Annotated in this window: 50 protein-coding genes, 1 tRNA gene and 1 pseudogene (1 of these 52 only partly in view); 24 read left to right on the top strand and 28 right to left on the bottom strand. The window is 71.6% G+C overall.

Annotation, left to right across the window (positions count from 1 at the left end):
- The 3 genes from ACFOY6_RS04905 to ACFOY6_RS04895 form a co-directional block, all read left to right on the top strand.
- Positions 1-781 carry the 3' portion of a GNAT family N-acetyltransferase gene (locus ACFOY6_RS04905; RefSeq protein ID WP_379633370.1) on the top strand. 224 nt of this gene lie to the left of the window's left edge, so 781 of the gene's 1,005 nt are visible here — the last part of the coding sequence; its start codon lies off the left edge, out of view; the stop codon is at positions 779-781.
- A 42-nt stretch (positions 782-823) separates the two neighbouring features.
- Positions 824-1,342, top strand: a complete 519-nt coding sequence (locus ACFOY6_RS04900) for a DinB family protein (RefSeq protein ID WP_379649268.1) — start codon at positions 824-826, stop codon at positions 1,340-1,342.
- An 81-nt stretch (positions 1,343-1,423) separates the two neighbouring features.
- On the top strand, positions 1,424-2,011 hold the full coding sequence (locus ACFOY6_RS04895) for a type 1 glutamine amidotransferase domain-containing protein (RefSeq protein WP_379633372.1): 588 nt from the start codon (positions 1,424-1,426) through the stop codon (positions 2,009-2,011).
- 54 nt (positions 2,012-2,065) lie between these two features.
- Here ACFOY6_RS04895 and ACFOY6_RS04890 read toward each other — a convergent pair whose 3' ends face one another.
- The 7 genes from ACFOY6_RS04890 to trxB form a co-directional block, all read right to left on the bottom strand.
- The gene (locus ACFOY6_RS04890; protein WP_379649266.1) at positions 2,066-2,947 is read right to left on the bottom strand and encodes an alpha/beta fold hydrolase; all 882 of its coding nucleotides are present in this window, start codon (positions 2,945-2,947) and stop codon (positions 2,066-2,068) included.
- Positions 2,948-2,971: 24 nt separating this feature from the next.
- On the bottom strand, positions 2,972-3,298 hold the full coding sequence (locus ACFOY6_RS04885) for a multidrug DMT transporter permease (protein ID WP_109516127.1): 327 nt from the start codon (positions 3,296-3,298) through the stop codon (positions 2,972-2,974).
- Between the two features lie 62 nt (positions 3,299-3,360).
- Positions 3,361-4,140, bottom strand: a complete 780-nt coding sequence (fhuF, locus tag ACFOY6_RS04880; RefSeq protein ID WP_379649263.1) for a siderophore-iron reductase FhuF — start codon at positions 4,138-4,140, stop codon at positions 3,361-3,363.
- Positions 4,141-4,187: 47 nt separating this feature from the next.
- Positions 4,188-5,189: a tripartite tricarboxylate transporter substrate binding protein gene (locus tag ACFOY6_RS04875; protein WP_379649261.1), complete on the bottom strand. Its 1,002-nt coding sequence runs from the start codon at positions 5,187-5,189 to the stop codon at positions 4,188-4,190.
- A gap of 101 nt (positions 5,190-5,290) precedes the next feature.
- Complete coding sequence (locus ACFOY6_RS04870) at positions 5,291-5,659, bottom strand: hypothetical protein (RefSeq protein ID WP_379633386.1); 369 nt, start codon at positions 5,657-5,659, stop codon at positions 5,291-5,293.
- 285 nt (positions 5,660-5,944) lie between these two features.
- Positions 5,945-6,838, bottom strand: coding sequence for a LysR family transcriptional regulator (locus ACFOY6_RS04865; RefSeq protein ID WP_379649259.1), 894 nt, complete (start codon positions 6,836-6,838; stop codon positions 5,945-5,947).
- Between the two features lie 6 nt (positions 6,839-6,844).
- On the bottom strand, positions 6,845-7,825 hold the full coding sequence (gene trxB, locus ACFOY6_RS04860; RefSeq protein WP_109516122.1) for a thioredoxin-disulfide reductase: 981 nt from the start codon (positions 7,823-7,825) through the stop codon (positions 6,845-6,847).
- A gap of 137 nt (positions 7,826-7,962) precedes the next feature.
- Between trxB and ACFOY6_RS04855 the strand changes: the two genes are divergently transcribed.
- Positions 7,963-8,445 (top strand): Lrp/AsnC family transcriptional regulator, encoded by a 483-nt coding sequence (locus ACFOY6_RS04855; protein WP_109516121.1) that lies wholly within the window; start codon positions 7,963-7,965, stop codon positions 8,443-8,445.
- Positions 8,446-8,492: 47 nt separating this feature from the next.
- Here the strand turns inward: ACFOY6_RS04855 and ACFOY6_RS04850 are convergent, their stop codons facing one another.
- The 6 genes from ACFOY6_RS04850 to carA form a co-directional block, all read right to left on the bottom strand.
- The gene (locus ACFOY6_RS04850) at positions 8,493-9,743 is read right to left on the bottom strand and encodes a threonine ammonia-lyase (protein WP_245906174.1); all 1,251 of its coding nucleotides are present in this window, start codon (positions 9,741-9,743) and stop codon (positions 8,493-8,495) included.
- A 2-nt stretch (positions 9,744-9,745) separates the two neighbouring features.
- A complete protein-coding gene (gene greA, locus ACFOY6_RS04845; RefSeq protein WP_379633390.1) occupies positions 9,746-10,219 on the bottom strand; it encodes a transcription elongation factor GreA in 474 nt (157 codons plus the stop codon).
- Positions 10,220-10,366: 147 nt separating this feature from the next.
- Positions 10,367-13,609 (bottom strand): carbamoyl-phosphate synthase large subunit, encoded by a 3,243-nt coding sequence (gene carB, locus ACFOY6_RS04840; protein ID WP_379649256.1) that lies wholly within the window; start codon positions 13,607-13,609, stop codon positions 10,367-10,369.
- A gap of 11 nt (positions 13,610-13,620) precedes the next feature.
- Complete coding sequence (locus ACFOY6_RS04835; protein ID WP_379649254.1) at positions 13,621-14,253, bottom strand: LysE family translocator; 633 nt, start codon at positions 14,251-14,253, stop codon at positions 13,621-13,623.
- Positions 14,254-14,295: 42 nt separating this feature from the next.
- On the bottom strand, positions 14,296-15,054 hold the full coding sequence (locus ACFOY6_RS04830) for an SDR family NAD(P)-dependent oxidoreductase (RefSeq protein ID WP_379649252.1): 759 nt from the start codon (positions 15,052-15,054) through the stop codon (positions 14,296-14,298).
- A gap of 29 nt (positions 15,055-15,083) precedes the next feature.
- Positions 15,084-16,481, bottom strand: a complete 1,398-nt coding sequence (gene carA, locus ACFOY6_RS04825) for a glutamine-hydrolyzing carbamoyl-phosphate synthase small subunit (RefSeq protein ID WP_379649250.1) — start codon at positions 16,479-16,481, stop codon at positions 15,084-15,086.
- 139 nt (positions 16,482-16,620) lie between these two features.
- Between carA and ACFOY6_RS04820 the strand changes: the two genes are divergently transcribed.
- The 5 genes from ACFOY6_RS04820 (at position 16,621) to ACFOY6_RS04800 (ending at position 23,490) form a co-directional block, all read left to right on the top strand.
- A complete protein-coding gene (locus ACFOY6_RS04820; protein ID WP_109516115.1) occupies positions 16,621-17,079 on the top strand; it encodes a GatB/YqeY domain-containing protein in 459 nt (152 codons plus the stop codon).
- Positions 17,080-17,134: 55 nt separating this feature from the next.
- Positions 17,135-18,979 carry a DNA primase gene (dnaG, locus tag ACFOY6_RS04815; RefSeq protein ID WP_379649248.1) on the top strand — a complete coding sequence of 615 codons (1,845 nt, stop codon included), beginning with the start codon at positions 17,135-17,137 and terminating at the stop codon, positions 18,977-18,979.
- 202 nt (positions 18,980-19,181) lie between these two features.
- A complete protein-coding gene (gene rpoD, locus ACFOY6_RS04810; protein WP_379649246.1) occupies positions 19,182-21,101 on the top strand; it encodes an RNA polymerase sigma factor RpoD in 1,920 nt (639 codons plus the stop codon).
- 2 nt (positions 21,102-21,103) lie between these two features.
- On the top strand, positions 21,104-21,691 hold the full coding sequence (locus tag ACFOY6_RS04805) for a GNAT family N-acetyltransferase (protein ID WP_109516112.1): 588 nt from the start codon (positions 21,104-21,106) through the stop codon (positions 21,689-21,691).
- An 83-nt stretch (positions 21,692-21,774) separates the two neighbouring features.
- The gene (locus ACFOY6_RS04800) at positions 21,775-23,490 is read left to right on the top strand and encodes a methyl-accepting chemotaxis protein (RefSeq protein ID WP_379649243.1); all 1,716 of its coding nucleotides are present in this window, start codon (positions 21,775-21,777) and stop codon (positions 23,488-23,490) included.
- A 78-nt stretch (positions 23,491-23,568) separates the two neighbouring features.
- Here the strand turns inward: ACFOY6_RS04800 and ppa are convergent, their stop codons facing one another.
- On the bottom strand, positions 23,569-24,090 hold the full coding sequence (gene ppa / locus ACFOY6_RS04795; RefSeq protein WP_109516110.1) for an inorganic diphosphatase: 522 nt from the start codon (positions 24,088-24,090) through the stop codon (positions 23,569-23,571).
- Positions 24,091-24,262: 172 nt separating this feature from the next.
- On the opposite strand from ppa, the gene ACFOY6_RS04790 reads away from it, so the two are divergent.
- The 6 genes from ACFOY6_RS04790 to ACFOY6_RS04765 all read left to right on the top strand — a co-directional run bounded on the left by ACFOY6_RS04790 (position 24,263) and on the right by ACFOY6_RS04765 (position 30,295).
- A complete protein-coding gene (locus ACFOY6_RS04790) occupies positions 24,263-25,489 on the top strand; it encodes an E22 family MetX-like putative esterase (RefSeq protein WP_379633409.1) in 1,227 nt (408 codons plus the stop codon).
- Positions 25,490-25,541: 52 nt separating this feature from the next.
- Positions 25,542-25,614 (top strand) — tRNA-Ile (locus tag ACFOY6_RS04785).
- Between the two features lie 128 nt (positions 25,615-25,742).
- Positions 25,743-27,323, top strand: a complete 1,581-nt coding sequence (locus tag ACFOY6_RS04780; protein WP_379649241.1) for a GGDEF domain-containing protein — start codon at positions 25,743-25,745, stop codon at positions 27,321-27,323.
- Between the two features lie 86 nt (positions 27,324-27,409).
- Positions 27,410-29,086 carry an energy-dependent translational throttle protein EttA gene (gene ettA / locus ACFOY6_RS04775; protein ID WP_109516107.1) on the top strand — a complete coding sequence of 559 codons (1,677 nt, stop codon included), beginning with the start codon at positions 27,410-27,412 and terminating at the stop codon, positions 29,084-29,086.
- A 40-nt stretch (positions 29,087-29,126) separates the two neighbouring features.
- Positions 29,127-29,648 (top strand): GNAT family N-acetyltransferase, encoded by a 522-nt coding sequence (locus ACFOY6_RS04770; protein ID WP_245906173.1) that lies wholly within the window; start codon positions 29,127-29,129, stop codon positions 29,646-29,648.
- Positions 29,649-29,911: 263 nt separating this feature from the next.
- Positions 29,912-30,295, top strand: coding sequence for a hypothetical protein (locus ACFOY6_RS04765; RefSeq protein ID WP_146201837.1), 384 nt, complete (start codon positions 29,912-29,914; stop codon positions 30,293-30,295).
- A gap of 6 nt (positions 30,296-30,301) precedes the next feature.
- On the opposite strand, the gene ACFOY6_RS04760 is transcribed toward ACFOY6_RS04765, so the two are convergent.
- Entirely contained in the window at positions 30,302-31,108 is an 807-nt protein-coding gene (locus tag ACFOY6_RS04760; RefSeq protein ID WP_379649239.1) for a helix-turn-helix domain-containing protein, read from the bottom strand.
- 137 nt (positions 31,109-31,245) lie between these two features.
- Between ACFOY6_RS04760 and ACFOY6_RS04755 the strand changes: the two genes are divergently transcribed.
- Together ACFOY6_RS04755 and ACFOY6_RS04750 are read left to right on the top strand one after the other, a co-directional pair.
- On the top strand, positions 31,246-31,641 hold the full coding sequence (locus tag ACFOY6_RS04755) for a hypothetical protein (protein ID WP_379649237.1): 396 nt from the start codon (positions 31,246-31,248) through the stop codon (positions 31,639-31,641).
- 11 nt (positions 31,642-31,652) lie between these two features.
- On the top strand, positions 31,653-31,991 hold the full coding sequence (locus ACFOY6_RS04750; RefSeq protein WP_379649235.1) for a DUF1330 domain-containing protein: 339 nt from the start codon (positions 31,653-31,655) through the stop codon (positions 31,989-31,991).
- Here the strand turns inward: ACFOY6_RS04750 and ACFOY6_RS04745 are convergent.
- From ACFOY6_RS04745 to ACFOY6_RS04730, 4 genes are all read right to left on the bottom strand, one after another.
- A complete protein-coding gene (locus ACFOY6_RS04745) occupies positions 31,988-32,794 on the bottom strand; it encodes an ABC transporter permease (RefSeq protein WP_379633419.1) in 807 nt (268 codons plus the stop codon). The two genes, ACFOY6_RS04750 and ACFOY6_RS04745, sit on opposite strands and share 4 nt — an antisense overlap.
- Positions 32,795-32,797: 3 nt before the next feature.
- Positions 32,798-33,643: an ABC transporter permease gene (locus ACFOY6_RS04740; RefSeq protein ID WP_379649233.1), complete on the bottom strand. Its 846-nt coding sequence runs from the start codon at positions 33,641-33,643 to the stop codon at positions 32,798-32,800.
- Positions 33,644-33,786: 143 nt separating this feature from the next.
- The gene (locus tag ACFOY6_RS04735; RefSeq protein WP_379633423.1) at positions 33,787-35,070 is read right to left on the bottom strand and encodes an ABC transporter substrate-binding protein; all 1,284 of its coding nucleotides are present in this window, start codon (positions 35,068-35,070) and stop codon (positions 33,787-33,789) included.
- 17 nt (positions 35,071-35,087) lie between these two features.
- Complete coding sequence (locus ACFOY6_RS04730; protein WP_379649231.1) at positions 35,088-36,092, bottom strand: ABC transporter ATP-binding protein; 1,005 nt, start codon at positions 36,090-36,092, stop codon at positions 35,088-35,090.
- Positions 36,093-36,420: 328 nt separating this feature from the next.
- Here ACFOY6_RS04730 and ACFOY6_RS04725 point away from each other — a divergent pair, with 328 nt between their 5' ends.
- Positions 36,421-37,362: a hypothetical protein gene (locus ACFOY6_RS04725; protein WP_181378019.1), complete on the top strand. Its 942-nt coding sequence runs from the start codon at positions 36,421-36,423 to the stop codon at positions 37,360-37,362.
- A gap of 79 nt (positions 37,363-37,441) precedes the next feature.
- On the opposite strand, the gene ACFOY6_RS04720 is transcribed toward ACFOY6_RS04725, so the two are convergent.
- Positions 37,442-38,074 carry an MlaC/ttg2D family ABC transporter substrate-binding protein gene (locus ACFOY6_RS04720; protein ID WP_245906172.1) on the bottom strand — a complete coding sequence of 211 codons (633 nt, stop codon included), beginning with the start codon at positions 38,072-38,074 and terminating at the stop codon, positions 37,442-37,444.
- A gap of 32 nt (positions 38,075-38,106) precedes the next feature.
- On the bottom strand, positions 38,107-38,907 hold the full coding sequence (locus tag ACFOY6_RS04715; protein WP_379633435.1) for an MlaA family lipoprotein: 801 nt from the start codon (positions 38,905-38,907) through the stop codon (positions 38,107-38,109).
- A gap of 174 nt (positions 38,908-39,081) precedes the next feature.
- Here ACFOY6_RS04715 and metF point away from each other — a divergent pair, with 174 nt between their 5' ends.
- On the top strand, positions 39,082-40,083 hold the full coding sequence (gene metF, locus ACFOY6_RS04710) for a methylenetetrahydrofolate reductase (RefSeq protein ID WP_379633437.1): 1,002 nt from the start codon (positions 39,082-39,084) through the stop codon (positions 40,081-40,083).
- A gap of 27 nt (positions 40,084-40,110) precedes the next feature.
- Here metF and ACFOY6_RS04705 read toward each other — a convergent pair whose 3' ends face one another.
- Positions 40,111-41,073, bottom strand: a complete 963-nt coding sequence (locus ACFOY6_RS04705) for a hypothetical protein (RefSeq protein ID WP_379649228.1) — start codon at positions 41,071-41,073, stop codon at positions 40,111-40,113.
- On the opposite strand from ACFOY6_RS04705, the gene ACFOY6_RS04700 reads away from it, so the two are divergent.
- From ACFOY6_RS04700 to ACFOY6_RS04690, 3 genes are read left to right on the top strand one after another with little or no spacing between them, the layout of a single operon-like run.
- Positions 41,051-41,623: a pentapeptide repeat-containing protein gene (locus ACFOY6_RS04700; RefSeq protein ID WP_181378018.1), complete on the top strand. Its 573-nt coding sequence runs from the start codon at positions 41,051-41,053 to the stop codon at positions 41,621-41,623. The genes ACFOY6_RS04705 and ACFOY6_RS04700 overlap by 23 nt on opposite strands.
- The gene (locus ACFOY6_RS04695) at positions 41,620-43,851 is read left to right on the top strand and encodes an ATP-dependent helicase (RefSeq protein ID WP_109516094.1); all 2,232 of its coding nucleotides are present in this window, start codon (positions 41,620-41,622) and stop codon (positions 43,849-43,851) included. The genes ACFOY6_RS04700 and ACFOY6_RS04695 overlap by 4 nt, the downstream gene beginning before the upstream one ends.
- Entirely contained in the window at positions 43,851-44,738 is an 888-nt protein-coding gene (locus ACFOY6_RS04690) for a 50S ribosomal protein L11 methyltransferase (RefSeq protein ID WP_379649225.1), read from the top strand. The genes ACFOY6_RS04695 and ACFOY6_RS04690 overlap by 1 nt, the downstream gene beginning before the upstream one ends.
- Positions 44,739-44,888: 150 nt before the next feature.
- Here ACFOY6_RS04690 and ACFOY6_RS04685 read toward each other — a convergent pair whose 3' ends face one another.
- Entirely contained in the window at positions 44,889-45,224 is a 336-nt protein-coding gene (locus ACFOY6_RS04685) for a DUF1127 domain-containing protein (protein ID WP_219929698.1), read from the bottom strand.
- A gap of 179 nt (positions 45,225-45,403) precedes the next feature.
- Between ACFOY6_RS04685 and ACFOY6_RS04680 the strand changes: the two genes are divergently transcribed.
- Both ACFOY6_RS04680 and ACFOY6_RS04675 read left to right on the top strand, forming a co-directional pair.
- Positions 45,404-47,197 (top strand): aminopeptidase P family protein, encoded by a 1,794-nt coding sequence (locus ACFOY6_RS04680; RefSeq protein WP_379649223.1) that lies wholly within the window; start codon positions 45,404-45,406, stop codon positions 47,195-47,197.
- Positions 47,167-48,042: a lipase family protein gene (locus ACFOY6_RS04675; protein WP_146201836.1), complete on the top strand. Its 876-nt coding sequence runs from the start codon at positions 47,167-47,169 to the stop codon at positions 48,040-48,042. The genes ACFOY6_RS04680 and ACFOY6_RS04675 overlap by 31 nt, the downstream gene beginning before the upstream one ends.
- A gap of 67 nt (positions 48,043-48,109) precedes the next feature.
- On the opposite strand, the gene ligA is transcribed toward ACFOY6_RS04675, so the two are convergent.
- The 5 genes and pseudogenes from ligA to ACFOY6_RS04650 all read right to left on the bottom strand — a co-directional run.
- Positions 48,110-50,281 (bottom strand): NAD-dependent DNA ligase LigA, encoded by a 2,172-nt coding sequence (gene ligA, locus ACFOY6_RS04670; protein ID WP_379649220.1) that lies wholly within the window; start codon positions 50,279-50,281, stop codon positions 48,110-48,112.
- A 91-nt stretch (positions 50,282-50,372) separates the two neighbouring features.
- Complete coding sequence (recN, locus tag ACFOY6_RS04665; RefSeq protein WP_379649218.1) at positions 50,373-52,043, bottom strand: DNA repair protein RecN; 1,671 nt, start codon at positions 52,041-52,043, stop codon at positions 50,373-50,375.
- Positions 52,044-52,080: 37 nt separating this feature from the next.
- Complete coding sequence (locus ACFOY6_RS04660; RefSeq protein WP_379633453.1) at positions 52,081-52,926, bottom strand: outer membrane protein assembly factor BamD; 846 nt, start codon at positions 52,924-52,926, stop codon at positions 52,081-52,083.
- Between the two features lie 55 nt (positions 52,927-52,981).
- A complete protein-coding gene (gene lpxC, locus ACFOY6_RS04655) occupies positions 52,982-53,920 on the bottom strand; it encodes a UDP-3-O-acyl-N-acetylglucosamine deacetylase (protein WP_379649216.1) in 939 nt (312 codons plus the stop codon).
- Positions 53,921-54,165: 245 nt separating this feature from the next.
- Positions 54,166-54,615: pseudogene (locus tag ACFOY6_RS04650) on the bottom strand (hypothetical protein); the annotation flags it as partial.

Genomic DNA, 54,615 nt, shown 5'->3' with positions numbered 1-54,615 from the left:
GCTCGGCTCCGACCGCGCCTGGGAGATCTGCAAGATGTATGTCGAGAAGGCGCAGCGCGGCACCGGCCTCGCCCATGCCCTGCTCGGCGGCGCGGAGGAGCATGCCCGCGCCCAGGGCGCGCAGCGGATCGTGCTCTGGACGGACACCCGCTTCGAGGCGGCGCACCGCTTCTACGAGAAGCGCGGCTATGTCCGCTCCGGCTCCATCCGCATCCTCGACGACATCTCGAAATCGCTGGAATTCCGCTACGCCAAGCCGCTGGTCGGGCTGGTGGTGGAGGCGCTGGACGCCGCCGCCGCCGCCAGCGCCGAGCGCAGCCTGGCGGAGATGCTGGTGGCCTGCGTGGCCGATGGCGCCGCCACCGGTCACCTGCCGCCGCTCTCCCTCGAGACGGCGCGCGCCTTCTGGCGGCGCGTCTCGGGCGAGGCGGCGCTGGGCAACAAGCTGCTGCTGGTGGCCTGGCAGGAGGGGCGGGTGGCCGGCACGGTGCAGCTCAACCTCGCCATGCCGCAGGACCAGGCGCACCGCGCCGTGGTGGAGCAGCTCCTGGTGCACCCGGATTTCCGCCGCCGGGGCATCGGCCGGGCGCTGATGCAGCGGGTGGAGCAGGCGGCGCGCGGCATCGGCCGCTCGCTGCTGACGCTCGACATCCGTGCCGGCGCGGCGGCCGAGGCGCTGTGCCGCAGCCGGGGCTGGGTGGCGGCGGGGCGCATCCCGGGCTTCTCGCGCGATGCCACGGGCGCGCTGACCGACCAGCTGCTGCTCTACCGCACGCTCTGAGGGCCGGGCCGGGAGGGGGCACCCCTTCCGGGCCGCCCGCCCTTGTCCTACGCTCGCGGAATGATCACGCCGGAATACTGCCGCGCCATGGCGGCCTACAACAGCGAGATGAACCGCCGCTTCTACGCCGCCGCCTCCAGGCTGGACGAGGCGGCGCGGACACGCCCGCGCGGCGCTTTCTTCGGCTCGCTGCACGGCACGCTCTGCCATCTGGTCTGGGGCGACATGCAGTGGATGAGCCGCTTCGATGGCGGGCCGCCGCCGCCGGCCAAGCTGCCCGAGAGCGCCGGCATGATCCGTGACTTCGCCGCGCTGGCCGCCGCCCGCGTGGCGCTCGACGCGCGCATCGAGGCCTGGGCGGCGGGGCTGGACGCGGCGCGGCTGGCGGGTGACCTCACCTGGTACAGCGGCGCCGCTGGCCGCGAGGTGACCCGCCCCATGGCCCTGCTGGTGGTGCATTTCTTCAACCACCAGACGCATCATCGCGGCCAGGCCCATGCCCTGCTGACGGCCGAGGGTGCCCGGACCGGGGATACGGACCTGTTCCTCGTGCTGTCCTGACCCGCGCAAAGCGGGCAGGGGGGGCGAAAACTCCCCCGCGCCTTCCGTGTTCTCCCCGCGACACGCAAGGGAGACCACGACATGCCCGACATTCAGCAGAGCAAGATCCTGATTCTCGCCACGGACGGCTTCGAGGAATCCGAGCTGTTCGTGCCGCTGGAGAAGCTGCGCGCCGCCGGTGCCACCGTGCATGTGGCCGCGCCCGGCAAGACCCGCGAGCCCGGCAGCATCGTCGCCTGGGACGGCCAGAAGCAGCCGGAGGATTGGGGCCGCAAGGTGCCGGTGGACCGCAAGCTGGAGGAGGCCGCCGCCGATGACTACGACGCCATCGTGCTGCCCGGCGGCGTGCTGAACCCGGACCAGCTGCGCGTGAACCCCGCCGTCATCAGCCTGGTGCGGGACTTCGCCGCCAAGGGCAAGGTGGTGGCCTCGATCTGCCACGGCCCGTGGATCCTGGTGGAGGCCGGGCTGGCGAAGGGCCGCAAGATGACCTCCTTCGCCTCGATCAAGACCGATGTGCAGAATGCCGGCGCCAACTGGCTGGACCAGGAGGTGGTGACCGACCAGGGCATCGTCACCAGCCGCTCGCCCGAGGATCTCGATGCCTTCGTCGCGAAGATCATCGAGGAGGTGCGCGAGGGCGACCACGGCCCCCGCCGCGCCGCCTGAACGGCCTGTGCGAGACCGGGCCGGGGGAGGCATCCCCCGGCCCTTTTCACGTCCTCAACGCAGGAACGGCCCGACCGCCGCGAGCACCGCCTCCGGCGCCTCCTCGGCGAGGTAGTGGCCGCTGCGCACCGGGCCGCCGCTGACCGGCCCGGCGGCATAGCCCTGCCACAGCTCCAGCGGCTGATACCACTGGCCGATCTTCCCCTTCTCGCCCCACAGCACCATCAGCGGGCAGCGGATCTTCTCCCCCGCCGCGCGGCTGGCGCGGTCATGCTCCAGGTCGATGGTGGCGGCGGCGCGGTAATCCTCGCAGATGGCGGTGACAGTGCCGGGCCGGCGCAGCGCGGCGAGGTAGTCGGCACGCGCCTCGGGGTGGAAGAAGCCCCTGTCCTTCGGCTCGCGCGAGGTCTGCAGGTCGAACCAGTCCTCGACGTCGCGCAGGATCATGCGCTCCGGCAGGTCGTGCTTCTGCGCCAGGAAGAACCAGTGGTAGTAGCCGAGCGCGAAGGCCATGTCGGTGCGCTCGAAATGCTCGATCGTCGGCACGATGTCGAGCAGGGCGAGCCGCTCCACCGCCTCCGGCGCGTCCAGCGCCAGCCGGTGCGCCACGCGGGCGCCGCGGTCATGCGCCAGCACGCGGAAGCGCTCATGGCCGAGGCCGCGCATCAGCCCCAGCATGTCGGCTGCCATGGCGCGCTTGGCGTAGGGCGCATGGTCGGGGGTCGGTCCCGGCTTGCCGGAGAAGCCGTAGCCGCGCAGGTCCGGGCAGATCACCGTGTGGCGCTCGGCCAGAAGGGGCGCGATACGGTGCCACATGGCATGGGTCTGCGGGTTGCCGTGCAGCAGCAGCAGGGGCGGGCCCTCGCCCCCCCGGCGCAGGCGCAGCGTCTGGCCCGCGACGTCGCGTTCCTCCAGGACGAATCCCTCGAAGATCATGCCGTTTCCTCCTCTCCGGAGGGCTCAGCCCAGCACGGTATAGACGCCGAGCGCCAGCCCCGCCGCGCAGAAGCCCATGGACAGGCCCGGCCAGATGCTGCGGGGGCCACGGCTGGCCAGCAGCAGGTTGAAGACCAGCGACAGCCCGAAGCCCACCGCAGCGGTGGTCAGCGGCCGCATGTAGATGCCCCACACCAGCAGGCCGATCCACAGGAAGAAGGCCAGCCTGGCCAGGAGCTTCCAGATCGTGTCGGCCGCGTCGGAGGCCGGGCGCAGCTCCGGCACGTTGGAGCGGGTGTGGATGAAGGCACCGCCCGAGAGCAGCAGCAGCGCGGGAATGAAGGTGTCCATGCCTCAGCCGGGTAGCCAAGCCGGCGCCCCTTGCCAAGCCGCAAAGATGGGCCTGTCTGAGCTCAGCCTGCGCCGCCGCAGGATTTCCTGTCGCCGCCGCGCAGCAGCAGCGGGCAATAGGGGCATTCCTGGCGTTCCGGCAGGCGGTAGAGCAGGCAGCAGACCTTGCGCCAGTGCTGCCGCCCCTCCGGCCCTTCCAGCAGGCGCATCGGCTCGTGCAGTGGGTTGGCCGAGCCATCTGGCCAGTGCGTGGCCTCGATGACGGCCTGGCCTGGCGCCGCGCTGCCGGGCGGCGCGCCCTCGGCGGTGGCGGCCTCCCGCACGATCCAGGCGAAGTAGCTGGCGGCGTTGGCCCAGAGCACCCGGGGCGCCAGCCGCGCCTCGGCCGCCCAATGCGCGATCAGCGGCGCCAGATGCTCCTGCACCAGCGGCGCGAAGCGGGCGAAGGCGTCGGCCGGGGGCGGCGCCTCGCGCCCGGCATCGGGCAGGGCGATGGCGGCGGGCATGCCTTGCTCGGTCAGCATCACCGCCCCGCCCTGCGGCGCCAGCGGCAGGCTGCGATGCGCCAGCAGCAGCGTCAGCACCACCGGCGGGATCAGGGTGTAGAAATAGTGCCGGCTCCACAGCGAGAGCAGAGCGCGCCGGTCCTGCCCCGGCTGGCGGCGCAGCAGCGGCGCCAGGATCGCCTCCACGCCGCCGGGCGCCATCAGCGCGGCCAGCGGCAGCGAAGGGCCCGGCGTGCCCAGCGGCACCAGCCCTGCGCCGGCGCGGGTCAGGGGGCCGGTGAGGAAGGGGAAAGGCGTCATGCGCCCCTGCATAGCGCGGATGAGAAGCGTTCGCATCCAATTTCCGCGGCGGCGGGGCAATTGGCCCCGCCGCCGGCCCCGCGCTACTCCACCTGCACATTGGCGGCGCGGATCACCGCCGCCCAGCGCGCGATCTCGGCCTCCAGGAAGCGGCCCGCCTCCTCCGGCGTGCCACCCACCGTCTCGAAGCCCATGCCTTCCAGGTTCCGCACGGTGGCCGGCTCCCGCACGATGGCGGCGATCTCGGTCGAGACGCGGCGCACGATCTCGGGCGGCGTGCGGGCCGGCGCCAGCAGCAGGCACCAGGTGGAGGAGACGAAATCCGGCACGCCGGCTTCGGCGAAGGTCGGGATGTCCGGCGCGAAGGGCGGGCGGGCGGCGCTGGCGATGGCGAGCGGGCGGGCGTTGCCGGCCTCGAATTGCGGCCGCAGGGTCGAGTAGGTGTCGAACATGGCGCTGATGTTGCCGGCGATCAGGTCCTGCAGCGCCGGCTGGGTGCCGCGATAGGGCACATGCACCAGCCGGGTGCCGGTGCGCGCCTGCAGATCCTCCATCGTCAGGTGCGCCGCCGCGCCTATGCCGCTGGAGCCGAAGTTCAGCGCTCCCGGCTTGGCCTTCGCCTCGGCCAGGAGCTCGGGCAGGGTGCGGGGCCGCATCTTCCCGCTGCCGGCCAGGATCAGCGGCGCCGAGACGACATGCGAGACGGGGGCGAAATCCGCCACGGGGTCGAAGGGCAGGCGGCCCTTGAACAGCGTGGCGTTGGCGGCGTGCGCGCCGATCACCATGACGAAGGAATAGCCATCGAGCGGGCTGCTGGCGACGACCCCGGCGCCCAGGATGCTGTTGGCGCCGGGGCGGTTCTCGATGACGACCGGCTGGCCGAGGCGGCGGGAAAGCTGCTCGCCGACCAGGCGGGCGGCGATGTCGGTGGTGCCGCCCGGCGCATAGGGCACGACGATGCGGATGGGCCGGGCCGGCCAGGCCTCGGCCCGGGCCCCGCCGCCGGGCGCCAGCGCGGCGAGGCCCGCCGCGCCTAGCGTGAGCGCCTGGCGGCGCGGGAGGCCGGGTGTGAAGCTGCTGGGCATGGACGTTTCCCCTGTCTTTCGTTCGTTGCCGCCCCACTCTGCCGCAGGACAGCCGCCGGGCAAGCCGGTAACGAAGCCAGACTCGGGAAAGAGCGCGTGCCTCAGCCTTTCAGCAGGTGGCGGCTGGCGCGCCGCAGCAGCCAGCCTTGCAGGCCCGGTGCCTTGTGGATGGCGTCGCGCAACGCCTTCAGCTCGGCCTCCGCGCGGGAGCGGGCGAGGGCGGCCTCCACCGCGTGGCCGCGGGCGACCTGCCGTTCCTCCTCCAGCGTGGCGAGGCGGCGCGCCACCCGGCTCCTCTCGCCCTCCGGCCCCTGGCTGATCTCGCGTAGCAGGGCGCGGGCCTCCTCCAGCTCCTGCCGCAGACGCTCGACCTCACCCTGTGCGGCCGCTCCCTGAGGTGCCGCCGAGGACGGGCCGGCCAGACGAGGAGCGCGGGTGTTCGGGATGCTCTTGGAACGCTTGCGGCCCATGCCGGCTTTCCCCTCTCTGCCAAGCCAGGGTCGATACCCTTCCTGGCCGCATGGGGAAAGGCCAACGTCACCGAAAGCGGGAAGCCAAAAAAAGAGGCCCGGAAAACAGAGTTTTCCAGGCCAGTCATACAGGGAGGCTTCACGTCTGGGAGACGAAGGGTCAGAGACCCTTTCCGACCTAGTCGCCGGATGAAGAGACCCTAATGTGCGTCGCAGCATGCGCGTAGGTCGAATATCGCCACTCCGCCATGCGTTCCGCGCATGATGAAGTTTTCGCGTCCTCCCTCAGCCGTTGAGGCTGGCCAGTTCGGACACCAGGAAGTCGCGGAACACGCCGACACGCTTGGAATGCCGCATCTCTTCCGGATAGACGAAATAGGCGTCGATGCGCGGCGCCTTGAGGTCGCCCAGCACCGGAATGAGGTCGCGCAGGTCGTCGCCCATGTAGTCGGGCAGGGCGGCGAGGCCGAGGCCGGAGCGCACGGCGTGCAGCATGGCGGGCAGGCTGTTCACCTCCACCGCCGCGCGGCGCGGGCTTCCGGGGCGGCGCCCGGCTTCCAGCAGCCAGTTGATGCTTTCCACCGGTGGCCGGTAATCGCCATAGACGATCAGCCGGTGGGCATCGAGATCCTCGGCCCGCTGCGGGATGCCGGCCTGCTTCAGGTATTCCGGCGAGCCCACCACCTTCCAGCCGAAGGTGGCGACATGCCGCTGGATCAGGTCCGGCTGCTTCGGCGGGTGCATGCGGATGGCGACATCCGCCTCGCGCATGGCGAGGTCGAGATCGGCGTCGTCCAGCAGCAGCGTCACCGTCACGTCGCTGTGCAGGCCCATGAAGCGGCGCAGGCGCGGCGCCAGCCAGGTGGTGCCGAAGCCGGTGGTGGTGGTCACCTTCAGCCGGCCTGCGGCGCGTTCCCGGCTCTCGGTCAGCAGCGCCTCGGTCATCGCCAGCTTGGCGAAGACCTCCCGCACGGTGCGGTTCAGCGTCTCGCCCTGCTCCGTCAGGATCAGGCCGCGCGCATGGCGGTGGAAGAGGGGCACCTGCAGCGCCTCCTCCAGCGCCTGGATCTGGCGCGAGACGGCCGACTGGCTGAGGTTCAGCGACTCACCCGCATGGGTGAAGCTGCCCGCCTCGGCGACGGCGTGGAAGACCCGGAGCTTGTCCCAATCGAGCGGCATGGCGGGTCAGGCGGCTTCGGCGGTGGCGGCGGCGTCCTCGCGCTCAGCGAGGAACTTCTCCGCCTCCAGCGCCGCCATGCAGCCGGTGCCGGCGGCCGTCACCGCCTGGCGGTAGACACGATCCTGCACATCGCCGGCGGCGAAGATGCCTGCCCGGCTGGTCCGCGTCGAATCAGGGGCCGTCACCAGATATCCTTCCGCATCCATGTCCAGCTGTCCCTTGAACAGGCTCGTGGCCGGGGCGTGGCCGATGGCGACGAAGACGCCATCCACCGCCAGTTCCCGCGCCTGGCCGGTGTCGCGGTCGCGCAGGGCGAGGCCGCGTGCCACGGGCGTGCGCCCCCCGGTCTCCGCCAGGACCTGCTCGGTCAGCGTGTTCCAGAGGATCGTCACGTTGCTCTTGGCCATCAGCCGCTTCTGCAGGATCCGCTCCGCCCGTAGCGTGTCGCGGCGGTGAATCAGCGTCACGTGCCGCGCCAGGTTGGAGAGGTAAAGCGCTTCCTCCACCGCGGAGTTGCCGCCGCCGATCACCGCGACGTCCTTGTTGCGGTAGAAGAAGCCGTCGCAGGTGGCGCAGGCCGAGACGCCGAAGCCGGAAAGCTCCTTCTCGCCCGGGATGCCCAGCCACTTGGCCTGGGCGCCGGTGGCGATGACCACGGCCTCGGCCTCGTAGCTGTCGCCCGAATCGCCGGTGCAGCGGAAGGGCGGGCCGGCGGCGAAGTCGACGGCGGTGATCAGGTCGTGGTGGATGCGGGCGCCGACATGCTCGGCCTGCTCGCGCATCTGCTCCATCAGCCAGGGGCCCTGGATGGGGGCGGCGAATCCGGGATAGTTCTCGACCTCGGTGGTGATGGTGAGCTGCCCGCCCGGCTGCATGCCGGCCACGATCAGCGGCTCCAGCCCGGCGCGGGCGGCGTAGATGGCCGCCGTGTAGCCGGCGGGGCCGGCCCCGAGGATCAGAAGGCGGGTGCGGTGCAGTTCAGACAAGGGCTTGGTCCCGGAATCGCTCTGTTGTCGCAGGATATCGGAAAGAACCCGTTTCCCCGCAACCCGATGCCTTGAATAGAAGGGCTCGTGCAAGGATATTGCGCCTGAAACGCCGCTCGAGCAACGAAACGGTTCCGATGAAGCCTGAAACGATCGACAACCTGGATGCGGTAGACCGCCAGATCCTCGCGGAACTTCAGGCCGATGGCCGGATGACCAATGTGGAGCTGGCCCGGCGGGTGGAGCTCTCCGCGCCGCCCTGCCTGCGCCGGGTGCGCCGGCTGGAGGAGGGCGGCATCATCCGCGGCTACCACGCCGACATCGACCCCGTGGCGCTGGGCTGGCAGATCACCTTCTTCGCGGTGGTGGGGCTGGAGAGCCAGAAGCACGCCATCCTCTCCGCCTTCGAGGCGGAGGTGACCACCTGGCCGGAGGTGCGGGAATGCCACATGATCCGTGGCGGGGGCGACTTCCTGCTGCGGCTGGTGGCGCGCGACACGGCGCATGAGAACGCCCTGACCAACCGCCTGACCGCCGCGCCGAATGTGGGGCGGGTGACCACGTTGCAGACCATCCACACCGCCAAGGAAGTGCCCGGCGTGCCGCTGGACGTGAAATAAGGAAGCGTACGGCAAGGCGGGGGAGGGCCTGCCTCCCCCGCGCGCCCTCAACCCCGCCGCACCACGTAGTTGGCGGCTTCCATCGCGGCGATGATGGCATTGCCCTGTGCGGCGTCGCGCACCTCGATCATCAGCTCCAGCTCGGTGGACTGCACCGTGGGCGCGCCGAAGAGCTGCTGGTGCTTCACCTCGATGACGTTGCCGCCGGCATCCGAGATGCGCTTCGAGATGTCGGCCAGCACGCCGGGGCGGTCGGGGATGTCGAAATGCAGGCGCAGGATGCGGCCATCCCGCAGCAACTGGCGCAGCAGCACGTTGGAGAGCGCCCGGGCATCGATGTTGCCGCCGCAGACCGGGGTGCCGACCTTGCGGCCGGCGAAGCGCCCCGGATGCGCCAGCAGCGCCGCGACGCCGGCCGCGCCGGCGCCCTCGGCCACCACCTTGGCGCCCTCGGCCAGCAGGGCCACGCCCTGTTCCACCGCCCGCTCCGGCACCACCAGCACCTCGATGCCGAGACTCCTGAGCAGCGCATAGGGGGCCTCGCCCACATCGCGCACGGCGATGCCCTCGGCGATGGTCGGGCCGCCGACCGCCACGGGCTGCCCGGCCAGGCGCTGCGCCATGGCCGGGTAGCCTTCCACCTCGACGCCATAGACGGTGAGGCCGGGGTTCAGCTCCAGCGCCGCGGCGGCGCAGCCGGCCAGCAGCCCGCCGCCGCCGACGGGAAAGACCAGCGTGTCCAGCCCCGGCGCGTCCTCGATCATCTCGATCGCCATGGTGCCCTGGCCGGCCATCACGCCCGGGTCGTCATAGGGGTGGATGAAGGTCAGCCCCTCGCGCAGCGCCAGCGCATGGGCGTGCGCCGCGGCCTCGGCCAGGGTCTCGCCATGCAGCACCACGGTGGCGCCCCAGCTCTCGGTCCGCACCACCTTGGTGGCGGGCGTGAAGCGCGGCATGACGATGGTGGCGCGTATGCCGAGCAGGCTGGCATGGCGGGCCACCGCCTGGGCGTGGTTGCCGGCCGACATGGCGATGACGCCGGTGGCCTTCTCCCGCGCCGTCAGCAGCGCCAGCCGGTTGGCGGCACCGCGCTCCTTGAAGGCGCCGGTGGCCTGGAGGTTGTCCAGCTTCAGCCACACCTCGCAGCCGGCGGCGCGGCCGATGACGGGGGCCGGCACCATGGGCGTGCGCAGCACCGCGCCCTGGATGCGGGTGGCGGCCTCCCGCACATCGGCCAGGGTGACGAGGCCGGGCGCGGGCAGGTCGAGCGTCATGCCCGGCAGGCTGCGGCTCGGCATGGTCAGCGGAAGCGGACCTTGGCGATCTCGTAGGCGCGCGCGCCACCGGGGGCCGGCACCTCGACGGAGTCGCCGAGCTTCTTGCCGAGCAGCGCCTTGGCCAGCGGCGAGGAGATGGAGATGGAGCCCTGCTTGGTGTCCGCCTCGTACTGGCCGACGATGCGGTAGGTCTTCTCCTCCTCGCTCTCCTCGTCGATGACCGTGACGGTGGCGCCGAAGCGCACCTGGTCACCGGAGAATTTCGAGACGTCGATCACCTCGGCGGAGGGAACGATGCTCTCCAGCTCGGCGATGCGGCCCTCGACGAAGGACTGGCGCTCGCGCGCGGCATGGTACTCGGCGTTCTCGGACAGGTCGCCATGCTCGCGGGCCTCGGCGATCGCGCGGATCACCGCGGGGCGCTCCTCCGATTTCAGATGCCGCAATTCCTCCTCAAGTCGGGCGAGACCTTCGGCGGTCATCGGGAATTTCTGCACGGCAGATCTTTCCTTCATACGCGGCAACGGCCGCCGGGCAGGACCCGGCGGCCTTCCGGCACCCCAGGGCGGTTGCCCCTGCGGATGCCATTGGCGGGAAACATGGATCGGGCGGGACGGGCCTTGCAGCCTGCCCCGCCCCGCCCTTCAGAACGAAGGAGGAAAGTAAGCCTGTAAGGGCGCCACTTCAAGAGTTCCGGCCTTCAGCGCGGCGATGGCGTGCACCGCGGCGCGGGCGCCGGCCATGGTGGTGTAGTGCGGCACTCCATGGGTCAGCGCGCCGCGGCGGATGTCGAAGCTGTCCGCCACCGCCTGGCCGGTGCCGGTGGTGTTGATGACGAGCTGGATCTCGCCATTGCGGATGGCGTCCACGCAATGCGGGCGGCCCTCCATCACCTTGTTCACCACCGTCACGGCGAGCCCCGCCTCGCGCAGCGCCGCGGCGGTGCCGCGCGTGGCCATGATGCGGAAGCCCATGTCGGACAGGCGGCGGACGAAGGAGATGGCCCCCTTCTTGTCGGTGTCCTTCACCGAGACGAAGGCGGCGCCCTCCAGCGGCAGCTTCACGCCGGCGCCGAGCTGCGCCTTGGCGAAGGCACGCTCGAAGGAGGCGTCGAGCCCCATCACCTCGCCGGTGGACTTCATCTCCGGCCCGAGGATGACATCGACATTGGGGAAGCGGTTGAAGGGGAACACCGCCTCCTTCACCGCGACGTGCCGGTTCACCGCCTCGTCGTCGAGCTTGAACTCGGAGAGCTTCGCGCCGGCCATGACGCGGGCGCCGATCTTGGCGATTGGCACGCCGGTGGCCTTGGCCACGAAGGGCGCCGTGCGCGAGGCGCGCGGGTTGACCTCGAGGACGAAGATCTCGCCGTCCTTCACCGCGTACTGCACGTTCATCAGGCCCTTCACCTTCAGGGCCTTGGCCATCGCCTCCGTCTCCGCCTTCAGCTCGGTCACCACCGAGGGGGGGAGGGAGTAGGGGGGAAGCGAGCAGGCGCTGTCACCCGAATGGATGCCCGCCTCCTCGATATGCTCCATGACGCCGGCGACATAGACCTGCCCGTCCTCGTCGGCGATGCAGTCCACATCCACCTCGATGGCGTCCTGCAGGTACTGGTCGATCAGGATCGGGTTCTCGCCGGAGACGATCACCGCCTCCTGGCCGAAGCGCAGAAGCTGCTCGCGGTTGTAGGCGATCTCCATGGCGCGGCCGCCCAGCACGTAGGAGGGGCGCACCACCACGGGGTAGCCGATGCGCTCGGCCTCGACCACCGCTTCGTCCAGCGTGCGGACGATGCCGTTCTGCGGCTGCTGCAGGCCGAGGCCCTTGAGAAGCTGCTGGAAGCGCTCGCGGTCCTCGGCGATGTCGATGGCCTCGGCGGAGGTGCCGAGGATCGGGATGCCCGCCTTGTGCAGGGCCTGGGAGAGCTTCAGCGGCGTCTGCCCGCCATACTGCACGATGCAGCCCAGCACCTCGCCCTTCTCCTGCTCCTTGCGGATCAGGGAGATCACGTCCTCGGCCGTCAGCGGCTCGAAGTAGAGGCGGTCCGAGGTGTCGTAGTCGGTGGAGACGGTCTCGGGGTTGCAGTTGACCATGATGGTCTCGAAGCCGGCCTCGCGTAGCGCGTAGCAGGCATGAACGCAGCAATAGTCGAACTCGATGCCCTGGCCGATGCGGTTCGGCCCGCCGCCGAGGATGACGATCTTCTTGCGGTCCGTCGGCCGGCTCTCGCAGGCGGGGGTGCCGAAGCCGCCCTCGTAAGTCGAGTACATGTAGGGCGTGTCGGAGGCGAACTCGGCGGCGCAGGTGTCGATGCGCTTGAACACCGGCAGCACGCCGAGGCCGAGGCGGTGTTGCATCACCGCCGCCTCGCTCTGGCCGCTCAGCACGCCGAGGCGCTTGTCGGAGAAGCCCATCGCCTTCAGCCGGCGCAGGCCGTGCGCGTCCTGCGGCAGCCCCTCGGCGCGGACGCCCTCCTCGGCGCGGACGATCTTCTCGATCTCGCGGATGAACCAGGGCTCGAAGCGGCAGGCCTCGTGGATCTCCTCCACCGTCAGGCCGGCGCGCAGCGCCTGCGCCACGTTCAGCACGCGGTCCGGCTTCGGCGTGGCCAGCGAGGCGATATGCGCCTCGCGGCTGTTGTCGGCCATGGCGATATCGTCGAGGCCCGACAGGCCGGTCTCCAGGCTGCGCAGGCCCTTCTGCAGCGCCTCGTTGAAGGAGCGGCCGATCGCCATCGCCTCGCCCACCGACTTCATCGAGGTGGTCAGCGTCGCCGGCGTGCCGGGGAACTTCTCAAACGTGAAGCGGGGAATCTTGATGACGACGTAGTCGATGGTCGGCTCGAAGCTGGCCGGCGTCACCATGGTGATGTCGTTCTTCAGCTCGTCCAGCGTGTAGCCGACGGCGAGCTTGGCGGCGATCTTGGCGATCGGGAAGCCCGTCGCCTTCGAGGCCAGTGCCGAGGAGCGGGAGACGCGCGGGTTCATCTCGATGACGACCATGCGGCCATCCACCGGGTTGATGCCGAACTGCACGTTGGAGCCGCCGGTATCGACGCCGATCTCGCGCAGGCAGGCGATGGAGGCATCGCGCATGCGCTGGTACTCTTTGTCGGTCAGCGTCAGCGCCGGCGCCACCGTGACAGAGTCACCGGTGTGCACGCCCATCGGGTCCAGGTTCTCGATGGAGCAGACGATGATGCAGTTGTCCGCGGTATCGCGGACCACCTCCATCTCGTACTCCTTCCAGCCCAGCACGCTCTCCTCGATCAGCACCTCGTTGGTCATCGAGGCGGAGAGGCCGGCGGAGACGATCTGCTCGAACTCCTCGCGGTTGTAGGCGATGCCGCCGCCCGTGCCGCCCAGCGTGAAGGAGGGGCGGATGACGCAGGGCAGCTTCACCAGCTCCAGCCCGGCGCGCGCCTCCTCCATCGTGTGAGCGATGTGGCTGCGCGGGCTCTCGATGCCGATCTTGGTCATCGCGTCGCGGAACTTCAGCCGGTCCTCGGCCTTGTCGATCACCTCGGCCTTGGCGCCGATCAGCTCGCAGCCATACTTCTCCAGCACGCCGGCCTCGGCCAGCTTGAGGGAGGTGTTCAGCGCCGTCTGGCCGCCCATGGTCGGCAGCAGCGCGTCCGGGCGCTCCTTGGCGATGATCTTCTCCACCATCTCGACCGTGATCGGCTCGATATAGGTGGCGTCCGCCAGGCCCGGGTCGGTCATGATGGTGGCGGGGTTGGAGTTCACCAGGATCACCCGGTAGCCCTCCGCCCGCAGCGCCTTGCAGGCCTGCGCGCCCGAATAGTCGAACTCGCAGGCCTGGCCGATGACGATGGGGCCGGCCCCGATGATCAGGATGGACTTGATGTCTGTACGCTTCGGCATCGGGAGGGCCCTTATCGGCGGGAGTCGGTGGCGAGTTTGACGGCGATCAGCCCCAGCGCGCCGCCCAGCACATAGCGCTGCGCGGCCAGCCAGAGGGGACGCCTGGCCAGGAAGGTGGAGATGCCCCCGGCGCCCAGCACCAGGAGGATGTCGAACAGCGCGCCGATCAGCACCTGCACGCTGCCCAGGATGACGCCCTGCGCCAGCACGCTGCCGCGGGCGGGGTCGATGAAGGGCGGCAGCACCGCCACGTAGAACAGCGCCACCTTCGGGTTCAGCAGCGCCGTGGCGGCGCCCACGGCGAACAGCCGGGCCGGCGGCTCCGGCGGCAGGGCGCGCGGCTCGAACACCGAGGCGCCGCCGGGGCGCAGCGTCTGCCAGGCCATCCAGCCGAGATAGGCGGCGCCGCCCAGGCGCAGCACGTCATAGGCATAGGGCACCGCCAGCAGGGCCGCGGTGACGCCGGCCGCGGCGGCCAGCATGATCAGCGCCATGCCCGCCTGGCAGCCGGCCAGCGAGACCAGACCCGCCCGCCGCCCCTGCGCCAGAGTGCGGGAGGCGAGGTAGAGCATGTTCGGCCCCGGCGTAACCGCCAGCCCCACGGAGAGCGCGGCGAAGGCCAGGAGCGCCGCGAGCGAGGGCATCAGCCCATCCCCGCGGCAGGAACCGGCGCCGCGCCCATGGCCTCAGCCCTGGATCGAGAAGCCGCCATCGACCGGGATGGCGGTGCCGGTGATGAAGGCGGCCTCGTCGCTGGCGAGGAAGGCGGCGATGCCGCCGAAATCCTTCGGGTCGCCCCAGCGCTTGCTGGGACTGCGGGCGATGACGGCGTCGTTCAGGGTCGGCACGTCCTGCCGCGCCTTGCGGGTCAGGTCGGTGTCGATCCAGCCGGGCAGGATGGCGTTGGCGGTGATGCCGTCGGCGCTCCAGGCAGCGGCGAGGGACTTGGTGTACTGCACCACCGCCCCCTTGCTCGCCCCATAGGCCGGGGAGAAGGAGACGCCGAAGATGGAAAGCATGGAGCCGATGTTGATGACACGGCCATGGCCGCTCGCCTTCAGCGCCGGGTAGGCGGCGCGGGTCAGGCGCATCACGCCGGTCAGGTTGGTGTCCAGCACCGTCATCCACTCCTCGTCCGTCACCATGTGCGGAGCCTTGCGGATGTTGGTGCCGGCGTTGTTCACCAGGATGTCGAGCCGGCCGGCCTGGGCCAGCACCTCCTCCACCAGCTTCGCCGGCACGGCGGGGTCCGTCAGCTCGGCCTGGAGGGCGAGGGTCTGGCCGCCCAGCTCGGCGGCGGCGGCGGCGTTCTTCTCCGCGCTGCGGCCGGCGATGACGATGCGCGCGCCGCAGGCGGCCAGGCCGCGCGCCATGCCGAGGCCGATGCCGCCATTGCCGCCGGTGACCAGCGCCACGCGCCCCGTCAGGTCGAACATTCCAGCCATGCCCTGTCTCCCCTGTTCTGGCCGGCGGCTCAGGCCGCCTTGTGCTTCTCGATCATCTCGACAAAGCGGTGGAAGAGATAGTGGCTGTCCGACGGGCCGGGGCTGGCCTCCGGGTGGTACTGCACCGAGAAGGCCGGGCGGTCGGTGGCGGCGATGCCCTCGTTCGAGCCGTCGAACAGCGAGACATGGGTGATCTTCACCGTCTCCGGCAGCGACTTGTCGTCCACCGCGAAGCCGTGGTTCTGGCTGGTGATCTCGACGCGGCCGGTGGCCAGGTCCTTCACCGGCTGGTTGGCGCCGCGATGGCCGCGGTCCAGCTTGAAGGTGCGGCCGCCCAGCGCCAGCGCCAGCAGCTGGTGGCCGAGGCAGATGCCGAACACCGGCGTGCCGGCATCCAGCACGCCGCGGATGGCGGGCACCGCGTAGGCGCCCGTCGCCGCCGGGTCGCCGGGGCCGTTGGAGAGGAACACGCCATCCGGCTTGTGGGAGAGGATGTCCTCGGCGGTGGCGGTGGCGGGCAGCACGGTCACCTCGCAGCCGGCATCGGCCAGGCAGCGCAGGATGTTGCGCTTGGCGCCGTAGTCGACGGCCACCACCTTGTGCTTGCGCGCCGGCGCCACGTTGTAGCCCTGGCCCCAGGACCACAGCCCCTCGGTCCAGGCATAGGACTGGCGGCAGGAGACCTCCTTGGCGAGGTCCATGCCCTCCAGCCCCGGCCAGCCGGCGGCCTGGGCGCGCAGCGCGGGGATGTCGAAGCGGCCATCCTGCGGGTGGGCCAGCACGCCGTTCGGCGCGCCGCCATCGCGGATGCGGGCGGTCAGCGCGCGGGTGTCGATGCCGGCGATGCCGGGAATGCCGTGGCTCTTCAGCCAGTCATCGAGGTGCCGGGTGGCGCGGTAATTGGCCGGCTCGGTCAGGTCGAGCTTCACCACCAGGCCGCGCGCGGCGGGGGTGATGCTCTCCACATCCTCCGCATTGGCGCCCACATTGCCGATATGCGGGAAGGTGAAGGTGATGATCTGCCCCGCATAGGAGGGGTCGGTCAGGGTTTCCTGATAGCCCGTCATGCCGGTGTTGAAGCAGATCTCGCCGACGCTGGCGGTGTGGGCGCCGAAGCCCACGCCCCAGAAGACCGTGCCATCGGCCAGCACCAGGGCGGCGGTGGCGCCGGCGGGGGGCTGCTGATCGTCGGTCGGGGTGGCGGCAGCGGGCATGCGCGTCTCCGGGCTCGGTTCGGTCTGCGGGGTGGGGGCGGCGGCCAGCTCCGCCAGGGAGAGGCCGGTGGCGGCGAGGATCGCCGGCCAGTGCCTGGCGGGAATGGCGCGCGCCTGGCGCCACTTCCGCACTGCCTCGGTGCCGACGCCGCAGCGCTCGGCCACGGCTTCGCTGCCGCCCATCAGGGCGATGATGTCATCCACAGACCGCATGGGAGGCTTATGTGGGAAGAAATTTCCCAGTGCAACCAAATCCGGGCAAGTGGGAAAAAATTTCCCAGCCTGGCTACCCCCTGGCTCCGGCCGCGCCGAGCGGCTTTATACCCCGCCCGATCCCAGAGGAGAGTGACCGATGAGCCTGCGCGAACGCTTCACCCAGGAATTGAAGGTGGCCATGCTGGCCAAGGACGCGGCCCGCACCTCCACCATCCGCATGATCATGGCCAAGCTGAAGGACACCGACATTGCCGCCCGGCCCTCGGGCGTCGATCAGGTGCCGGAGGAGCAGATCGTGGCCATGCTGCGCTCGATGGTGAAGTCCCGCCGCGAGAGCGTCGAGATGTACACCCAGGGCAACCGGCCGGAGCTGGCGGAGAAGGAAGGCGCCGAGATTGCCGTGATCGAATCCTTCCTGCCGCGGCAGATGGACGAGGCCGCCATGCAGGCCGCCGTGGCCGAGGCGGTTGCCGAGAGCGGCGCCAGCTCGGTGAAGGACATGGGCAAGGTGATGGCGGTGCTGAAGGCGAAGCACGCCGCGACGCTGGACATGGCCAAGGCCGGCCCGATGGTGAAGGCGGCGCTGAACGGCTGAGGCCGGGCGCGGCGTGGCGTGGCGCGGCGCCGCGGCATGGCTTAGGTAGGGCGGCATGTCCCTGCCGCCCAACTTCCTGGAGGAGCTGCGCCTGCGCACGCCGCTGGCGCCGCTGATCGGCCGCAGCGTGAAGCTGACGCGCGCCGGGCGGCAATGGCGCGGCTGCTGCCCCTTCCACGGCGAGAAGTCGCCCTCCTTCTACGTATATGACGACCACTACCACTGCTTCGGCTGCGGCGCGCATGGTGATGCCATCGCCTATGTCATGCAGAGCCAGGGCGCCAGCTTCCCCGAGGCGGTGGAGCGGCTGGCCGCCGAGGCGGGGCTGGAGGTGCCCAAGGCCACCCCGCAGCAGGCCCGGCGTGAGGAGAAGCGGCGCGACCTGCACGGCGTGATGCAGGCCGCCGCCGAGGCCTTCCAGCGCCGGCTGCGGCTGCCGGAGGGCCGGGCGGGGCTGGACTACCTGCTGCGCCGCGGCCTCTCGGAGGAGACCATCCGCAAGTTCGGCCTCGGCTGGTCCGGCGGCGGGCGCGGCACGCTGGCGGCCGACCTGAAGCCGCTCGGCATCGAGCCGCCGCAGCTCGTCGAGGCCGGGCTGATGCGGGCGGGGGAGGGGGACGCGCCCCCGGCCGACCTCTATTTCAACCGGGTGATGTTCCCGATCCGCGACCGGCGCGGCCGCATCGTCTCCTTCGGCGGCCGGGTGCTGGGGGATGCGCAGCCGAAATACGTCAACGGCCCGGAGACCGAGCTGTTCTCCAAGCGCCGCAACCTCTACGGCGCCGACCTGGCGCGCGAGGCCGCCTTCAAGGGCGCGCCCGTGGTGGTGGTGGAGGGCTACATGGACGTCATCGCCCTGCACCAGGCGGGGTTCGGCGGCGCCGTGGCCCCGCTCGGCACGGCGCTGACGGAGGAGCAGCTGGCCGAGCTGTGGCGCATGGCGCCGCAGCCGCTGCTCTGCTTCGACGGCGACAAGGCCGGCCTGCGCGCCGCCGCCCGCGCCGCCGAGCTGGCGCTGCCGCTGCTCTCGCCCGAGCGCAGCCTGGGCTTCGTCACCCTGCCGGCGGGCGAGGACCCGGACACGCTGGTGGCCAAGGGCGGCTCCGGCGCCTTCCGCACCCTGCTGGAGGCGGCCCGCCCGCTCTCGGCGGTGCTGTATGGCATGCTGGCCGAGAAGCACCCCGGCGGCACGCCCGAGGCGCGCGCCGCGCTGCGCCACGACCTCGAGGACGCGGCCGGCAAGATCCCCGACAAGTTCCTGGCCGGCGAATACCGCCGCGCCCTGCTCGACAGCTTCTTCGCCGGCAACCGCCGCCCCGCCCCGGCGCCGCGCCAGCCCTGGTCGCCGCGCGGCGGGGCGGGCGGGGGCGGTGCCCGGCCCCCGGCCCCCGCCCTGAACCTGCCGCGCCCCGGCATCGACCCCGCGCAGGTGCGGCAGGAGCAGGCGCGCTGCCTGCTGGCCATCACCCTGGCCCATCCCTGGCTACTCGGCGAGGTGGAGGAGGCGCTGGCCAGCCTGGAGCTGCCCGAGGGCATGGCGCGCCGGTTGCAGCAGGCCATGCTGGGCTGGCACGGCGGGACGGAGCGCCTTGAAGCGGCGGCGCTCGCCGACCACCTCGAAAAAATGGACCCTGACGGCCTGGCCTGGCTGCGCCAGTCGCCGCGCATGCTGCCCGCGGCGGCGAAGGAAGCGGCCCTGCCGCAGCTGGTGACGCAGCAATGGTGGTACTTCTTCGGCCGCTTCCGCGGCGAGGCGGCGCTGCTGCTGGAGCGCGAGGCGGCGGTGCGGGACCTTGCCGCCACTGGCAGCGCGGCCGCGCAGACGCGGCTGATCCGGCTCAACGAATTGCTCGCCGCCCAGCGCCGCGGCGAGATGGAGGAGGAGAATGAGGGCGGGTGAGCGGCGCGCCCGCCGGGCGCCATTCCGCGACCCGCTCTTGTGTTGCCCTGTCGCGGGGCGTTATGGCCCCGTTTCGTGGCGTTCATGCGGGCGCGGCGTTGGCCCCTCTCTCTCCGTTCACCCGGGGCGGGGCCGTTAGGACCAAAGCGAGGCTTCCCGGCCTACACTGCGGGCCGGGCTGAGTCAGACGGAGCGGATCGGCATGGCGAGCAAGGTCGCGAACGGCACCGACACGGTCGAGAACCGCGACGAGGCGGTGGAGGGCGCGCTGCTCGACACCCTGTCGGCAGCGGTCAAGAAGCTGGTCGCGCGGGGCAAGGAACGGGGCTACGTCACCTATGACGAGCTGAACCAGGCCTTGCCCGACAGCCAAGTGTCCTCGGAACTGATCGAGGACACCATGGCGATGCTGAGCGAGCTCGGCGTCAACGTGGTCGAGGCCGAGGAGACCGAGGACACCGAGGGCGCCGCCAAGCCCGCCGCCAAGGCCGAGGGGGCCGAGGAGGAGGAGGAGGAGGAGAGCGGCGGCAACGTCGACGAGGAGAGCCTCGGCCGCACCGACGACCCCGTCCGCATGTACCTGCGCGAGATGGGCAGCGTCGAGCTGCTCTCGCGCGAGGGCGAGATCGCCATCGCCAAGCGCATCGAGGCGGGGCGGGACATGATGATCGGCGGGCTCTGCGAGAGCCCGCTGACCTTCCAGGCCATCCTCACCTGGCACGACGCGGTCAAGGAAGGCCGCATGCTGCTGCGCGACGTGATCGACCTCGAGGCGACCGCCGCCGCCGACAGCCCCGACGTCCCCCCCGCCGCCGAGGAGGAGTTCGAGGATGGCGAGGAGGGCGAGGGGATGGGCCTCTCCCTCTCGGCGCTCGAGGAGAAGCTGAAGCCCGAGGCGCTGGCCACCTTCGAGCAGATCGAGGAGATGTATGGCCGCCTGCAGAAGCTGCAGAACAAGCGCATGGAGGCCTACACGGCGGGCGAGGAGTTCGCCACCCGCACCGAGGCGACCTATGAGAAGCTGCGCCAGGAGCTGGTGACGCTGGTCGAGAAGGTGCAGCTCCACAACAACCGCATCGAGGAGCTGGTCGACCAGCTCAAGGGGCTGAACCGCCGCATCACCGGCTATGAGGGGCAGATCCTGCGCCTCGCCGAGGCCAGCAAGGTGAAGCGCGACGACTTCCTGACCCAGTGGCGCGGCGCCGAGATCGACCCGGCCTGGTTCGACCGCGTGGCCACCCTGCCGGGCAAGGCGTGGAAGACCTTCGCCGAGCGCTCGCGCGACGAGGTGGAGCAGATCCGCAACCAGATCGGCAACACCGCCGCCGTCACCGGCCTGCCGGTGGGCGAGTTCAAGCGGGTCTATTCCACCGTCTCGCGCGGCGAGCGCGACATGACCCAGGCGAAGAAGGAGATGATCGAGGCCAATCTCCGCCTCGTCATCTCCATCGCCAAGAAATACACCAACCGCGGCCTGCAGTTCCTGGACCTGATCCAGGAGGGCAATATCGGCCTGATGAAGGCGGTCGATAAGTTCGAGTACCGCCGCGGCTACAAGTTCAGCACCTACGCCACCTGGTGGATCCGCCAGGCCATCACCCGCTCGATCGCCGACCAGGCGCGGACCATCCGCATCCCCGTGCACATGATCGAGACGATCAACAAGCTGGTGCGCACCAGCCGCCAGATGCTGCACGAGATCGGCCGCGAGCCGCAGCCCGAGGAGCTGGCCGAGAAGCTCGGCATGCCGCTCGAGAAGGTGCGCAAGGTGCTGAAGATCGCCAAGGAGCCGATCAGCCTCGAGACGCCGATCGGCGACGAGGAGGACAGCCACCTCGGCGACTTCATCGAGGACAAGGCGGCGATCATCCCGCTCGACGCCGCCATCCAGACCAACCTGCGCGAGGCCACCACCCGCGTGCTCTCCTCGCTCACCCCGCGCGAGGAGCGGGTGCTGCGCATGCGCTTCGGCATCGGCATGAACACCGACCACACGCTGGAGGAGGTCGGCCAGCAGTTCAACGTGACGCGCGAGCGCATCCGCCAGATCGAGGCCAAGGCGCTGCGCAAGCTCAAGCACCCGAGCCGCAGCCGCAAGCTGCGCTCCTTCCTGGACAATTGAGGATGGCGCTCTCCCTGGTGGAGCCGGCGCTCCGCGTGGCGGTGGACGTCACCTTCCTGCGCATGGCGGCGCCGCCCGAGGGGCCGGCGCCGGCCCTGCCGGAGGGCAGCCGGGTGGAGCGCGTGGCGCGCTGCTCCGTGCCCTTCTACCGCTACCTCTACAACACGGTGGGGCAGGATTACGTCTGGTGGCTGCGCCGCGCCGCCGGCGATGCCGAGATCGCCGCCATCCTGGGCGACCCGGCCGTCTCCATCCATGTGCTCTACCAGGGCGGTGCGCCGGCCGGCTTCTTCGAGCTGGAGCGGCGCCCGGCCACGACGGCCCAGGCCGGCACCGTGAACATCGCCTATTTCGGCCTGCTGCCGCATGCGGTGGGCACGGGGGCGGGGCGCGCCTTCCTGCGCCATGCCATCGACATGGCCTGGGCCGAGGGCTGCGCCCTGCTGACGGTGAACACCTGCACCGCCGACCATCCCCGCGCCCTGCCCAACTACCTGGCCGCCGGCTTCACCCGGCTGCGCACGGTGCGCGAGATCTGGCCGGTGCCGGTGCGGCTGGGCCTGGCGGTCCCGTCCCACCTGCTGGCCTGAAGCGCCCCACGGCTTAGCGTTCCTTTACCTCCGCCTCCGACAATGGCGCCGGGCGTGAAGCCCGAGCCCTCCGGAGGTTCCGCATGGCCACAGCCTCATCCCCTCGCCAGGGCCGCCTGCCCATTGCCCTGCGCCTTGCAACCCTGGCCCTGCTCGCGCTCCTGGCGCTGGCGGGGCTGACGGTGCATGGCCTGTCCGAGCGGCGGCAGGTCATGGAGGAGGGGCGCATCGACATGCTGCGCGCCGTGGTGGAGACGGTCATCGCCATCGCGGCGCACCACGCGGCGGAGGAGCAGGCGGGGCGGGCGGACCGCGCCACGGCCCAGGCGGCGGCGCTGCGCGCCATCCGCGCCATGCGCTACCGGGGCGACGAGTACGTCTTCATCACCGACATGGAGCCGCGGATGGTGATGCACCCCATCCGGCCGGCGCTGGAGGGGCAGGCGCTCGCCGCCAGCCGCGACCCCAGCGGCTTCCCCCTCTTCCTCGCCTTCGTCGAGACGGTGCGGCGCGCGGGGGGTGGGCTGGTGCCCTATCTCTGGCCGCGCCCCGGCGCCGAGAAGCCGGTGGAGAAGCTGAGCTACGTGCAGGGCTTCGCGCCCTGGGGCTGGGTGATCGGCACCGGCGTCTATGTCGATGACCTGCGCGCCGCCCAGCACGCGGCGCTGCTGCGGGAACTCGGCGTGGCGGGCGGCGTCGGGCTGCTGCTGGCGCTCTCCGGCCTGCTGGTCGGCCGCGGCGTGACCCGGCCTCTGAAGGCGCTGGAGGCGCGCATGCGCAGCCTGGCGGCGGGCGGCACGGCGGCGCCCGTGCCGGGGATTGGCCGTGGCGACGAGATCGGCGCCATGGCCGGCGCCGTGGCCGTGTTCCGCGAGGCCATGCTGGAGGCCGACCGGCTGCGGCAGGAGCGGGAGGTGGCGCGGCAACAGGCGGAAGGCGCGCGGCACGACGCCCAGCGCGCCCTGGCCGCCGAGGTGGAGCAATCCCTCGGCAAGGTCTCCGGCCATCTCGAGCACTCCGCCGGTACGCTGGACGCCGCCACCCAGGCCATGGGCGCCACGCGCGATGCCATGGCCGCCGGCCTCGCCGCCGCCCAGGCCGACGCGGCGGCGACGGGCGAGAATGTCCGCGCCGTGGCGGCCGCGGCGGAAGAGCTGGCGCGTTCGGTCGAGGCCATCACCCGGCAGGTCGAGGAGAGCGCCGGCGCCGCGCGCCGCGCCTCCGCCGAGGCCCGCCAGGCGGACGAGACGGTGGGCAGCCTCGCCGACACGGCGCGCCGCATCGGCGACGTGGTGCGGCTGATCAACGACATCGCCGGGCAGACCAACCTGCTGGCGCTGAACGCCACCATCGAATCGGCCCGGGCGGGGGAGGCTGGCAAGGGCTTCGCCGTCGTGGCCAACGAGGTGAAGGCCCTGGCCAGCCAGACCGCCCGTGCCACGGAGGAGATCGCCACGCAGATCAACGCCATGCAGCGGGTGACGGAGCAGGTGGTGGCGGCGATCCGCGGCATGGGCGGCGCCATCGAGCATTCCGGCACGGTGGCCACCGCCATTGCCGGCGCCGTGGCCGAGCAGGGGGCGGCCACCCGGCAGATCGCGGCCCATGTGGCGGAGGCCACCACCGGCTCCAGGACGATGGGCCGCCGCATGGCGCAGCTGGGCGAGGGCATGGGCCTGAACGACGCGGCCCTGGCCCGCGTGCGCGAGGCGGGCGGCGCGCTGGGGCAGCAGGGGCAGGCCCTGCGGCAGGCGGTCGACGGGCTGGTGGCGCGGCTGCATGGCGGCGCCCCGACCTGACGGCCGCCCCCGGCACGCAAAAGGCCCGGAGGAAAGCCTTCCCCCCGGGCCCTGCGTCTCACACCCCCAGAGGGGAGATTACTGGGCGGCGGCGATCTGCTTCTGCAGGATCTCGGCGGCCTGGGCGGCGTTGCCCCAGCCCTTCACCTTCACCCACTTGCCCGGCTCCAGGTCCTTGTAGCGGGTGAAGAAGTGCTCGATCTGGTCGCGGGTGATCTTCGGCAGATCCTCCAGCTCCTTCACGTCGGTGTAGGCGAGGGAGATCTTGTCGTGCGGCACGCAGACGAGCTTCTCGTCCTGGCCGCTCTCATCCTCCATGAACAGCACGCCGATGGGGCGGGCGCGGATCGCGGCGCCGGGCACCACGGGGGCCGGCACCAGCACCAGCGCGTCCGACGGGTCGCCATCGTCGGCCAGCGTGCCGGGGACGAAGCCGTAGGCGGCCGGATAGGCCATCGGCGTGAACAGGAAGCGGTCCACCACCACCGCGCCGCTGTCCTTGTCCACCTCGTACTTCACCGAGCTGCCCTGGGGGATCTCGATGACGACGTTGATGTCGTGCGGCGGGTTCTTGCCGGTGGAAAGCTTGGTCACATCCATGGGGGGCATCCGTTTCGTGGCAATGCGGAGGCTGGTTAGCAGGGGGCGGCGGCGGCGGCAATTCGGCCGCGCGGCGGGGCTTGCGGGCGCCGTGGCCGCTCGCGCACCATGGGCGGCCCCATGCGCCGCGGAAGAAGGCCCGCCGGCCCGGGGCTAGGGAGAGAGCAGCGCCATGACCACCCGTCGTTCCCTGTTGGCGGCCGCCTGGGCGGTGCCGTTGGCCGCCGCCGCGCCGGGCATCCTGGCCCGCGCCGCCCTGGCGCAGGCACCGGCCGCGCAGGCACCGGCCGCGCCGGCCCTGGTGGAACGGCGGGAATTCAGCTTCCAGGGCTACACCACGCGCGGCGGCGCCAGCATTCCCGCCATCCGCACCGGCTACCAGACCGCCGGCACGCTGAACGCCGCCGGCGACAACGCGGTGCTGGTGACGCATTTCTTCAGCGGCAACGGGCATGCCTTCGGCCGGCTCCAGGCGGAAGGCCCGGCGGGGTGGTGGGATTCCATCATCGGCCCCGGCCGGCCGATCGACACCGAGCGCTACTTCGTCGTCGCGTCGGACACCCTGGTGAACCTCAACGCGCCGGACCGGCATACCATCACCACCGGTCCCGCCTCGGTGAACCCCTCGACCGGCCGGCCCTGGGGGATGAGCTTCCCCGCCGTCTCCATCCGCGACTTCGTCGAGGTGCAGAAGCGGCTGCTGGACCATCTGGGCGTGAAGAAGCTGGCGCTGGTCGCCGGGCCCAGCATGGGCTCGCTGCAGGCCATTGAATGGGCGGCGGCCTATCCGGAGATGGTCGAGCGCGTCATGCCGGTGATCGGCACCGGCGAGATGGATGCCTGGATGCTGGGCTGGCTGGATCTCTGGGCGGCGCCCATCCGCATGGACCCGGCCTGGCGCAATGGCGACTATTACGGCCAGGGCCGCGAGGCGCCGCTGCGCGGCCTGGCCGAGGCGCTGAAGCTCGTCACGCTGCATTCGCGCGACCGCGGCTGGGCCGGCCAGTTCGGCCGCCGCCCGGCCGAGGGGCAGGACCCCGCCCGCCGGGTGCAGGACCGCTTCGCCATCGAGGCCGCGCTGGATGCCGCCGCCGCGGCCCGCGCCAAGGTCTCGGACGCCAACTCCTTCCTCTACCTCGTCCGGGCCAACCAGCTCTTCCTGAACGAGTATGCGGGGCTGGAGGCCGCCCTGGCCAAGGCCGGCGGCCGCTGGCTGGTGGTGCCGAGCCGGGGAGACCGCGTCTTCCCCATCGAATACAGCGAGGAGCTGGTGGCGGCGCTGCGCCGCGCCGGCCGGCCCGTCAGCCAGGCGGTGCTGACCGGCACCCAGGGTCATCTGGAAGGGGTGGTCGGCATCGCCCAGGCCGAGGCGCAGATCCGGGAGTTCCTTGCCCGCTGAGGCCCAGTCGGTCTAGCAGAGGGGGCAGCGGCGAATCGCCCCATCCTCTCATGCGCCCGTAGCTCAATGGTCAGAGCGGGCCGCTCATAACGGCTTGGTTGCGGGTTCAAGTCCTGCCGGGCGCAGAGGGACGGCGTGGTTGCGAGAAACGGCGCACGCCGCACCGAGCTGCCCTTGCGGAGCGGAACAAAATTGCGCGAGATATCGCGCCCGGCGCCATGGACAGTGCGCCATTCCCCCGCCGGAGGAACGCGTGTCCGCGATCGCCCCGCCCTTCAACCCCGCTGCGGTGCTTCCCGCCGGCTGGGCTCCCGCCTCCCTGGCCCCCGGCTCCCGGGGGCGAAGGCCGCATCCCTGGTCGCCGGCCTGGTGCCAGGGCAGGAGCCCGCTCTTCTGGCTGGGCGCCAATGGCGCGGTGCTGCTCGGCTATCTGGTGCTGGGCTGGGCGGTGGGCCGCTTCTTCGCGGCCTATGGGCTGTTTCCCTCGCCCATCTGGCTGCCCGCCGGCCTGGCCGCGGCGGCGGCCATGCTGGGAGGATGGCGACTCGCGCCCGGTATCTTCCTTGGCTCCCTGGTGGTGAACGGGTCGGTCCTCGGCAGCGACTGGGGGCTGGCGGCGGTGGTGTCGCTCGGCAATGCGCTGGGGCCGCTGGCCGGCGCGGCGCTGTCGCGCCGCTTCCGCCCGGCGCCCGGCCTGTTCACCCGCTTCGGGGGGGTGGTGGCCTTCCTCGCCGGCCTCGTGCTGCTGCACGCCCTCATCACCGCCAGCACCGGCACGCTGGCGCTGTGGTGGCTGGGCGGGGCGCGGCCTGAGGAACTGCCCGGGCTGTGGAGCGGCTGGCTGCTCTGCGATGCCGGCGGCACCTTCTACTTCACCCCCTCCCTGGCCATGTGGCTGGGGCTGGAGCGCACGCCCCCCCAGCGCGGCCGAAGCTGGCTGGTGCTGGATGGCGCCGTGTGGCTGGCCACGGCGGGCCTGGCGGCGCTGGTCTTCTCCTTCCGCCTGCCGGAGGGGCTGCCCACGGCGCAGATGGTCTTCCTGCTGGCGGTGCCGCTGTCCTGGATCGCCCTGCGCATCTCGCTGCGCGCCGCCTACACGCTGCTGACCCTGATCTGCGTCATCGCCTCGGCCGGCACAGTGATGGGCTACGGCCCCTTCCAGTCGGGAGCCGTGGCCAACCCGATGCAGTCGGTCGGCCTGCTGATCGTATTGTGCGCCATGAACATCCTGACGCTGATCGCCCTGGTCAGCGAGCGGCGGGAGGCGGAGGCGGCGCTGGCCGAAGCCAACCGCACGCTGGAATGGCGCGTCGCCGCCCGCACGGAGGAATTGCGACGAGAGGCGGAAACCGATTCGCTCACCGGCCTGGCCAACCGCCGCAGCTTCTTCCACCGGGCCGAGGCGATGCTGCGGCGGGACCGCGCGGTGGGGCAGCCCTTCTGCCTGCTCGCCCTCGACCTCGACTATTTCAAGGCGATCAACGACAGCGCCGGCCACGCCGCGGGCGATGCCGTGCTGCGCGCCGCCGCCGAGCGCCTGGTGGCCCAGCTCCGCGCGCAGGACCTGCCGGGGCGGATCGGCGGCGAGGAGTTCGCCGTGGCCCTGCCGGGCACCGATCTGGCGGAGGGAGCGCGCGTGGCGGAGCGGCTGCGCGCGGTGCTTTCCACCGTGCCGCTGCCGCCGGCGGTGGGGCGGGCGCGCCTCTCGGCCAGCCTCGGCATCGCCTCGGCCGGGCCGCAGGACCAGAACCTGGAGGACCTGCTGCGGCGGGCCGATGCCGCCCTCTACGCGGCCAAGCGCGGCGGCCGCGACCAGGCACAGGAGGCGGTTTGAAGGGCAGGGGCCGAACCCTCACGCTTGGCGCGCAGGCCCGGTCTGGCTAGAACCGGGGCTGAACCTCTGCCCGGAATAGTGTGACCATGGCCGCTCAGTACGTTTTCGTCATGAAGGATCTCACCAAGTCCTACCCGGGCGGGCGTGAGATCTTCAAAGGCATCACCCTCTCCTTCCTGCCCACCGCCAAGATCGGCGTGCTGGGTCCGAACGGCGCCGGCAAGTCGACGCTGATGCGGATCATGGCGGGCATGGACAAGGAGTTCGGCGGCGAGGCCTGGGCGGCCGACGGCGTCAAGATCGGCTACCTCTCGCAGGAGCCGCAGCTCGATGCCAGCAAGACCGTGGGCGAGAACGTCCGCGACGCCTTCGGCACGCTGGCGGCCGACCTCGAGCGCTTCAACGAGATCTCGATGAAGTTCGCCGAGGAGATGAGCGAGGATGAGATGAACACCCTCCTCGCCGAGCAGGCCGAGCTGCAGGAGCGGATCGACGCCGCCAATGGATGGGATCTGGACCGCACCATCGACATCGCGCTCGACGCGCTGCGCTGCCCGCCGGCCGAGAGCGGCGTGACCAGCCTCTCGGGCGGCGAGCGCCGGCGCGTGGCGCTGTGCAAGCTGCTGCTCGAGAAGCCCGACCTGCTGCTGCTCGACGAGCCGACCAACCACCTCGACGCCGAGAGCGTGTCCTGGCTGGAGAAGACGCTGCGCGACTACCAGGGCGCCGTGCTGATCGTCACCCACGACCGCTACTTCCTCGACAACGTCACCAACTGGATCCTCGAGGTCGACCGCGGCCGCGGCATCCCCTACGAGGGCAACTACTCCGCCTACCTGACCGCCAAGCGCAAGCGCCTGCAGCAGGAGGAGAAGGAGGAGAGCACCCGCCAGCGCCAGCTGGCCGAGGAGCAGGAGTGGATCGGCCGCAGCCCCGCCGCCCGCCAGGCCAAGAGCAAGGCGCGCATCCAGGCCTATGAGGAACTGCTGGCCAAGAGCCTGGACCGCGCGCCGGACCCCACCGAGATCCAGATCCCGCCGGCGCCGCGCCTCGGCAACCTCGTCATCGAGGCGGAGGACCTGCGCAAGGGCTTCGGCAACAACCTGCTGATCGACGGCCTCTCCTTCAAGCTGCCGCCGGGCGGCATCGTCGGCGTCATCGGGCCGAACGGCGCCGGCAAGTCCACGCTGTTCAAGATGATCACCGGCAAGGAGAAGCCGGATGGCGGCTCGCTCAAGATCGGCGAGACCGTCTCCCTCGGCTATGTCGACCAGAGCCGTGACACGCTGGATGACAAGCGCACCGTCTGGCAGGAGATCTCGGACGGCGAGGACCTGATCATGATGGGCAAGCGCGCCGTGCCGAGCCGCGCCTATGCCGCCGCCTTCAACTTCAAGGGCGGCGACCAGCAGAAGCCCGTGGGCGTCCTCTCGGGCGGCGAGCGCAACCGCGTGCACCTGGCCAAGATGCTGCGCAAGCCGCACAACGTCATCCTGCTCGACGAGCCGACCAACGACCTCGACGTGGACACCCTCCGCGCGCTGGAAGAGGCGCTGGTGGATTTCGCCGGCTGCGCCGTGATCATCAGCCACGATCGCTGGTTCCTCGACCGGCTGGCGACGCACATCATGTCCTTCGAGGGCGACAGCCACGTCGAATGGTTCGAGGGCAACTATCAGGCCTACGAGGCGGATCGACGTCGACGCCTTGGCGCGGCGGCCGATCAGCCGCACCGTATCAAGTACCGGCCGCTCACCCGGTAAGCCGGTGGATGGCCTGGCGCGGGTGGAATCCCCGCATGCGGTGCGCACGCCCCGTCTGGTGCTGCGCCCCGTCGGGCCTGGGCATCTGGCCGACCTCGTCGCCCTGAAGGGCGACGAGGCCGCCTTCGGCCTGATGCTCCACGGCACCCGCAGCCCGGCCCAGGCGCGGCAGGACCTGGAGGACGACATGGCCTTCTGGGCCGTGCGCGGCTACGGCACCTGGGCCGTGCATCTGGCGGAGAGCGAGGCCTTTCTCGGCATCGTGGCGCTGTCGGAGCGGCCGGATGGGCGAGGGGTGGCGCTGCGCTTCGCGCTCTGGCCGCACACCCGCGGCAAGGGCTATGCGCGGGAGGCCGCCCGCGCGGCGGTCGAATTCGGCCACCGGCAGGCCGGCCTGCCCCGCATCATCGCCGTGGCGCGGGAGGACAACCGCGCCTCGCGCGGTGTGCTGGAGGATCTCGGCCTGCGCTGTGCGGGCGAGTTTCCGCGCGATGGGCACCGCATGCTGGTCTATGAGAGCCTGCGGCCGCCGGCACCGCCCGCGCAGCAGGGCGAAGGCTGATCGACAGGCCGGGTGGGGGCGATGCCCCGCCCCGGCCTTTTTCATGTGCTCCGCCCTATTGTGGCAGTTCTGCCACATTTGAGGCGGCGGCCTGCCCTGCGCCCTAGCAGTAATCCCCTGTTAACTAATGAACCGGAAGAAGCCCCTGCGGCCTTCGCCCCTCAAACAAGGCAAGGCTGCCATGATTGTGTTTAAAATGTGGCGAACCTGCTCTATCCAGCCGGACAGGGAAGGAAGCGCGGGCTTGAAGGTTCTGCCGGATGATGTCTCTTCGCCGTCTCGCCCTGTTGGGCCTCCTCCTGGGCGCCAACCTTGTCGCGCCGGCCGCGCAGGCGCAGGATTTCACCCTGCGCGCCGCCATCGGCGGGGGCGGGGTGCCTTATGCGCAGAAGGACTCCTTCCTGGTCGCCACGCTGGGCGGGCCCAAGGCTGGCAAGGTGGCGCTCGCCACCAGCCTGCCGCTGGCAGCCCTCGCCAGGCCGGTCTTCGAATCCCGCCCGCTCTATGTGTTGGGGGGCGGGGTGGGGCTGGGGCGGCTTGGCCAGGCACGGCTTTCACTGGATGGGCAGTTCGCCGCCGCCGCCAACCCGGCGCCCGACGAGGCGCGCGCCATGCTGGGGCTGGCCCGGCTGCGCCTGGTGTTCTGAGCCGCCTCAGCCCGTGGCGGCGAGGCGCGCCATGGCCGAGGCGGTGGCCTCCTCGGCCGGGAAGAAGGCCTCGATCGTCACCTCCGCCAGCGTCACATCCACCGCCGTGCCGAATACGGTGGTGGTGCTGAGGAAGCTGAGCGGCCCCGCCGCGCTCGCCAGCCGCAGCGGCACGGCGATGCCCGCCTCCTCCACCGGCACGGGCCGCGCCCCGCGCGCCTGGGGTGGCGGCGGATACGCCTTCAGCTCCTCCAACAGCCGCATCAGCACGGGGTCGGCCGAGCTTCGTGCCTCATGCCCCAGCCGCGCCAGCAGATGGGCGCGCCATTCGGCGTAGTTCAGGATGCGGTCCGCCAGCCCTTCCGGGTGCAGGCTGAGGCGCAGCACATTCACCGGCGGCCGCAGCAGCGGCGGCGCCACCGCCCCGATCAGCACGCCGATAGCGGCATTGGCCGCCAGCAGCGTCCAGTGCCGGTCCACCGCCAGGGCGGGGTGGGGCATGTGGCCGTGCAGGATGCGCTCCATCGCCTGCCGCGCCGAGGCCAGGTCGGGCGCCTGCCAGGGCCGCTCCCGGTAGACCGGCGCGAAGCCCGCCGCCGCCAGCAGGGCGTTGCGCTCGCGCAGCGGCAGGCCGAGCGGCTCCGCCAGCCGCAGCACCATGGCGCGGCTTGGCATGGCGCGGCCGGATTCCAGGCAGCTCAGGTGCCGCTGGGAGATCTCGGCTTCCAGCGCCAGCGCCATCTGGCTCATCCGCCGCCGCTGCCGCCACTGGCGCAGCAGCGTGCCGGCCGGGAGTGGTTCCGTGCCCATCATGCGCCGAGCCTAGCCACCGCATCCGCCGCCGGACAATGACCTCCGAGGTCATCGACCCGCCGCCGGCGGCAGGGAGAGGATCGGCGCCGGCGGCACCGCAGCCCGCGGCGCCGGAGCGATGCGAGGAACCGATCATGATGGCGTGGACCGAACACCTTTCCCTGCGGCGCCTGCTGCTGGCCGATGCGGCGAGCTGCGCGCTGATGGGAGCCGCCCTGCTGGCGGCGCCGCAGGCCCTGGGCGGCTGGACCGGCCTGCCGCCGGCGCTGCTCTCCGGGGCGGGGCTGGCCCTGCTGCCGGTGGGGGCCTTCATGGCGCTGCTGGCGCGCGGCGGCGCCGTGCCGCGCTGGGGGCTGGCGGTGGTGCTGGGCGGCAATGTGCTGTGGGTGGTGGCCAGCCTGATGCTGCCGCTGCTCGGGCTGGTGGCACCGAACGCGCTGGGATGGGCCTTCCTGCTCGGCCAGGCTGGCTTCGTCGCCGCACTGGCCTGGCTGGAGGGCGCCGCCGCCCGCGCCCGGCCGGCCCTGGCCTGAGGCGGCGCGCCATGACCTGCTACGCCATCGGACTGCTGCACGATGTGGAGATGGGGCCGGGCATCCTGGCCTATCTGGAGGGGATCGATGCCACGCTGGCGCCTTTCGGCGGGCGCTACCGTATCCATGGCGGGGTGCCGGAGATGCTGGAGGGCACCTGCGACCGCGACCTGATCGTCATCGCCTTCCCCAACCGGGCGGCGGCCCGGGCCTGGTACGGATCGGCGGCCTACCAGGCCCTGCTGCCGCACCGGCTGCGCCATGCCCGGGGCGCGGTGTTCCTGATCGACGGCGTGGCGGAGGGCCACCGCGCCACGGACATCCTGCGGCGGGGCGGCCGAGGCTCCTAGGCCCCGCGCCGCCGCGCCAGCAGCTTCACCCCCAGCATGGCGCCGCCGATCACCAGGAAGGAGAGGGCGGTGGAGACGGTGCCGAGCGCGTAGAGCACCGGCGTCGTCACCGTCGTCGTCATGCCGAGGATTTCCAGCGGCAGGGTGTTGCCGCTGCCGGCGGTGAGCAGGGTGCGGGCGAACTCGTCGAAGGACAGCGTGAAGCCGAACAGCGCGATGCCCACCACGCTCGGCGCGATGATCGGCAGCACCACGTGCCAGAAGCTCTGCCAGGGGGTGGCGCCCATGTCGCGCGCCGCCTCCTCCCAGCTGCGGTCGAAGCGGTTGAACACGGCGAACATGATCAGCAGGCCGAAGGGCAGCGTCCAGGTAAGCTGCGCGCCGAAGGCGGAGGAGTACCAGGAGGGTTCCCACTCCATCCGGTTGAACAGCAGGCCGACGCCGAGGCTGACCAGGATGGACGGCACGATCAGGCTGGTGAGCGTCAGGGTGAACAGCACGCCGCTGCCGGGGAAGCGGCGGCGGAAGGCCATGCCGGCGGCCAGCGAGATGACCACCGTGCTCGCCGTCACCATCGCCGCCAGCAGCAGCGTGCGCGTCATCGAGGCGCCGAGGTCGCCCACCGCCTGCGGCTGGAACAGCCGGCCGAACCAGTGCACCGAGACGCCGTTCATCGGGAAGGTCAGCCCGCCATCCGGTCCCTGGAAGGAGAGGATGGTGATGGTGAGCGTCGGCCCGTAGAGGAACAGCAGGAACAGCACGAACAGCGTGCCGAGCAGGATGCGCGCCGCGCGCCCGGGCATGGCTCAGAGCTCCTTGCGGATGTCGATGGCGCGCAGCATCGCCGCCACCAGCAGCAGCACCATGGCCAGCAGCACCACCGCGTTGGCCGCCGCCGCGGGGTATTGCATCAGCCCGATCTGGTTGCTGATCATCAGCCCGACCGAGGCGCTCTGCCCGCCGCTCATCAGCCGCACCGTGGCGAAGTCGCCCATCACCAGCACGACGACGAAGATGCTGCCGATGCCGATGCCCGGCTTGCACAGCGGCAGGATGACGCACCACAGCGTCTGCCAGAAGCCGGCGCCGGCATCGCGCGCCGCCTCCAGCAGCCGGCGGTCGATGCGCATCATGGTGTTGAAGATCGGCACCACCATGAACAGCGTGTAGAGGTGGACGAAGGCCAGGATCACCGAGAAATCCGAGAAGAGCAGGAATTCCAGCGGCTGCTCGATCAGGCCCGCGCCCATCAGCGCATTGTTCATGATGCCGTTGCGGCCGAGGAAGGGCACCCAGGCGATCATGCGGATCAGGTTGCTGGTCCAGAAGGGCACGGTGCAGAGGATGAAGAGCACCGTGCGCCAGGTCGCGTCCTGCACCACGAAGGCCAGGTAGTATGCCAGCCAGAAGCCGAGCGCGAAGGTCACCAGCCAGGTGAGGCCGGCGAACCACAGCGTCTTGAGATAGGTCTGCCACGTCACCGGAGAGGCGAAGACCTCCTGGTAATTGGTCAGCACGAAATCCGGGATCAGGCTGAAGCTGTCATAATCGTAGAAGCTGACGACGACGATCAGCGCGATCGGCAGCAGCAGGAAGGTGGCCAGGACCAGCGCCAGAGGGGCGGCCTGCAGCCAGGGGAACCATCGGGACATGCGCGCGCTCCAACTCCGGGCCTTCCAGGGGGCGCCGCCCCCTGGACCCCCGCCGGGGTGACAGTGTCACCCCGGACCCCGCCATCGTGTGCGATCGCTGCAGGCGGCAACGCCGGAAGCGTGAATCGCACACGCAAACAAAATCAGGCCGCGATGAACTCGTTCCACTTCTGGATCATGTAGCGGTCCTCGTTCATCACCGAGTTCCAGCAGACGACCTTGCCCATGCGGTCCGTGAAGGAGCCGCCATCGCGCACCGCGCCGGCCTTCTCCATCACCTTGCCATCGGGGGCGACGATGTCGGCGGTGGCGGGCTTGCCCTCCATCCAGTAGCCCCACTCATTCTCGCTCATGTTGGCCTTCGCCGTCTCCAGCACCGCCGAGTAGTAGCCCTGGCGGTTGAGGAAGGCGCCGCACCAGCCGGAGAGATACCAGTTCATGTACTCATAGGCCGCGTCCAGCTCGAGGCCGGAGAGATGGCGCATCAGGCCGAGGCCCGAGCCCCAGGCGCGGTAGCCCTCCGCCAGCGGCTGGTACACGCAGGGGATGCCGCGCGAGCGCACGGCGGTGACGGCCGGCGACCACATGGACTGGATGACGACCTCGCCCGAGGCCATCAGGTTCACGCTCTCGTCGAAGCTCTTCCAGAAGGCGCGGAACTGCCCGGCGCGCTTCGCTTCGATCAGGAAGGCGATGGTCTTGTCGATCTCGGCGCGGGTCATGTTGCCCTTGTCGCCGTACTTCACGATGCCGGCGCTCTCCGCCACCATCGCCGCGTCCATGATGCCGATGCCGGGGATGTTCAGGATGCTCGCCTTGCCCTTGAAGGCGGGGTCCAGCAGGTCCTTCCAGTGGGTGATGGGGCGGCCCACCAGATCGGGGCGGATGCCCAGCGTGTCGGCGTTGTAGACGGTGGGCATCAGCGTCATCAGCTCGGTGCGCTTGCCGGCGAAGGTCTTCGCATCCTTGCTTTCGACGAAGCCCACGGAGAAAGGCGAGGTGCCCTGGCCCGGCGCGCTCTCCGGCGTCAGGCGGCCGGTGGTGAAGATCGGCACGATCTTGTCGGCCAGCTTGATCCGCTTGGTGTCGATCGGCTGCAGCGCGCCGGTCGGGTACACCTTCTTGATGCTGAAATATTCGATGTCGGCGATGTCGAAGCTGCGCGCCTGGGTGGCGGCGCGCTGCGCCACGGCGTCCGTGTCGGTCACCGTCAGCTGCAGGGTGAAGCCGAGGTCCTTCTTCACCTGCTCGGCGATCGGGTTGAGGCCCGAGACGCCGGTGCCGATCTGCCGCAGCGTCACGTTGCGGATGTTCTGCGCCCAGAGGGTGGGGAAGCCGGTGACGGCGCCGCTGCCCAGGGCCGCGCCAGCCAGCGCCAGCGCGCCGCGGCGGGTGAGGGAGGGCTGAGTCTTCTTCTGCTCGGTCATCTTCTACGCTCTCCTGGTCAGGCTGTCTGGCTGAGGGGGTGGGCGTCCTGCGCCGCCCAGCCCAGCGTGGCGGCCTCGCCCGGGGCCACGGGCGCGGCGTGGAACAGGCCGTCCGGCAGCAGCGCCTCGGCGGTCTGGCCGTCGCCGGCCCGCACCACCACGCGCACCGCGGCGCCCTGGTACTCGACGGTGGTCACCTGGCCGGCCAGGCTGGCGCCGTCACTGGCGCCGTCTTCCGGCACCGGCGTCAGCCGGGTGCGGTCCGTGCGCACGGCGAAGCGCCCGCCCGGCAGGTCCAGCACATTGTGGCCGCCGATGAAGCGGGCGACGAAGGCGCTGGCCGGCTTCTCGAAGATCTCGCGCGGATGCGCCGCCTGGGCGATCCGCCCATGGTCCATCACCACGGCGATGTCGGAGAGGGCCATCGCCTCCTCCTGCCCATGGGTGACATGGATGAAGGTGATGCCGAGCTCGCGCTGCAGCCGCTTCAGCTCCTCGCGCATCTGGGTGCGCAGGAAGGGGTCGAGGGCGGAGAGCGGCTCGTCCAGCAGCAGCACCTTGGGGCGGGTGATCAGCGCGCGGGCCAGCGCCACGCGCTGCTGCTGGCCGCCCGAGAGCTGCGCCGGCAGCCGGTCCGCCATCTTCTCCAGCTGCACCAGCTTCAGGAACCCGGCCGCCTGGGCCAGCCGCTCCGCCTTGCCCACGCCGCGCATGCGCAGCCCGAAGGCGATGTTCTCCAGCGCCGTCAGGTGCGGGAACAGGGCATAGGACTGGAACATCATGGCCGTGCCGCGCGCCGCCGGCGGCAGCAGCGTCACATTGCGGCCGGAGAGCAGGATGTCGCCTTCGCTCACCGTCTCATGCCCGGCGATCATGCGCAGCGTGCTGGTCTTGCCGCAGCCCGAGGGGCCGAGCAGGCAGCAATAGCTGGCGGCCGGGATCGAGAGCGAAATCCCGTCCACCGCCGCCGGGCCATGGCCGTACCGCTTGGTGACGCCGATCAGTTCCACATCCGGTCGCAATCGCCCGATCCCATTCCGGTTCGTGTCGGCGCGGAGGGTATGCAAGGGGTGCGCCAGGAGCCGGAGCGCTGCGTGGGCAAACGTCGCTCGCGTGGAAACAGGGACCGTAAGGGCCAGAAGCACACGAAAACGAGAGGTGCTATGCCTTTATTTTGGGCAGATGGGGCCGCCCTGCCCGTGGTCTGCTCAAGTTGTTCACAAGATCGAACAGACCTTACATTCATCCACCATCTTGATGATGCGCGCTGTCGGGAGACCATGTCGAATGGCGGCAGGAGAGCAAGCGATGGCGGACGCGAGGCCCCCGGGCTTTAACCTGAACATAGGCTTGTCAGACGTCGTAGGACTGAAGCCGGTTCTCGACGATCTGGTTGACATGGCCTGGGAGCCGGGCTGGAGCCCCGCGGCGCTGAGCCGGCTGGTGCGGCTGTGCGATGATCTGAAGCGCAGCCTGGAGCCGGCGGTCTGGCAGATGGCCTGCGCCGAGATGCTGGTCCACCCGCTGCACCGGTTGATGCTGGAGGACCCTCTCATCCGCGCGGCACAGGATCTGGCGGGCCGCCCCGGCCTGCTGCCGCTGCTGCAGGACCTGCTGCTGCGGCATGAGACGGTGCGGGACCGGCTCAGCCAGGCCTCGCGCGCCGGGCGCGACCTGTTCGAGGCAACCGCCGCACTCGGCTATTTCAGCGCCTTGCAGGGGCAGCCCGCCTTCCTCGCGCGGGTGATCGAGGCGGTGCTGGAGCGCCGCCCGGGAGCCGAGGTGCTGAGCCTGGGGGCAGGGCACCTGCGGGAGGCCGCCATGCTGGCCCAGCCCGGCAAGCTCGGGCGCTGGGTGGCGCAGGAGACGGACCGCGGCGTCATCGCCACGCTGCGCAGGGGGCTGCCGCCCGGGCTGCCGCTGCGCAGCCTGCGCTGCAACCTCTCCTCCTTCGTTCGGAAGCCTTATCTGCGCGGCTGCTTCGACCTGATCCTGCTGCCGGACCTGCCGGGCTGCGGCACCGGCAGCTGGCCGAAGGAGCTGGTGGATTCCGCATTTGCGGCGCTCAAGCCGGGCGGCCTGCTGCTTCTGGGCAGCGCCGGCCCCGCCCCGCCGGAGGCAGCCTGGATGGAGGTGTTCCTGGGTCTGCGGCCCTGCTGGCGCAGCCTGGAGGAGATGGAGGCCCTGCTGGCCGCTGTGCCGCCGGCGGAGGCGCGGCGGCCTCGGGTATTCCAGGGCATCGGCGGAGGCGTCGAGGGGCGGCGGCTCTACGCCATGGTCGAGCGGCGCTGAACGGGCGGAACAACGCCCGGAAGCGGCGGCCATCCGCCAGGGGGCAGCGCCGCCCTGGCGGATGGCCGCCGGAAGGTCCTCAGGGGTTCTCGCGCGCCGCCAGCGCCGCCACCTGGCGCCGCATGGCATCCAGCAGGGCGGAAACCTGGCCGCCATTGCGGCTGATCACGGCGGAGTACTCGCTGCGCTGGGTGAGCCGCAGGGAGGTGCCTTCCGCGATCACGTCCACCACGCGCGGCTGGCCGCCCACCTCGCCCACCCGCCAGTCGAGGCTGAACGGGGCGGTGTTGGGGCGCTCGATGACGGTGTTCACCAGCGCGTCGTCCTCGGTGCGCTGCTGGCTACGGCCCAGGCTGAAGCGCACGCCCTCATACTCGCCGAAGCGGGCGGAGAGATTGCGGATCAGCGTCTCCTCGAACAGCTTCATGTATTCCTGCTGCTCCGCCGGGGAGGCGGTGCGCCACCAGCGGCCGAGGATGAAGCGGCCCACCCCCTCCACATCCACGGCGCGGCGCAGGATCGCGGCCACACGTTGCCGGCGCTCGGCCACGGGCGCGCGGGAGTTGAGGGCGCCCACCAGCTCCTGGCCAGTGGCCTCGATGAAGTTGGCGGCGCGGTTGATGTCCATCTCCGCGCGCGCCGGGGAGCTTCCGAGCGCGACCATGGAGAAGGGGGCAGCCCATGCGGCGGCCAGCAGGGAACGGCGGTGCATCCTGTTCTGTCTCATCTTGTGTTCAAGCCCGCTCAGTTGCGGCCGGGCGGGTTGCCCGCAGTCCCGAGCCCCGTGCCCCAGGCATTGCCGGAAGACGGATTGGCACCGCTGTTGCGGATCTCCGACTGGCGGCGCTGGCGATAGGCGCTGCGGAACGTGGCATACGGGTCGAGGCTGGTTTCCTTCACCGAATCAATCGTCTCGATCAGCCTTTCGCGGGTGTCGAGCACGGTCAGGCCGGTGATGCCATAGCCGATGTTCTCTATCGTGTTGTCGCCATTGGCGACCACCCAGGTCACCGGGTTGGAGACGATATCCAATCCAAACCCCGTCAGGTCACGCGGGTTGCTCGGGCCTAGCACCGGAATGAACAGGAACGGGCCTTCGCCCAGGCCCCAGACCGCCAGGGTCTGGCCGAAATCCTCGGTGTGTCCGGGCAGGCCGAAATTCTTCGCCACGTCGAAGATGCCGCCGACGCCCAGGGTGGTGTTCAGCAGGAACCGGCCGAGGGTGGTGCCGAAGCGCTGCGTCTCGCCCTGCAGGCCATCGTTCAGCAGGATGACGGGGCTGCGCAGGTTGGCCAGCACGTTGCCCACGCCGGTGCGGACCGGCTGCGGCAGCACGAAGCGGTAGACCTCCGCCGCCGGGCGCAGCAGCACCGTGTCGATCCCGTTATGCACCGTGTACATGGTGCGGTTGAAGGGCTCGAGCGGGTCGTTGGTCTGCTCGTACTCCGCCAGGGCTTCGGGCTCGCTCGCTGGGGGACGCGTGGCGCAGGCCGAGAGGGCCAGCATGCCGAGCAGCAGAAGAAGCGGGCGGCGGTAAGGGTGCATGGGCGGGGCGTTTCCTGGGGGTCGGGAAGGCTGGGGGGAGCAGAGGGGGGAGCGGTTGGCCGGCAACATACATGCTGGGATGAATGCCAGGAACATCTAAAGGCCAAGCTGGCTTAAACAACCCCGTGCGTGTACCGCATTCATTTCCATCGCCCGGTGCAGTATGGGGGAGGCATGAACCACTTCGCCGACCACGCCGCCCCCGAAGCGCCGCAGGGCGCCCAGCTTGGCTCCTCCCAGACGGGTGCCCCGGGCACCCTGCAGCGCTGGTTGACCGGCCCGCGCGTGGCCGGCCTGCCCGTGCCGACCGAGTTGCCCCCGCCCGCGCTCTCCTTCGAGTTCTTCCCGCCCCGCACCGAGGCGCTGGAGCAGCAGCTCTGGACCTGCGTGCGGCGGCTGGAGCCGCTGGCGCCGCGCTTCGTCTCCGTCACCTACGGCGCCGGCGGCACCACGCAGGAGCGCACCCACGCCACCGTCGCCCGCCTGGTGCGGGAGACCAGCCTGACGCCGGCCGCGCACCTGACCTGCGTCGGCGCCAGCCGCGGCGAGGTGGACGACGTCGCCCGCCGCTACTGGGCCGATGGCGTGCGCCATATCGTGGCGCTGCGCGGCGACGCCCCGGCCGGCGAGGCGGGCTACGTGCCCCACCCCGATGGCTACGCCTACGCCGCCGATCTGGTGGCCGGGCTGCGCAAGGTCGGCGACTTCGAGATCTCGGTGGCCGCCTATCCGGAGACCCACCCCACCGCCAGCTCCGCCCAGCACGACCTGGACAACCTGAAGCGCAAGATCGACGCCGGCGCCACCCGCGCCATCACCCAGTATTTCTTCGATACCGAGGTGTTCCTGCGCTTCCTCGACCGCTGTCTCGCCGCCGGCATCACCGTGCCGATCGTGCCGGGCATCCTGCCGGTCTCCAACTTCAACCAGGTGCGCAAATTCTCCGCCATGTGCGGCGCCAGCGTGCCGGGCTGGATGGGCAAGCTGTTCGAGGGGCTGGACGACGACCCGGACACCCGCCGCATGGTGGCCGCCGCGCTGGCCGCCGAGCAGGTGCGGCTGCTGCAGGCCAATGGCGTGGACGAGTTCCACTTCTACACCCTCAACCGCGCCGACCTGACCTATGCCATCGCCCATATCCTGGGCGCCCGGCCGAAGGTGGCGGCGGCGCCCTGAGCGGAGGCCCCCTCCCGTGGGGGGCCTTCAGCCCCGCCGCGCCAGCCGGGCATAGACCGGCTTCAGCAGGAAGGGGCTGAGGAAGAGCGGGAACTGGCAGAGCACGAAGAACAGCAGGATGCGCGGCTCCGTGCTCGCCGGCATCACCGCCAGGTAGAGCGCCATGTTGCGGTTGCCCGAGAGCAGCCCGGCGGAGAGCGAGAGGCGCCGCCCCGCGGGGCGGAAGACCAGCGCCGTGGCCAGGTTCAGGCCGAGGCAGCCGGCGAAGGCCAGGGCCACGCCGCCCAGCACCAGCCCCGGCTCGGCCAGCAGCAGCGCCAGCACCCCATCCATCACGCCGAAGCCGTAGAGCACCACCAGCAGCACCACCGCGCCATCCACCGCGCCGCCCCAGCGGGCGAGGCGCGCCGGGCCGGCCATCTGCCGGATGGCCAGCGAGACCACCAGCGGCAGCCCCACCACCAGCGCCAGCCGCGCCATCAGCCCGGCCACGGTGATGGAGAGGTCGATGCCCAGCAGCCCCAGCGCCAGCGGCGGCGCGGTGAAGGGCACCAGCAGGGTGGAGAGCAGCGAGGCCACCAGCGCCACCTCCCCATCCAGCCCCACCAGCCGGGCGAAGGCGGGGGAGGAGGTGGCGGCGCAGCCGGTGGCGACGATGACCAGCCCCGCGCCCATCGGCCCGTCCAGCCCCACCGCCTGGGTCACGGCGAAGGCCAGCAGCGGGCAGCCCAGCAGCAGCCAGGCCAGCAGCGCCGCCACCAGCAGCGGCCGCCGCAGATAGGCCAGCACCTGCACCGGATCGACCCGCAGCAGCACCAGCGTCATCAGCAGCGCCACGATCGGCGTCACCGCCTCGCGCAGGGCGGCGGCGAGCGGCGGGATGAGCAGGCCGGCGAAGATGCTCACCGCCAGCAGCACGCCACCTTGCCGTGCGGACCATTCCAGGGCGCGGATCGGCAGGCTGAGAATGGCGGTGACTCCTCCCGGCAAGCGGCCGGAGGTTGGCCGCGTTCGTGACCCGTTCTATATCCAGCCTGTGCCCTCGCCAATCCTGCCCCTCCTCGCCCTTCCCCTGCTCCTGCTGCTGGGCGCCGCCCCGGCCGCGGCGGCCTGCACGGACGCCCCCGCGCCCGGGGTGGACTGGCGACGCTGCCTGCAGGACGGGCAGGACCTGCACGGCGTGGACCTGACCGGCGCCGTGCTGCGCGACGCCAGCTTCGCCCGGGCCCGTCTGGGGCAGGCGAAGCTGGTCAAGGCGGATGCGCCCTCCGCCCGCTTCACCTCGGCCGATGCCACAGGAGCCGACTTCTCCGGCGCCGTGCTGCGCGGCGCCGAGTTCACCCGCGCCCGGCTGGCCGGCGCCCGCTTCGTGCGGGCCGACCTGCGCGGCGCCCGCTTCTTCCGCGCCGACCTGACCGATGCCGACCTGACCGGGGCGGAGCTGTCGGGCGCCGACCTGGGCACCGCCACGCTGGACGGCGCGCTCTGGGTCGATGGCGCCCGGCGCTGCGCCGCCGGCTCCGTGGGGTTCTGCCAATGACGACGATGCCCGCCTCCGCCGCCGCCGCCGACTACCTGGCCCGGCTGAACCCCGAGCAGCGCGCCGCCGTGGAGACGGTGGACGGGCCGCTCCTGGTGCTGGCCGGCGCCGGCACCGGCAAGACGCGGGTGCTGACCACCCGCTTCGCCCATATCCTGATGACGCGGCGGGCCTTCCCCAGCCAGGTGCTGGCCGTCACCTTCACCAACAAGGCGGCGCGCGAGATGCGCGAGCGCGTCTCCGCCATCCTCGGCCAGCCGGCGGAGGGGCTGTGGCTCGGCACCTTCCACGCCCTCTGCGCCCGCATGCTGCGCCGCCATGCCGAGCTGGTGGGGCTCGACAGCAACTTCACCATCCTCGACACGGACGACCAGATGCGCCTGCTGAAGCAGGTGATGGACGCCGCCGGGGTGGACCAGAAGCGTTGGCCGCCGCAGGGGCTGATGGCCGTCATCCAGCGCTGGAAGGACCGCGGCTGCACCCCGGCCCGCATCACCCCGGCCGAGGATTCGGACTTCGCCAACAACCGCGCCCGCAGCCTCTACGCCGCCTACCAGGAACGGCTGCGGCAGGTGAACGCCACCGATTTCGGCGACCTGATGCTGCATGTGGTGGAGATCCTGCGCACCCACCCGGACGTGCTGGCCGACTACCACCGCCGCTTCCGCTACATCCTGGTGGACGAGTACCAGGACACCAACCTGGTGCAGTATCTCTGGCTGCGCCTGCTGGCCCAGCGGGAGGACCCTTCGCAGCGCAACATCTGCTGCGTGGGCGATGACGACCAGTCGATCTATTCCTGGCGCGGCGCCGAGATCGAGAACATCCTCCGCTTCGAGAAGGATTTCCCGGGCGCCACCATCGTGCGCCTCGAATCCAACTACCGCTCCACCACCCCCATCCTGGGCGCCGCCGCCGGGCTGATCGCCCGCAACAGCGGCCGCCTGGGCAAGACGCTGCGGCCGGGGCGGGAGGATTCGCGGGGCGAGAAGGTGCGCGTCGTCTCGCTGTGGGATTCGGAGGAGGAGGCCCGCATGGTGGGCGGCCGCATCGAGGCCGCGCGGCGGGAGGGGCACAACCTCGCCGAGATCGCCATCCTGGTCCGCACCGGCTCGCAGACCCGCGCCTTCGAGGAGCGGCTGATCACGCTCGGCATCCCCTACCGCGTGGTGGGCGGGCTGAAATTCTACGAGCGGGCCGAGATCCGCGACGCCATGGCCTATCTGCGCGTGCTGCAGCAGCCGGCGGACGACCTCGCCTTCGAGCGTATCGTCAACACCCCCAAGCGTGGGCTGGGCGACACGGCGCTGCGCGCCATGCACCAGCTCGCCCGCGCCGAGGGGGTGCCGCTGCTGGTGGCGGCGGACCGGATGACGGCGATGGGCGCGCTGCGCCCGAAGCCGCGCCAGGCGCTGCGCGAGCTGCTGGAAGGCTTCGCCCGCTGGCGCGAGGGGCTGGGGCGGGAGGGGCATGTGGTGGTGGCCGCCACCCTGCTGGAGGAATCCGGCTACACGGAGATGTGGAAGCAGGACAAGTCGCCCGAGGCGCCCGGGCGGCTCGAGAACCTGAAGGAGCTGATCCGGGCGCTCGGCGAGTTCGAGACGCTCGCCGGCTTCCTCGAGCACGTGTCGCTGGTGATGGAGAGCGACCAAGCCCCCGAGGCCGAGCGGGTCAGCCTGATGACGCTGCACGCCGCCAAGGGGCTGGAGTTCGACACGGTGTTCCTCCCCGGCTGGGAGGAGGGGCTGTTCCCGCACCAGCGCTCGCTGGACGAGAGCGGCGACAAGGGGCTCGAGGAGGAGCGGCGCCTCGCCTATGTCGGCATCACCCGGGCGCGGAAACGCTGCATCATCAGCCATGCCGCCAACCGCCGGCTCTATGCCAACTGGAGCAGCGCCATCCCCAGTCGCTTCCTGGAGGAGCTGCCGCCCGAGCATATCGAGCAGGAGGGCGGCGCGCGGGCCGAGCGCAGCCGCATGATGGCGGCGCCCTCGGTGTTCTCCGGCCAGTTCCCGCTGGTGGCGCGCAAGCCACGCATCATCGAGGCCGGCGCCTGGGAGGTCTCTGAGCGGCCGGCGAAGAATGCCGCCATCCCGCCCGGCACGCGGGTTTTTCACCAGAAATTCGGCTATGGGCGTGTCGTGAGCACCGACGACAACAAGCTGGACGTCGAATTCGACAAGGCGGGGCGGAAGCGCGTGCTCGACAGCTTCGTGGAAAAGGCCTGATGAACCGCCGCCATCCCCAGACCCTGGAAACCCTGACCATCGACGGCCTGCCGGAAGAGGCGGTGCCGCATTTCGAGGCGGCGCTGCAGACCGTCTGCCCCACCGTGGGCTACTTCAAGGACGACCCGACCGACACCTGGGGCCTGGAGGCGGTGCGCGAGACCGGCGTGGGCGACGAGGAGCTGCTGCCCGCCCTGGTGCTGGCCTCGGCGCTCTCCGGCATCGAGATGCCCGAGCTGAAGCGCGCGCCGGTGGAGGCGGAGGGCTGGCTGGCCCGCACCGTGCAGGCCTTCCCCGAGCAGGAGATCGGCGCCCGCGTGCTGATCCGGCCCAGCCACGTGCCCAACCCCGTCACCTATGGCCGCACCGTGCTGCGGCTGGATGCCGGCCTCGCCTTCGGCTCCGGCGAGCATGGCTCGACGCGCGGCTGCCTGATTGGCTTCGAGGGCATGGCGCACCGCCGGCCGCGCCGCATCCTCGACCTTGGCACCGGCTCGGGCATCCTGGCCATGGCCGCGGCCAAGCGGTTGCACCGCAAGGTGCTGGCCACCGATATCGAGCCCTGGAGCGTGCGCATCGCCGCCGAGAACGCGCGGATGAACGGGCTGCGCAACCTGCTGGAGGCCAGGCTGGCCGATGGCTGGCGCCACCGCGGCGTGCGCGCCGGCACCTACGACCTGGTCTTCGCCAACATCCTGGCCCGGCCGCTCTGCGCCATGGCCAAGAGCCTGTCGGACCATCTGGCGCCGGGCGGCACCGCCATCCTGGCCGGGCTGCTGGGCACGCAGGTGCGGATGGTGCTGGCCGCGCACCGCCGCGCCGGCATGGTGCTGGAGCGGCGCATCGACCAGGGCGCCTGGTCGGCCCTGGTGCTGCGCAAGCGCTGAAAATGGAACCGCCCCGCATCTGGGGGGATGCGGGGCGGTTCTGGTCGGGAGCGGCACCGGGGGGAGGGGGGGAGGAAGCGCCGTTCCCTTAGTCTCTGGTGCAACAACTCCGGCCCGAGGCCGGAGTTGCTGTGCCGCGTGCGGATTTTTTCAGGCAGCGCTGCGGCTGTTGGCCGGCGCGTTGGCGGCGCGGCTGGCCTGGGCCTCGAAGTCGCCGTCGAACACGCGGCTGATCTCGCCACGGCTCAGCCCGATGTCGGACAGTTCGCGGTCGGTCATCAGGGACAGCTCGTTCTGCACGCGGCGGCGCTGCGGATATTCCACCACGGCGCGGTAGGCCCTGGTCAGCGCCTTGCGGATCCAAAGGCCGATCGCCTCATCCCGCGCACGCATCGCCGCGAGAGCGACGGAGCGCGCCTCGTCCATGTTGAAGGCGGCGGCGGGGATGGCGGAGTCAAACTCCGGCTTGGTGATGCGGGGTTCCATTGTCTAGCGTTCCAGTTGCGCGCCGGGGTGGTCCGCAGGACTGGCTCTTGCCGTCGACCGCCCGCCCCTGGTGCGATGAGCAGGATGTAATCTTGTGCAGGCGCGAAGACGAGCGCGACAAGCGAAGCTGAGCCATGCGCAGGACGCATTGATACCTGTGGAAATATGTTCTTAACGGGATGCTAACCGAAGTGACACACGCCGAACGCCTCGCCGCCCTTCGCGCCGAGCTTGCCCGCAGCGGGGTGGATGGCCTGCTGATTCCCCGCAGCGACGAATACCTGGGCGAATACGTGCCCCCCAGCGGCGAGCGGCTGGCCTGGGTCACCGGCTTCACCGGCAGCGCCGGCATGGCCATCGTGCTGGCGGAGCGCGCCGCGCTCTTCGTCGATGGCCGCTACACCACCCAGGCGCGGCAGCAGGCCGACACCACCCTGTGGGAGCAGCGCCACCTCACCGAGCAGCCGCCGCAGGATTGGCTGGCCGAGCACGCCGCCGGCCTGCGCATCGGCTACGACCCCTGGCTGCACCCGCAATCGGTGCTGGACAGGCTGGCCCCCTCGGGCGCCGTGCTGGTGCCGCTGGCGGCCAATCCGGTCGATGCCGTGTGGCGGGACCGCCCGGCGCCGCCCGCCGCGCCCGCCGTGCCGCACCCGCTTGCCTATGCCGGCCGCGATTCGGCCGAGAAGCGCGCCGAGGCCGCCGCCACCCTGCGCGCCGCCGGCGAGGATGCCGCGGTGCTGGCCGACCCGCATTCCCTGGCCTGGCTGCTGAACCTGCGCGGCGGCGATCTGGAGCACACGCCGCTGGCCCTGGGCTTCGCCCTGCTGCACGCCGATGCGCGGGTGGAGCTGTTCATGGAGCCGGCCAAGCTCTCCGAGGCGGTGCGGGTGCATCTGGGCAACGCGGTGGCGGCGCATCCGCCGGCGGCGCTGGCCGAGGCGCTGGCCAGGCTCGGCGGCAAGGCGGTGCGGATCGACCCCGACGCCACGCCCGTCTGGTTCGCCGCCACGCTGCGCGAGGCCGGCGCCACGCTGCGCCCGGGCGAGGACCCCTGCCGCCTGCCGCGCGCCTGCAAGAACCCGGTGGAGCAGGAGGGCGCCCGCGCCGCCCACAAGCGCGACGCCGCGGCGATGGCGCGCTTCCTCGCCTGGTTCGCCCGCCACGCGCCCCAGGGCGGCGAGACGGAAATGAGCGCCGCCGGGCGCCTCCTGGCCTTCCGGCGGGCGCAGCCGCTGTTCCGCGCCGAGAGCTTCCCCGCCATCTCGGGGGCGGGCGAGCATGGCGCCATCGTCCACTACCGCGCCACGCCGGAGAGCGACCGCCCGATCCACCCCGGCGAGTGCTACCTGATCGACAGCGGCGGCCAGTACACGGACGGCACCACCGACATCACCCGCACCCTGTGGACCGGCCCCCGCGAGGGCGGCCCCACCCCCCCGGCCGACCTCGTGGAGCGCTACACCCGCGTGCTGCGCGGCCACATCGCACTGGCCACGCTGCGCTTCCCGCAGGGCGTGGCCGGGCCGCATATCGACGCGGTGGCGCGCGCGCCGCTCTGGCAGGCGGGGCTGGATTTCGACCATGGCACCGGCCATGGCATCGGCAGCTTCCTCTCGGTGCATGAGGGGCCGGTCAGCATCAGCCGGGCGGCGCGGACGGTGCCGCTGCGGCCGGGCATGATCCTGTCCGACGAGCCGGGTTTCTACCAGCCGGGCGCCTATGGTATCCGCATCGAGAACCTGCTGCTGACCCGCGCGGCCGAGGCCCGCCCCGGCCAGACGCGGCCCTTCCTGGAGTTCGAGACCCTGACCCTGGTGCCTTATGAGCGCCGTCTGATCGATCGCGCGCTGCTCACCCCGGCCGAGCATGCCTGGGTGGATGCCTACCATGGCCGCGTGCTGGCCGAGATCGGCGGCGCGGTGGAAGCCGATGTGGCGGAATGGCTGCAGTGGGCCTGCGCGCCGCTCTGACCGCCCGGCTGCGCCGCCCCATCCCCGCCGCGCCCTTTGCCGAGCCGATGCTGCCCCTCCTGGCGGGGCAGCGCGTGCTGCTGGTCTATGGCCTGATGGGGGAGGGGGCGGCGCGGCTGGCGCCGCTCGGCATGGACTACATGGGCACGCAGCTGCGCTGGCTGCTGGCGCAGGGCGCCCGCGCCCGCGTGGTGAAGCTGCCCACCACCGCGCCCATCGCGCCCAATGCCGCGCGGCTGGCCGAGGCCATCCTGGCCGAGCCGGAGCCCTGCCTGCTGGTGGCGCACAGCAAGGGCGGGCTGGAGGCGCTGGCGGCGCTGCTGGAGCCTGCCGTGGCGGCGCGCTGCGCCGGGCTGCTGGCGCTGCACGCGCCTTTCCACGGCTCGCCGGTGGCCGATGCGCTGCTGGCCCGCCCCCGCCTGCACCGCGGCCTGGCGGCGCTGGTGCGGGCGCTGCGCATGGGCGGCGGCGCCGGCCTGCCGGACCTCTCCACCGAGGGCCGCGCCGCCTGGATGGCGGCCCATGCCGCGCGGGTGGCCGAGATCACCGCCAGCCTGCCGGTGCTCTGCGTCGGCAGCTACCTGGAGCGTGACGCGGTGGGGCCGGACCGCCGCTACCTGCCCATGGTCCGCTTCATGATGCGGCGCGGCGCCGGCCCGAATGACGGCTTCGTCTCCGTGGCCTCGGCGCTGCTGCCCGGTGCCCGCCACCGGGTCATCCGCGGCGGCCACCGGGCTTCCGTCTCGCAGGGCCTGGGCCGCGACCCGCTGGGCGTGCTGCACGAGGGGCTGGCGGAATTGCTGGCGGCCCGCATGAGCGAGCGCGCCCTCAGCCTGCGTCACTGAGGGCGGGGTCCGGGGAGACACTGTCTCCCCGGCGGAGGAGTCAGGGGAGGCGGCGCCTCCCCTGTGCTTATCCCAGCCCGGCGAGTTCCCGCCACTCGGCCTCTGTGAGCGTCCGCAGCCCCAGCTCGGCCGCCTTCTTGGCCTTCGACCCGGCTTCCGCCCCCACCACGACGAAATCGGTCTTCTTCGAGACGCTCTTGGTCACCTTGGCGCCCAGCCGCTCGGCCACCGCCTCCGCCTCGTCGCGCGAGGTCTTTTCCAGCGTCCCGGTAAAGACGATGACCTTCCCCGCGAAGGGGCTGTCGCTGGCGGAGAAATCCTCCGCATCGGCGGGCGCCACCTCGCGGGCGAGGTCGTCCAGCGCGTCGCGGTTGTGGCGCTCGGCGAAGAACTCGGCCAGCTCGGTGGCGATGGCCGGGCCGATGCCCTGGATCGAGCCCAGCTCCTCCCGCGCCTCGGAGCCCACGGTGGTGGCCGCCACCATCTTCTCCCGCCAGACGGCGAAGCTCTGGTAGTGCCGCGCCAGCAGCTTGGCGTTCTGCTCGCCGATGCGGCGTATGCCGAGGGCGAAGATGAACCGCTCCAGCGGCGCGTTGCGCCGGGATTCGATGGCGGCGAGCAGGTTGGCCACCTTCCTCGTGCCGGCCGCGCCCTTGGCGGAGCGGCCCCAGCCCTCCCAGCCGCGCATCCGCTCGGCATGCGGGGCCAGGCGGAACAGGTCGGCGGGGCTCTTCACCAGCCCCTCCTCGTGCAGCCTGAGGATGTTCTCCTCGCCCAGCCCCTCGATATCCATGGCGTTGCGGCTGACGAAATGCTTGAGCCGCTCCACCGTCTGGGCCGGGCAGACCAGCCCGCCGGTGCAGCGCCGCACCACCTCGCCCTCCGGCCGCACGGCGTGGCTGCCGCAGGCGGGGCAATGGGTCAGGGGGCGCCACGGCCCGGCGGCCTCCACCTCCGGCGGCCGCTTCTCCGCCACCACGCCGACGATCTGCGGGATCACGTCGCCGGCGCGCTGGAGGATGACGGTGTCGCCCACCCGCACATCCTTGCGGGCGATCTCGTCCTCGTTGTGCAGGGTGGCGTGCTGCACCATGACGCCGCCGACATTGACCGGCTGCATCACCGCGCGCGGCGTCAGCGCCCCCGTGCGGCCGACCTGGATCTGGATCTCGAGCAGCACCGTCTCGGCCCGCTCCGCCGGGAACTTCCAGGCGATGGCCCAGCGCGGCGCGCGGCCGACGAAGCCGAGCCGCGCCTGCCAGTCCAGCCGGTCCAGCTTGTAGACCACGCCGTCGATGTCATAGGCGAGGCCGGCGCGCTCCGCCGTCATCTCCGCCTGGAAGGCCTCGGCGGCGGTTTCGTCCGGCAGGGTGCGGGAGAGGGGGTTCACCCGGAAGCCCCAGGCCTCGAGCTGCTTCAGGTAGCCGGCATGGGTCTCGGCCACCGGGCTGCTCGACTCGCCCTGGGCATAGGCGAAGAGCTTCAGCGGCCGTCGCGCCGTGACCTCGGGGTTGAGCTGGCGCAGGCTGCCCGCCGCCGCGTTGCGCGGGTTGACCGGGATGCGGACCGCCTCGCCCACCTTCTCGCCGCGCTCGCGCCGCTGCTCGCGCTCCTCGTGCAGCCGCGTCTGCTCGGCATGGAAGGCCAGGAAGTCGGCCTTGGTCATGAACACCTCGCCGCGGATCTCGATCGAGTCCGGGAAGGGGGCGGGCAGGTGGCGCGGCAGCTCGTCCAGCGTCTCCAGGTTGCGGGTGATGTCCTCGCCCACCGTGCCGTCGCCGCGCGTGGCGCCGCGGACGAAGACGCCGTTCTCGTAGAGCAGGTTGACCGAGAGCCCGTCGATCTTCGGCTCGGCCACGAAGCGCAGCGTCTCCTCCGGCGGCAGCTTCAGGAAGCGCCGGATGCTTTTCGCGAACTCGGCGAAGTCCTCGGGGGAGAAGGCGTTGTCCAGGCTCAGCATCGGCGTGCCGTGGCGGGACTTGGCGAAGCCCGCCGCCGGCGCCGCGCCGGGGGACGCCTCGCTCGGGCTGTCGGCCCGCTTCAGGGCGGGGAAGCGGCGCTCGATGGCGGCGTTGCGGCGGCGCAGCGCGTCGTACTCCGCGTCGGTCATCACCGGCGCGTCGTTCTGGTGATAGGCGATGTCGGCGGTCTCGATCGCCTCGGCCAGGGCGGCGAGTTCCTCGGCCGCCTGGGCCTCGGTCAGGTCGTCGACGGGAATCGGGCGGAGCGGCGCGGTCATGGCATGTCCGTTAACGCGGCGGGGAGAGAAAAACAAAAAGGCCGGGGGAAGGAATTCCCCCGGACCCCCATCTTTTTTCTGCCAGTCGGCGTCAGCGCAGCAGGCTGTCGGCGGCGGCGCGGGCGGCTTCGGTGATGGTCTCGCCGGCCAGCATGCGGGCCAGCTCCTCGCGGCGCGCCTGCGCGTCGAGCGGCTCCACCCGGGTCTCGGCGCGGTCGGCCCGCACGCCCTTGGAGACGCGCCAGTGCTGCGTGCCGCGCGCCGCCACCTGCGGGCTGTGCGTCACCACCAGCACCTGCAGGCGCTCGGCCACGCGCGCCAGGCGCTCGCCCACCGCCGCCGCCGTGGCGCCGCCGATGCCGCTGTCCACCTCGTCGAACACCAGGGTCGGCACGGGCGAGCCACGCGCCAGCACCACCTTCAGCGCCAGCATCAGGCGGGACAGCTCGCCACCCGAGGCGATCTTGTCGAGCTGCCCCGGCTTCTGGCCGGGGTTGGTGGAGACCAGGAAGGTGACGCGGTCCTGCCCGTCGGCCGCCCAGGCGCGCTCCTCGCGGGGCGCGATCTCGATATGCAGCCGGGCGCGATCCAGCTTCAGCGGCGCCAGCTCCTGCGCCACCGCCTTCTCCAGTTCGCGGGCGGCCTTGGCGCGGGCGGCGGACAGCGCCCCGGCGCGGCGGACATAGCCGGCACGCGCCGCGGCGGCGGCCTGCTCCAGCGCGGCGGCGCGCTCGGCCCCGGCATCCAGCGCCGAGAGGCGGGCTGCGAGGTCCTGCAACAGCTGCGGCAGCTCCACCACCGCCACCATGTGCTTGCGGGCGGCGGCGCGCAGCGCGAAGAGCCGCTCCTCCACCTGCTCCAGCCGGCGCGGGTCGGGGCCGAGATCGGCGCCGAGGCGCTCCAGCAGGCTCTCCGCCTCGGCCAGCGAATCCTGTGCCTGGCCCAGCGCGGCGAGGATCGGTGACGCCTCCTCGTTTGGCGGCGGCAGGCGCTCCAGCGCGCCGGCGGCGTGGCGCAGCGCGCCGGCCGGGCCGGCGCTGCCGCGGCCGTCGCGCGGCTGCAACTCGGAGAGGGCGGCGGCCACGGCCTCGGCCCGGCGCTCGCCCTGCTGCATGGCCTGGCGCTCATTGGCCAGGGCGTCTTCCTCGCCCTCGGCCGGCCCGAGCAGGGAGAGCTCCTCCACCGCGTGGCGCAGCCATTCCTCGTCGCGCTGCGCCTGGGCGATGGCCTCCTGCGCCTCGCGCAGGGCGCGCTCGGCCTGCCGCCAGGCGCGGTAGGCCTCGCCGACGCCGGTGCGGTCCGGCTCCAGCCCGCCGAAGGCGTCGAGCAGGGCGGCGTGGGTGGCGGGGTCGGCGAGGCCGACCTGGTCGTGCTGACCCTGCACCTCGACGAGCAGCGCGCCGAGCCGGCGCAGCAGCGCCACACCCACCGGCTGGTCGTTGACGAAGGCGCGGGAGCGGCCATCGGCCTGCACCACGCGGCGCAGCACCAGATCCTCCTCCACCTCGATTCCCTGCTCCACCAGCAGGGCATTCGCGGGGTGGTCGGGGGGGAGGTGGAAGCAGGCGGCGACCGAGGCCTGGGCCTGCCCGCCGCGCACCATGCCAGCCTCGGCGCGCTGGCCGAGCGCCAAGCCCAGGCTGTCCAGCAGGATGGACTTGCCGGCACCGGTCTCGCCGGTCAGCACGGTGAGGCCGGCGCCGAGCGACAGGTCCAGCCGGTCGATCAGCACCACGTCGCGGATGGCGAGCGAGTTCAGCATGGCGGGGCCTTGGCCGCGGCGTTCCCGGCCCGCCGGCTCAGAACACCGAGTTCCAGGCGCGGCGGAGGATGCCCGGCCGGTCCTGCGCCGCCGGTTGCGCGCCATCCACCAGCAGGGCGTAGGAATCCTGGTACCACGGGTTGCCGGGGTAGTTGTGGCCGAGCACGCTGGCGGTGCGCCGCGCCTCCTCGGTGAGGCCGAGGGCGAGATAGATCTCGGTCAGGCGGTGCAGCGCCTCGGGCGTGTGGTTGGTGGTCTGGAACTCCTCCACCACGCGCCGAAAGCGGCCGATGGCGGCGGAATACAGCCCGCGGGACTGGTAGAAGCGGCCGATGTTCATCTCCCGCCCGGCGAGATGGTCGCGGGCGAGGTCCATCTTCAGCCGCGCATCGCGGGCATAGGAGCTTTCGGGGAAGCGGTTGATCACTTCCTGGAGCTGCGCCATGGCGATCTCGGTGCCACGCTGGTCGCGCTCGGCATCGACGATCTGCTCATAGTAGGAGAGCGCGCGCAGATAGTAGGCATAGGCGATGTCGCGGTGCGCGGGGTGCAGCTGGATGAAGCGGTCCAGCGCGCCGATCGCCTCGGTGTAGCGGTTCCGCATGTAGTCGGAATAGGCCGACATCAGCTTCGCGCTGGTGGCCCAGGTCGAGTAGGGATGCTCCCGCTCCACCGTATCGAAATATTCGATGGCCTGGACGTAGCGTTCCTGGCGCAGCGATTCGATGCCGGCGGCATACAGGGACTCCGGCGTCTGCTCGGCCAGCGGGGCACGAGGGCGCAGGGAGGTGTCTTTGCCATCCCACTGGGAGCAGGCGCCCGCCAGCAGCGGGGCGGCCAGGATCAGGGAGAGGCGGAGAGTCCGGTTCAGACGGGTGCGCATGGCGTCCGCTCTATATCATGCGCCCCCGCCAAGACGAAGGGGCCCTCTGGCCGGATCAGGCGGCGACCGGCTCGGCTTCCGGAACGCGCGTGGCTGCGGGCTCGGTGGCGGGCAGCAGCGGCGCGTCCTTCCAGCGCCAGGCGCTGGCATCGGCGAACAGGGCGCGCAGCAGCCGGTTGTTCAGCGCGTGGCCGGAGCGGCTGCCGCTGAAGCGGGCCGAGAGCGGCGCGCTGGCCAGGGCGAGGTCGCCCACCACGTCCAGCAGCTTGTGGCGCACGCATTCATCGGCATGGCGCAGCCCGCCCGGGTTCAGCACCAGCGGACCGTCGACCACCACGGCATTGGCCAGGCTGCCGCCCTGCGCCAGACCCATGGCGCGCAGCCGCGCCACGTCCTCGGCCATGGTGAAGGTGCGGGCATCGGCCAGCACGCCGCGGAAGGAGGCTTCCGTCACGCGCAGGGAAAGGCTCTGGTGGCCAATCGCGGTGGAGGGGAAGTCGATCTCCAGCGATGCCTCGAAGCCCGGCGTGGCGGTGGGGTGCAGCGCCACCCACGGGGCGGCCGGGCCTTCGCCATCCTGCACGCGCACCGTCTTCAGCACCTCGATCGTGCTGCGCGGCATGGCGCTGGTGGCGATGCCGGCGCAGTCGATGAGGAACAGGAAGGGGGAGGCGGAGCCGTCGAGGATCGGCACCTCGGGGCCATCCACCTCGACCACCACGTCGTCGATGCCGCTGGCCGCCAGCGCGGCCATCACGTGCTCGATAGTGCCGAGTCGCGCCTGCGGCTGGCCGGGCAGGGCAATGGCCGTGCACAGGCGGGTGTCGAACACCAGGTCGTAGCGCGCGGGGATGTCGAGGCCGAGATCGGTGCGGCGGAAGACGATGCCGGTGCCGATGGGCGCGGGGCGCAGGGTCAGCGCGGCGCGGCGGCCCGAGTGCAGGCCGATGCCGACGCACCCGATGGGCGCCTTCAGCGTCCTGCGTCGTTCCATGCCCACTGCGAGGAAACCGTCCATCATTGCCCCTGGCCATTCCTGGATCGGCGGAGGCGGCCCTGCGGCCGTTCCGCCTGACCGTTACATGGCATTTGCGGCGGGGCATCGCGAGTCAACGCTTGTTTCCGTTTATTTCAGGTTAGCTTAGGCAGATAAGTCTTTGATTTAAAACGGTTGGTGCGAAGCAAAAAGCCCCACAACCTGCGTTGCGGGGCTGGTTCGTTACCGGGCTCGTCCGGCGTTCAGTTGTTCTGGCGGCGCAGGAAGGTCGGGATGTCGAGGCCCATCTCCTCGCCCTGCGGCGCCGGCTGCGGGGCGGGTGCCGCAGCAGGGCGCGGCGCGGCAGGCTGCGCCGGGGCCGCGGCCACCGGGCGCGGAGCGGGGGCCGGCGCCGCGTCGCCCTCGGCCGAGAGGTTGCGGCGCATCAGGCCGGTGGCGCGGCGGAACAGGTTGAAGCCGCCGCCGCTGGCCGGAGGCGCGGAGACCGGCGGCGGCGCCATCGGGCGCGGCGCCGCGGCCTGGCGCGCCGCGGCATCCGGGTGCTGCGCCAGCGGGGCCGGCATGTCCTCGGGCGAGGGCGCCTCCGGCGCGGCCTCGTAGGCCACCGGCTGCGGGGCGGGCGCCAGTTGCTGCGCCGTGGCGGCGCCGGTGACCATGGCGGGCGCCATGCCGGCCGGGCGGCGCGGCGCGGC

This window comes from Teichococcus aestuarii, from assembly GCF_042651065.1.
Lineage (GTDB): Bacteria > Pseudomonadota > Alphaproteobacteria > Acetobacterales > Acetobacteraceae > Pseudoroseomonas > Pseudoroseomonas aestuarii.
This window is presented reverse-complemented; position numbering and strand designations above follow the sequence as displayed.

What these genes read in the sequence shown, in the direction of transcription:
- ACFOY6_RS04740 (WP_379649233.1), bottom strand. Translation starts at nt 33,643, where the DNA reads ATGTCCCGATGGTTCCCCTGGCTGCAGGCCGCCCCTCTGGCGCTGGTC.
- dnaG (WP_379649248.1), top strand. Translation starts at nt 17,135, where the DNA reads ATGTCCCTGCCGCCCAACTTCCTGGAGGAGCTGCGCCTGCGCACGCCG.
- ACFOY6_RS04715 (WP_379633435.1), bottom strand. Translation starts at nt 38,907, where the DNA reads ATGCACCCTTACCGCCGCCCGCTTCTTCTGCTGCTCGGCATGCTGGCC.
- lpxC (WP_379649216.1), bottom strand. Translation starts at nt 53,920, where the DNA reads ATGGAACGACGCAGGACGCTGAAGGCGCCCATCGGGTGCGTCGGCATC.
- ACFOY6_RS04760 (WP_379649239.1), bottom strand. Translation starts at nt 31,108, where the DNA reads ATGATGGGCACGGAACCACTCCCGGCCGGCACGCTGCTGCGCCAGTGG.
- ACFOY6_RS04830 (WP_379649252.1), bottom strand. Translation starts at nt 15,054, where the DNA reads ATGGCTGGAATGTTCGACCTGACGGGGCGCGTGGCGCTGGTCACCGGC.
- ACFOY6_RS04735 (WP_379633423.1), bottom strand. Translation starts at nt 35,070, where the DNA reads ATGACCGAGCAGAAGAAGACTCAGCCCTCCCTCACCCGCCGCGGCGCG.
- metF (WP_379633437.1), top strand. Translation starts at nt 39,082, where the DNA reads ATGAACCACTTCGCCGACCACGCCGCCCCCGAAGCGCCGCAGGGCGCC.
- rpoD (WP_379649246.1), top strand. Translation starts at nt 19,182, where the DNA reads ATGGCGAGCAAGGTCGCGAACGGCACCGACACGGTCGAGAACCGCGAC.
- ACFOY6_RS04890 (WP_379649266.1), bottom strand. Translation starts at nt 2,947, where the DNA reads ATGATCTTCGAGGGATTCGTCCTGGAGGAACGCGACGTCGCGGGCCAG.
- ACFOY6_RS04820 (WP_109516115.1), top strand. Translation starts at nt 16,621, where the DNA reads ATGAGCCTGCGCGAACGCTTCACCCAGGAATTGAAGGTGGCCATGCTG.
- carB (WP_379649256.1), bottom strand. Translation starts at nt 13,609, where the DNA reads ATGCCGAAGCGTACAGACATCAAGTCCATCCTGATCATCGGGGCCGGC.
- ACFOY6_RS04690 (WP_379649225.1), top strand. Translation starts at nt 43,851, where the DNA reads ATGAACCGCCGCCATCCCCAGACCCTGGAAACCCTGACCATCGACGGC.
- ACFOY6_RS04805 (WP_109516112.1), top strand. Translation starts at nt 21,104, where the DNA reads ATGGCGCTCTCCCTGGTGGAGCCGGCGCTCCGCGTGGCGGTGGACGTC.
- ppa (WP_109516110.1), bottom strand. Translation starts at nt 24,090, where the DNA reads ATGGATGTGACCAAGCTTTCCACCGGCAAGAACCCGCCGCACGACATC.
- fhuF (WP_379649263.1), bottom strand. Translation starts at nt 4,140, where the DNA reads ATGCGAACGCTTCTCATCCGCGCTATGCAGGGGCGCATGACGCCTTTC.
- ettA (WP_109516107.1), top strand. Translation starts at nt 27,410, where the DNA reads ATGGCCGCTCAGTACGTTTTCGTCATGAAGGATCTCACCAAGTCCTAC.
- ACFOY6_RS04695 (WP_109516094.1), top strand. Translation starts at nt 41,620, where the DNA reads ATGACGACGATGCCCGCCTCCGCCGCCGCCGCCGACTACCTGGCCCGG.
- ligA (WP_379649220.1), bottom strand. Translation starts at nt 50,281, where the DNA reads ATGACCGCGCCGCTCCGCCCGATTCCCGTCGACGACCTGACCGAGGCC.
- ACFOY6_RS04895 (WP_379633372.1), top strand. Translation starts at nt 1,424, where the DNA reads ATGCCCGACATTCAGCAGAGCAAGATCCTGATTCTCGCCACGGACGGC.
- ACFOY6_RS04885 (WP_109516127.1), bottom strand. Translation starts at nt 3,298, where the DNA reads ATGGACACCTTCATTCCCGCGCTGCTGCTGCTCTCGGGCGGTGCCTTC.
- ACFOY6_RS04755 (WP_379649237.1), top strand. Translation starts at nt 31,246, where the DNA reads ATGGCGTGGACCGAACACCTTTCCCTGCGGCGCCTGCTGCTGGCCGAT.
- ACFOY6_RS04765 (WP_146201837.1), top strand. Translation starts at nt 29,912, where the DNA reads ATGTCTCTTCGCCGTCTCGCCCTGTTGGGCCTCCTCCTGGGCGCCAAC.
- ACFOY6_RS04800 (WP_379649243.1), top strand. Translation starts at nt 21,775, where the DNA reads ATGGCCACAGCCTCATCCCCTCGCCAGGGCCGCCTGCCCATTGCCCTG.
- ACFOY6_RS04850 (WP_245906174.1), bottom strand. Translation starts at nt 9,743, where the DNA reads ATGCCGAGCCGCAGCCTGCCGGGCATGACGCTCGACCTGCCCGCGCCC.
- ACFOY6_RS04835 (WP_379649254.1), bottom strand. Translation starts at nt 14,253, where the DNA reads ATGCCCTCGCTCGCGGCGCTCCTGGCCTTCGCCGCGCTCTCCGTGGGG.
- carA (WP_379649250.1), bottom strand. Translation starts at nt 16,481, where the DNA reads ATGCGGTCTGTGGATGACATCATCGCCCTGATGGGCGGCAGCGAAGCC.
- ACFOY6_RS04675 (WP_146201836.1), top strand. Translation starts at nt 47,167, where the DNA reads ATGGCTGCAGTGGGCCTGCGCGCCGCTCTGACCGCCCGGCTGCGCCGC.
- ACFOY6_RS04790 (WP_379633409.1), top strand. Translation starts at nt 24,263, where the DNA reads ATGACCACCCGTCGTTCCCTGTTGGCGGCCGCCTGGGCGGTGCCGTTG.
- ACFOY6_RS04875 (WP_379649261.1), bottom strand. Translation starts at nt 5,189, where the DNA reads ATGCCCAGCAGCTTCACACCCGGCCTCCCGCGCCGCCAGGCGCTCACG.
- ACFOY6_RS04685 (WP_219929698.1), bottom strand. Translation starts at nt 45,224, where the DNA reads ATGGAACCCCGCATCACCAAGCCGGAGTTTGACTCCGCCATCCCCGCC.
- ACFOY6_RS04680 (WP_379649223.1), top strand. Translation starts at nt 45,404, where the DNA reads ATGCTAACCGAAGTGACACACGCCGAACGCCTCGCCGCCCTTCGCGCC.
- ACFOY6_RS04745 (WP_379633419.1), bottom strand. Translation starts at nt 32,794, where the DNA reads ATGCCCGGGCGCGCGGCGCGCATCCTGCTCGGCACGCTGTTCGTGCTG.
- recN (WP_379649218.1), bottom strand. Translation starts at nt 52,043, where the DNA reads ATGCTGAACTCGCTCGCCATCCGCGACGTGGTGCTGATCGACCGGCTG.
- ACFOY6_RS04720 (WP_245906172.1), bottom strand. Translation starts at nt 38,074, where the DNA reads ATGCACCGCCGTTCCCTGCTGGCCGCCGCATGGGCTGCCCCCTTCTCC.
- ACFOY6_RS04865 (WP_379649259.1), bottom strand. Translation starts at nt 6,838, where the DNA reads ATGCCGCTCGATTGGGACAAGCTCCGGGTCTTCCACGCCGTCGCCGAG.
- ACFOY6_RS04750 (WP_379649235.1), top strand. Translation starts at nt 31,653, where the DNA reads ATGACCTGCTACGCCATCGGACTGCTGCACGATGTGGAGATGGGGCCG.
- ACFOY6_RS04855 (WP_109516121.1), top strand. Translation starts at nt 7,963, where the DNA reads ATGAAGCCTGAAACGATCGACAACCTGGATGCGGTAGACCGCCAGATC.
- ACFOY6_RS04700 (WP_181378018.1), top strand. Translation starts at nt 41,051, where the DNA reads ATGGCGGTGACTCCTCCCGGCAAGCGGCCGGAGGTTGGCCGCGTTCGT.
- ACFOY6_RS04870 (WP_379633386.1), bottom strand. Translation starts at nt 5,659, where the DNA reads ATGGGCCGCAAGCGTTCCAAGAGCATCCCGAACACCCGCGCTCCTCGT.
- ACFOY6_RS04660 (WP_379633453.1), bottom strand. Translation starts at nt 52,926, where the DNA reads ATGCGCACCCGTCTGAACCGGACTCTCCGCCTCTCCCTGATCCTGGCC.